The sequence below is a fragment of the Streptomyces sp. NPDC058459 genome (assembly GCF_042721685.1).
In the GTDB taxonomy this organism is placed as follows: domain Bacteria; phylum Actinomycetota; class Actinomycetes; order Streptomycetales; family Streptomycetaceae; genus Streptomyces.
Map to the genome: position 1 here is coordinate 1 of NZ_JBHXLV010000013.1, position 54929 is coordinate 54929.

At 71.8% G+C, this 54929-nt stretch carries 58 protein-coding genes and 1 pseudogene (1 of these 59 running past the window's edge); 21 read left to right on the plus strand and 38 right to left on the minus strand.

Features of this window, described 5'->3' with window-relative positions:
• Positions 1-88: 88 nt before the first annotated feature.
• Together ACFWN1_RS04695 and ACFWN1_RS04700 are read right to left on the minus strand one after the other, a co-directional pair.
• Entirely contained in the window at positions 89-577 is a 489-nt protein-coding gene (locus ACFWN1_RS04695; protein WP_384358273.1) for a hypothetical protein, read from the minus strand.
• 38 nt (positions 578-615) lie between these two features.
• Positions 616-1899 carry a geranylgeranyl reductase family protein gene (locus ACFWN1_RS04700; protein WP_384358169.1) on the minus strand — a complete coding sequence of 428 codons (1284 nt, stop codon included), beginning with the start codon at positions 1897-1899 and terminating at the stop codon, positions 616-618.
• Positions 1900-1998: 99 nt separating this feature from the next.
• Between ACFWN1_RS04700 and ACFWN1_RS04705 the strand changes: the two genes are divergently transcribed.
• A complete protein-coding gene (locus ACFWN1_RS04705) occupies positions 1999-2505 on the plus strand; it encodes a GNAT family N-acetyltransferase (protein WP_384358171.1) in 507 nt (168 codons plus the stop codon).
• A 119-nt stretch (positions 2506-2624) separates the two neighbouring features.
• On the plus strand, positions 2625-2933 hold the full coding sequence (locus tag ACFWN1_RS04710) for a PASTA domain-containing protein (protein ID WP_384358275.1): 309 nt from the start codon (positions 2625-2627) through the stop codon (positions 2931-2933).
• A gap of 9 nt (positions 2934-2942) precedes the next feature.
• Here the strand turns inward: ACFWN1_RS04710 and ACFWN1_RS04715 are convergent, their stop codons facing one another.
• From ACFWN1_RS04715 to ACFWN1_RS04745, 7 genes are all read right to left on the minus strand, one after another.
• Positions 2943-3638 (minus strand): demethylmenaquinone methyltransferase, encoded by a 696-nt coding sequence (locus tag ACFWN1_RS04715; RefSeq protein ID WP_384358173.1) that lies wholly within the window; start codon positions 3636-3638, stop codon positions 2943-2945.
• A 101-nt stretch (positions 3639-3739) separates the two neighbouring features.
• Complete coding sequence (locus ACFWN1_RS04720; protein ID WP_384358175.1) at positions 3740-4339, minus strand: hypothetical protein; 600 nt, start codon at positions 4337-4339, stop codon at positions 3740-3742.
• Positions 4340-4346: 7 nt separating this feature from the next.
• Positions 4347-5561, minus strand: a complete 1215-nt coding sequence (gene mqnC, locus ACFWN1_RS04725; RefSeq protein WP_384358177.1) for a cyclic dehypoxanthinyl futalosine synthase — start codon at positions 5559-5561, stop codon at positions 4347-4349.
• Between the two features lie 113 nt (positions 5562-5674).
• Complete coding sequence (locus ACFWN1_RS04730; RefSeq protein WP_384358179.1) at positions 5675-6202, minus strand: hypothetical protein; 528 nt, start codon at positions 6200-6202, stop codon at positions 5675-5677.
• A 1-nt stretch (position 6203) separates the two neighbouring features.
• Positions 6204-6923, minus strand: coding sequence for a prepilin peptidase (locus ACFWN1_RS04735; protein ID WP_384358181.1), 720 nt, complete (start codon positions 6921-6923; stop codon positions 6204-6206).
• On the minus strand, positions 6916-7212 hold the full coding sequence (locus ACFWN1_RS04740) for a hypothetical protein (protein WP_384358183.1): 297 nt from the start codon (positions 7210-7212) through the stop codon (positions 6916-6918). The genes ACFWN1_RS04735 and ACFWN1_RS04740 overlap by 8 nt, the downstream gene beginning before the upstream one ends.
• Before the next feature lie 55 nt (positions 7213-7267).
• Entirely contained in the window at positions 7268-8116 is an 849-nt protein-coding gene (locus ACFWN1_RS04745) for a menaquinone biosynthetic enzyme MqnA/MqnD family protein (protein ID WP_384358185.1), read from the minus strand.
• Positions 8117-8401: 285 nt separating this feature from the next.
• On the opposite strand from ACFWN1_RS04745, the gene ACFWN1_RS04750 reads away from it, so the two are divergent.
• Both ACFWN1_RS04750 and ACFWN1_RS04755 read left to right on the plus strand, forming a co-directional pair.
• On the plus strand, positions 8402-8605 hold the full coding sequence (locus ACFWN1_RS04750; RefSeq protein WP_030813734.1) for a cold-shock protein: 204 nt from the start codon (positions 8402-8404) through the stop codon (positions 8603-8605).
• Between the two features lie 188 nt (positions 8606-8793).
• On the plus strand, positions 8794-9453 hold the full coding sequence (locus ACFWN1_RS04755) for a class I SAM-dependent methyltransferase (protein WP_384358187.1): 660 nt from the start codon (positions 8794-8796) through the stop codon (positions 9451-9453).
• Positions 9454-9455: 2 nt separating this feature from the next.
• Here the strand turns inward: ACFWN1_RS04755 and ACFWN1_RS04760 are convergent, their stop codons facing one another.
• The 8 genes from ACFWN1_RS04760 to ACFWN1_RS04795 form a co-directional block, all read right to left on the minus strand.
• Positions 9456-11420 carry an AMP-dependent synthetase/ligase gene (locus ACFWN1_RS04760; RefSeq protein ID WP_384358189.1) on the minus strand — a complete coding sequence of 655 codons (1965 nt, stop codon included), beginning with the start codon at positions 11418-11420 and terminating at the stop codon, positions 9456-9458.
• Between the two features lie 161 nt (positions 11421-11581).
• Complete coding sequence (locus ACFWN1_RS04765) at positions 11582-11869, minus strand: DUF4229 domain-containing protein (RefSeq protein WP_384358191.1); 288 nt, start codon at positions 11867-11869, stop codon at positions 11582-11584.
• A gap of 94 nt (positions 11870-11963) precedes the next feature.
• A complete protein-coding gene (locus ACFWN1_RS04770) occupies positions 11964-12488 on the minus strand; it encodes a GNAT family N-acetyltransferase (protein WP_384358193.1) in 525 nt (174 codons plus the stop codon).
• Positions 12489-12530: 42 nt separating this feature from the next.
• Complete coding sequence (gene mqnE / locus ACFWN1_RS04775) at positions 12531-13694, minus strand: aminofutalosine synthase MqnE (protein WP_384358195.1); 1164 nt, start codon at positions 13692-13694, stop codon at positions 12531-12533.
• 62 nt (positions 13695-13756) lie between these two features.
• A complete protein-coding gene (locus ACFWN1_RS04780; protein WP_018543802.1) occupies positions 13757-14212 on the minus strand; it encodes an Lrp/AsnC family transcriptional regulator in 456 nt (151 codons plus the stop codon).
• Positions 14213-14264: 52 nt separating this feature from the next.
• Positions 14265-14915, minus strand: coding sequence for a UbiX family flavin prenyltransferase (locus ACFWN1_RS04785; RefSeq protein WP_384358197.1), 651 nt, complete (start codon positions 14913-14915; stop codon positions 14265-14267).
• A 227-nt stretch (positions 14916-15142) separates the two neighbouring features.
• On the minus strand, positions 15143-16057 hold the full coding sequence (mqnP, locus tag ACFWN1_RS04790; protein WP_384358277.1) for a menaquinone biosynthesis prenyltransferase MqnP: 915 nt from the start codon (positions 16055-16057) through the stop codon (positions 15143-15145).
• On the minus strand, positions 16036-17493 hold the full coding sequence (locus ACFWN1_RS04795) for a menaquinone biosynthesis decarboxylase (RefSeq protein WP_384358199.1): 1458 nt from the start codon (positions 17491-17493) through the stop codon (positions 16036-16038). The genes mqnP and ACFWN1_RS04795 overlap by 22 nt, the downstream gene beginning before the upstream one ends.
• A gap of 75 nt (positions 17494-17568) precedes the next feature.
• Between ACFWN1_RS04795 and ACFWN1_RS04800 the strand changes: the two genes are divergently transcribed.
• From ACFWN1_RS04800 to ACFWN1_RS04815, 4 genes and pseudogenes are all read left to right on the plus strand, one after another.
• Positions 17569-17844 (plus strand): PLD nuclease N-terminal domain-containing protein, encoded by a 276-nt coding sequence (locus tag ACFWN1_RS04800; protein ID WP_384358201.1) that lies wholly within the window; start codon positions 17569-17571, stop codon positions 17842-17844.
• A gap of 191 nt (positions 17845-18035) precedes the next feature.
• Positions 18036-19430, plus strand: a complete 1395-nt coding sequence (locus ACFWN1_RS04805) for a condensation domain-containing protein (RefSeq protein ID WP_384358203.1) — start codon at positions 18036-18038, stop codon at positions 19428-19430.
• 136 nt (positions 19431-19566) lie between these two features.
• Positions 19567-19770, plus strand: a complete 204-nt coding sequence (locus tag ACFWN1_RS04810) for a hypothetical protein (RefSeq protein ID WP_384358205.1) — start codon at positions 19567-19569, stop codon at positions 19768-19770.
• A 14-nt stretch (positions 19771-19784) separates the two neighbouring features.
• Positions 19785-19979: pseudogene (locus tag ACFWN1_RS04815) on the plus strand (MerR family DNA-binding transcriptional regulator); the annotation flags it as partial.
• Between the two features lie 17 nt (positions 19980-19996).
• Here ACFWN1_RS04815 and ACFWN1_RS04820 read toward each other — a convergent pair.
• The 8 genes from ACFWN1_RS04820 to hemL form a co-directional block, all read right to left on the minus strand.
• A complete protein-coding gene (locus tag ACFWN1_RS04820; RefSeq protein ID WP_384358207.1) occupies positions 19997-20392 on the minus strand; it encodes a hypothetical protein in 396 nt (131 codons plus the stop codon).
• Positions 20393-20417: 25 nt separating this feature from the next.
• Complete coding sequence (ccsB, locus tag ACFWN1_RS04825) at positions 20418-21518, minus strand: c-type cytochrome biogenesis protein CcsB (RefSeq protein WP_384358209.1); 1101 nt, start codon at positions 21516-21518, stop codon at positions 20418-20420.
• Positions 21515-23206: a cytochrome c biogenesis protein ResB gene (locus ACFWN1_RS04830; RefSeq protein WP_384358211.1), complete on the minus strand. Its 1692-nt coding sequence runs from the start codon at positions 23204-23206 to the stop codon at positions 21515-21517. Before ACFWN1_RS04830 ends, ccsB begins: the two co-directional genes overlap by 4 nt.
• A 3-nt stretch (positions 23207-23209) precedes the next feature.
• On the minus strand, positions 23210-23983 hold the full coding sequence (locus ACFWN1_RS04835) for a cytochrome c biogenesis CcdA family protein (RefSeq protein ID WP_384358213.1): 774 nt from the start codon (positions 23981-23983) through the stop codon (positions 23210-23212).
• A gap of 1 nt (position 23984) precedes the next feature.
• Positions 23985-24575, minus strand: coding sequence for a TlpA family protein disulfide reductase (locus ACFWN1_RS04840; protein ID WP_384358215.1), 591 nt, complete (start codon positions 24573-24575; stop codon positions 23985-23987).
• 103 nt (positions 24576-24678) lie between these two features.
• The gene (locus ACFWN1_RS04845; RefSeq protein WP_384358217.1) at positions 24679-25974 is read right to left on the minus strand and encodes a hypothetical protein; all 1296 of its coding nucleotides are present in this window, start codon (positions 25972-25974) and stop codon (positions 24679-24681) included.
• Positions 25975-26130: 156 nt separating this feature from the next.
• Positions 26131-26787 carry a histidine phosphatase family protein gene (locus ACFWN1_RS04850; RefSeq protein WP_384358279.1) on the minus strand — a complete coding sequence of 219 codons (657 nt, stop codon included), beginning with the start codon at positions 26785-26787 and terminating at the stop codon, positions 26131-26133.
• Positions 26788-26837: 50 nt separating this feature from the next.
• On the minus strand, positions 26838-28154 hold the full coding sequence (hemL, locus tag ACFWN1_RS04855; protein ID WP_384358219.1) for a glutamate-1-semialdehyde 2,1-aminomutase: 1317 nt from the start codon (positions 28152-28154) through the stop codon (positions 26838-26840).
• 657 nt (positions 28155-28811) lie between these two features.
• On the opposite strand from hemL, the gene ACFWN1_RS04860 reads away from it, so the two are divergent.
• Complete coding sequence (locus ACFWN1_RS04860) at positions 28812-29249, plus strand: hypothetical protein (protein ID WP_004984785.1); 438 nt, start codon at positions 28812-28814, stop codon at positions 29247-29249.
• A gap of 64 nt (positions 29250-29313) precedes the next feature.
• On the opposite strand, the gene ACFWN1_RS04865 is transcribed toward ACFWN1_RS04860, so the two are convergent.
• Positions 29314-30576 (minus strand): hypothetical protein, encoded by a 1263-nt coding sequence (locus ACFWN1_RS04865; RefSeq protein WP_384358221.1) that lies wholly within the window; start codon positions 30574-30576, stop codon positions 29314-29316.
• A 179-nt stretch (positions 30577-30755) separates the two neighbouring features.
• Between ACFWN1_RS04865 and ACFWN1_RS04870 the strand changes: the two genes are divergently transcribed.
• Both ACFWN1_RS04870 and ACFWN1_RS04875 read left to right on the plus strand, forming a co-directional pair.
• Positions 30756-31238, plus strand: coding sequence for a hypothetical protein (locus tag ACFWN1_RS04870; RefSeq protein ID WP_384358223.1), 483 nt, complete (start codon positions 30756-30758; stop codon positions 31236-31238).
• Positions 31239-31435: 197 nt separating this feature from the next.
• Positions 31436-31735 (plus strand): hypothetical protein, encoded by a 300-nt coding sequence (locus tag ACFWN1_RS04875; protein WP_384358225.1) that lies wholly within the window; start codon positions 31436-31438, stop codon positions 31733-31735.
• Here the strand turns inward: ACFWN1_RS04875 and ACFWN1_RS04880 are convergent.
• From ACFWN1_RS04880 to ACFWN1_RS04895, 4 genes are all read right to left on the minus strand, one after another.
• Complete coding sequence (locus tag ACFWN1_RS04880) at positions 31732-33174, minus strand: ATP-binding protein (RefSeq protein ID WP_384358227.1); 1443 nt, start codon at positions 33172-33174, stop codon at positions 31732-31734. The genes ACFWN1_RS04875 and ACFWN1_RS04880 overlap by 4 nt on opposite strands.
• On the minus strand, positions 33174-33878 hold the full coding sequence (locus ACFWN1_RS04885; RefSeq protein WP_384358281.1) for a response regulator transcription factor: 705 nt from the start codon (positions 33876-33878) through the stop codon (positions 33174-33176). Before ACFWN1_RS04885 ends, ACFWN1_RS04880 begins: the two co-directional genes overlap by 1 nt.
• A gap of 144 nt (positions 33879-34022) precedes the next feature.
• On the minus strand, positions 34023-34517 hold the full coding sequence (locus tag ACFWN1_RS04890) for a MarR family winged helix-turn-helix transcriptional regulator (RefSeq protein WP_384358229.1): 495 nt from the start codon (positions 34515-34517) through the stop codon (positions 34023-34025).
• A gap of 24 nt (positions 34518-34541) precedes the next feature.
• Positions 34542-35015 carry a hypothetical protein gene (locus ACFWN1_RS04895; protein ID WP_384358231.1) on the minus strand — a complete coding sequence of 158 codons (474 nt, stop codon included), beginning with the start codon at positions 35013-35015 and terminating at the stop codon, positions 34542-34544.
• Positions 35016-35128: 113 nt separating this feature from the next.
• Between ACFWN1_RS04895 and ACFWN1_RS04900 the strand changes: the two genes are divergently transcribed.
• From ACFWN1_RS04900 to ACFWN1_RS04910, 3 genes are all read left to right on the plus strand, one after another.
• The gene (locus ACFWN1_RS04900) at positions 35129-35467 is read left to right on the plus strand and encodes a YnfA family protein (RefSeq protein ID WP_384358233.1); all 339 of its coding nucleotides are present in this window, start codon (positions 35129-35131) and stop codon (positions 35465-35467) included.
• A 51-nt stretch (positions 35468-35518) separates the two neighbouring features.
• A complete protein-coding gene (locus tag ACFWN1_RS04905) occupies positions 35519-36292 on the plus strand; it encodes an SDR family NAD(P)-dependent oxidoreductase (protein ID WP_384358235.1) in 774 nt (257 codons plus the stop codon).
• 625 nt (positions 36293-36917) lie between these two features.
• Positions 36918-37250 carry a hypothetical protein gene (locus ACFWN1_RS04910; protein ID WP_384358237.1) on the plus strand — a complete coding sequence of 111 codons (333 nt, stop codon included), beginning with the start codon at positions 36918-36920 and terminating at the stop codon, positions 37248-37250.
• A 2-nt stretch (positions 37251-37252) separates the two neighbouring features.
• On the opposite strand, the gene ACFWN1_RS04915 is transcribed toward ACFWN1_RS04910, so the two are convergent.
• Positions 37253-38446 carry an RtcB family protein gene (locus tag ACFWN1_RS04915; protein WP_384358239.1) on the minus strand — a complete coding sequence of 398 codons (1194 nt, stop codon included), beginning with the start codon at positions 38444-38446 and terminating at the stop codon, positions 37253-37255.
• Positions 38447-38706: 260 nt separating this feature from the next.
• On the opposite strand from ACFWN1_RS04915, the gene ACFWN1_RS04920 reads away from it, so the two are divergent.
• The 3 genes from ACFWN1_RS04920 to ACFWN1_RS04930 all read left to right on the plus strand — a co-directional run bounded on the left by ACFWN1_RS04920 (position 38707) and on the right by ACFWN1_RS04930 (position 41987).
• The gene (locus ACFWN1_RS04920; protein ID WP_384358241.1) at positions 38707-39558 is read left to right on the plus strand and encodes a DUF3558 domain-containing protein; all 852 of its coding nucleotides are present in this window, start codon (positions 38707-38709) and stop codon (positions 39556-39558) included.
• A gap of 126 nt (positions 39559-39684) precedes the next feature.
• A complete protein-coding gene (locus ACFWN1_RS04925; RefSeq protein WP_384358243.1) occupies positions 39685-40566 on the plus strand; it encodes a DUF3558 domain-containing protein in 882 nt (293 codons plus the stop codon).
• Between the two features lie 98 nt (positions 40567-40664).
• Positions 40665-41987: a DUF2637 domain-containing protein gene (locus ACFWN1_RS04930; RefSeq protein ID WP_384358245.1), complete on the plus strand. Its 1323-nt coding sequence runs from the start codon at positions 40665-40667 to the stop codon at positions 41985-41987.
• A gap of 66 nt (positions 41988-42053) precedes the next feature.
• On the opposite strand, the gene lysS is transcribed toward ACFWN1_RS04930, so the two are convergent.
• Positions 42054-43796 carry a lysine--tRNA ligase gene (gene lysS / locus ACFWN1_RS04935; protein ID WP_384358247.1) on the minus strand — a complete coding sequence of 581 codons (1743 nt, stop codon included), beginning with the start codon at positions 43794-43796 and terminating at the stop codon, positions 42054-42056.
• Positions 43797-43947: 151 nt separating this feature from the next.
• On the opposite strand from lysS, the gene argS reads away from it, so the two are divergent.
• From argS to ACFWN1_RS04950, 3 genes are all read left to right on the plus strand, one after another.
• Positions 43948-45717, plus strand: a complete 1770-nt coding sequence (gene argS / locus ACFWN1_RS04940; protein ID WP_384358249.1) for an arginine--tRNA ligase — start codon at positions 43948-43950, stop codon at positions 45715-45717.
• Positions 45718-45874: 157 nt separating this feature from the next.
• Positions 45875-46126 carry a hypothetical protein gene (locus ACFWN1_RS04945; RefSeq protein ID WP_384358251.1) on the plus strand — a complete coding sequence of 84 codons (252 nt, stop codon included), beginning with the start codon at positions 45875-45877 and terminating at the stop codon, positions 46124-46126.
• Positions 46127-46139: 13 nt separating this feature from the next.
• Positions 46140-47309 (plus strand): flotillin family protein, encoded by a 1170-nt coding sequence (locus ACFWN1_RS04950; protein WP_384358253.1) that lies wholly within the window; start codon positions 46140-46142, stop codon positions 47307-47309.
• 9 nt (positions 47310-47318) lie between these two features.
• Here the strand turns inward: ACFWN1_RS04950 and hemB are convergent, their stop codons facing one another.
• The 6 genes from hemB to ACFWN1_RS04980 form a co-directional block, all read right to left on the minus strand.
• Complete coding sequence (gene hemB / locus ACFWN1_RS04955; protein ID WP_384358255.1) at positions 47319-48311, minus strand: porphobilinogen synthase; 993 nt, start codon at positions 48309-48311, stop codon at positions 47319-47321.
• A gap of 121 nt (positions 48312-48432) precedes the next feature.
• The gene (locus tag ACFWN1_RS04960) at positions 48433-50136 is read right to left on the minus strand and encodes a uroporphyrinogen-III synthase (RefSeq protein WP_384358257.1); all 1704 of its coding nucleotides are present in this window, start codon (positions 50134-50136) and stop codon (positions 48433-48435) included.
• Entirely contained in the window at positions 50133-51104 is a 972-nt protein-coding gene (hemC, locus tag ACFWN1_RS04965) for a hydroxymethylbilane synthase (protein ID WP_384358259.1), read from the minus strand. Before hemC ends, ACFWN1_RS04960 begins: the two co-directional genes overlap by 4 nt.
• On the minus strand, positions 51101-52810 hold the full coding sequence (locus tag ACFWN1_RS04970) for a glutamyl-tRNA reductase (protein WP_384358261.1): 1710 nt from the start codon (positions 52808-52810) through the stop codon (positions 51101-51103). Before ACFWN1_RS04970 ends, hemC begins: the two co-directional genes overlap by 4 nt.
• Positions 52807-53571: a redox-sensing transcriptional repressor Rex gene (locus ACFWN1_RS04975; RefSeq protein WP_384358263.1), complete on the minus strand. Its 765-nt coding sequence runs from the start codon at positions 53569-53571 to the stop codon at positions 52807-52809. The genes ACFWN1_RS04970 and ACFWN1_RS04975 overlap by 4 nt, the downstream gene beginning before the upstream one ends.
• A 221-nt stretch (positions 53572-53792) precedes the next feature.
• Complete coding sequence (locus tag ACFWN1_RS04980; RefSeq protein WP_384358265.1) at positions 53793-54074, minus strand: glutaredoxin family protein; 282 nt, start codon at positions 54072-54074, stop codon at positions 53793-53795.
• Between the two features lie 118 nt (positions 54075-54192).
• Here ACFWN1_RS04980 and ACFWN1_RS04985 point away from each other — a divergent pair, with 118 nt between their 5' ends.
• Positions 54193-54929 carry the 5' portion of an HAD family hydrolase gene (locus ACFWN1_RS04985; protein WP_384358267.1) on the plus strand. Its footprint extends 199 nt past the window's final position, so 737 of the gene's 936 nt are visible here — the first part of the coding sequence; its start codon is at positions 54193-54195; its stop codon lies off the right edge, out of view.

Sequence of the window (54929 nt, forward strand, 5' to 3'; positions counted from 1 at the left end):
CCTCGGGGGGCAGCGGCCTTCGTACGTCTCCCGCCATGCTCGGCCCCGGGCCGCCGCCCGGCGGCCGGGCGGGGGCGGGTCCGTCATCTCACCCCCGCCTGGCCGCGCCCACCGGCCACACCACGTCGACGGGAAGCCCCGCGCTCCGGGCCTCGACCACGACGTCGGCCGTGCCGCCGCCCCTGCCCGACGGCGGTTCGCCGTTCCACACGGCGACGAGCCGCTCGGCGCGGGCGAGGAGCGTCCGGTTCGCGGTCTCGTACGCCTGCCGGTCCGCCGTCTCGTGCGGCATGACGACCACCTCGTCGGCCGCCGCCACGAGGCGGTCGAAGGTCTCGGCATGGTCCGGTCCGACCTTGGCCGTCCGGTAATCCGTCGAGGGCAGCACCACGACGAGCCGTCCGCCCGCGTGCAGCACCGCCTCGGCGAAGAGCGAGTCGGCACCGGCCGCGATGCAGGAGACCCCGACCAGGGCGCCTGGCTCGTACGCCTTGAGAAGATCGTCGAGCGCGGCCCGCACCAGCGGCACGGACTCCTCGGTCAGGTCCATGTGTCCGGTGACGCCGATGGCGGTCATGGTCCCTCTCTCGTCACGTGCGGGCGGGGTTCGGATCGTCACGCCTTCGGCGCCACCTTGGTGAGGCCGTTGATCACCCGGTCCATCGCGTCGCCGCCCGTGGGGTCGGTGAGGTTGGCGAGGAGTTTGAGGACGAACTTCATCAGGACGGGGTGGGTCAGGCCGCGCTGGGCGCCGATCTGCATGACCTTGGGGTTGCCGATGAGCTTCACGAAGGCTCGGCCGAGGGTGTAGTAGCCGCCGTAGGTGTCCTTCAGGACGCGGGGGTAGCGCTGGAGGGCGATCTCGCGGGTCGCCGGGGTCGGGCGGGCATGGGCCTGCACGATGACGTCGGCGGCCAGCTGGGCGGACTCCATGGCGTAGGCGATGCCCTCGCCGTTGAAGGGGTTCACCATGCCGCCGGCGTCACCGACCAGCAGCAGGCCCTTGGTGTAGTGCGGCTGGCGGTTGAAGGCCATGGGCAGGGCCGCGCCCCGGATCGGGCCCGTCATGTGCTCCGGGGTGTAGCCCCACTCCTCCGGCATGGACGCGCACCACGCCTTGAGCACCTCGCGCCAGTCCAGCTCCTTGAAGGATTCCGAGGTGTTCAGCACGCCGAGGCCCACGTTGGACGTGCCGTCGCCCATGCCGAAGATCCAGCCGTAGCCGGGCAGCAGCCGGTCCTGGGCGCCCCGGCGGTCCCACAGCTCCAGCCAGGACTCCAGGTAGTCGTCCTCGTGGCGCGGGGACTCGAAGTACGTGCGCACGGCCACGCCCATCGGGCGGTCCTCGCGGCGGTGCAGGCCCATCGCCAGGGACAGGCGGGTGGAGTTGCCGTCCGCCGCGACCACCAGGGGTGCGTGGAAGGTCACCGGGCGCTTGTCGTCGCCCAGCTTCGCCGTCACGCCGGTGATCCGGCCCGTGCGGTCGTCGATGACCGGTCCGCTCACGTTGCACAGCTCGAAGAGGCGGGCGCCCGCCTTCTGCGCCTGCCGGGCCAGCTGCTCGTCGAAGTCGTCGCGCTTACGGACCAGGCCGAAGTTCGGGTACGAGGCGAGATCGGGCCAGTCCAGCTGGAGGCGGGAGCCGCCGCCGATGATGCGCAGGCCCTTGTTGCGCAGCCAGCCCGCCTCCTCGGAGATGTCGATACCCATGGCCACGAGCTGCTTGACCGCGCGCGGGGTCAGACCGTCGCCGCAGACCTTCTCCCTCGGGAACTCGGTCTTCTCCAGCAGCAGGACGTCGAGTCCGGCCTTGGCGAGGTGATAGGCGGTGGTGGAGCCGGCCGGCCCCGCGCCCACGACGATCACGTCTGCGGTGTTGTCGGAGAGGGGCTCAGTCACGGCGGGTTCTCCCCCGAGGTTGTCAATCTTCGTGCCGGCGGGCACTGGACACAGGCAGTCTATTCAGCAGCATTGATCAACCGGCTGAAGGGCTGCTTCGTGAACCGAACTCACCCCGTAGTACGGCTTCGTGTGCCCACCGACGAGGACGCCTACGTCTGGCACCGCGTCTTCGCCGATCCCGAGGTCATGCGGTTCCACGGAGGGCGGGCCGCCGAACTGTCCGTGTACGAGGAGCTCACCGCCCGGCAGCGGCGGCACGACGCCGAGCTGGGGTTCTGTCTGTGGTCCGTGCTCGACGGGTCCGGGGACGTGGTGGGGTTCACCGGGGCCCAGCCCTGGCCTCATGCGTGGGGGCCCGCCGGGGAGATCGAGATCGGATGGCGGCTCGGGCGGGCGCACTGGGGGCTCGGGTACGCGTCCGCCGCCGCCCAGGATTGTCTTGAGCGGGTCCGCTCCACCGGGGTCCGACGGGTCGTCGCCATGGTCGACTCGGAGAACGAACGGTCGATCGCTGTCACCCAGCGGCTCGGCATGCGGCTCTCCGAGCGGTTCACCACGCCTTCCTCCGAGCGGCAAGGGCTCTGCTACTCGCTTGAGTTGTGACTCTACGTGGTTTCTTGTCACAGAAAGCCAGATGTCGCTTCCGGGCTCCCCTTCGCGGAGTTACCCTGCCAGTACCACTGGGGGTGACATCAGTGCGAATACCACCCAAAACGTCCGAGGTGCGGGTGCCTCGGCTGGTCGGGCTCATGGCAGTCGACGCCCGCGAGGCCGCCCGCACCCGCGGGCTGTTCCTCAACTCGCCCGACCGTCCGGAGTTCGCGGGGCTCGTCGTGGATTACGTCGTACGGCAGTTCCCGGCGCCCGGTGCCGAGGTTCCGCCCGATTCCGTGGTCTACGTGTGGTTCGACTTCGGGGAAGGTGAGGGCGGTGGGGGTGTGCGGGAGCCCCGGCTGCCCGCGCCGCCCTCAGGCGGGCTTCAGCGGGAACTCGGGGAGCCGGGGGACGCTTTCGAGGTGATCGGGCGGTGAGGTGTTTGCTCAGGGCTGCTTGAAGCCCCTGTGCAGAGCCACCACTCCGCCGGTGAGGTTGCGCCACGCGACCCTCGACCAGCCTGCCTTCCGCAGCTTCTCCGCGAGCGCCGGCTGGTCGGGCCACGCTCGGATCGACTCGGCCAGGTACACGTACGCGTCCGGGTTCGACGACACCGAGCGGGCCACCGGGGGCAGCGCCCGCATCAGGTACTCCGTGTACACCGTGCGGAACGGGGTCCATGTGGGGTGCGAGAACTCGCAGATCACCACCCTGCCGCCGGGCTTCGTCACCCGGTACAGCTCACGCAGCGCCGCGTCCGTGTCCTGGACGTTGCGCAGGCCGAAGGAGATCGTCACCGCGTCGAAGGTGTCGTCCTTGAACGGGAGCCTCGTCGCGTCCCCCGCCGTGATCGGGAGCCACGGGTGCTTCTTCTTGCCGACCTGGAGCATGCCCAGGGAGAAGTCGCAGGGGACCACGTAGGCGCCCGCGCGGGCGAAGGGGAGTGATGACGTCGCCGTGCCCGCTGCCAGGTCCAGGACCTTCTGCGCGGGGCGCGCGTCCACCGCCCTCGCCACCTCCTTGCGCCAGCGCCGGTCCTGGCCGAGCGACAGCACGTCGTTCGTCAGGTCGTACCGTTCCGCCACGTCGTCGAACATCTCGGCGACTTCGTGCGGCTGCTTGTTCAGGGAGGCGCGGGTCACGTCGTCATTGTCGCAGGCCCGTCCGCCGGGGGGCCGGGCGGTGGGGGTGCCGGGGCCGTGCGTCGGGGGGCGGTGCCGTTCTCGGCTGTCCCGCCGTTCGGTCAGCGGCTTCGGTGGACCAGGCGGCCCTCGATCACCGTCGCCACGCAGGTGCTCGCGCCCCGCTTCACCAGGTCCTCGCGGGTCGCCACGTCGAACACCGCGAATCTGGCCGGGCTTCCCGGTGCCAGAGGGGGCATGAGGATCAGCGGGGTCGGAGAGAGGGACGGGGGGCCCGGCAGGCGGGGCGGGCGTCGGCCCACCGCCAGGCCCGCTCTGCGGACCACGTCCGCCGCCGTGCGCGTGCGCAGATCGCCTGCCACCGCCACCGTGCCGTGGGCCAGCATGCGTTGTACGCCTCTGCGCGCGCTCGCCCCCAGGCGGGAGGGGTCGCCGCGGAAGAGCGCCTGCGCACGTTCGCCGGTGAGGGGGGCCGAACCCAGGGTGTCGGACTCTCTGGGGTCCGGGTGGTAGGTGGCCTCCAGCAGCTCCGGGGCGTACGGGTTGAGCAGGCCCGGCAGGAGGATGCCGGGCCAGCTCCGCACCCTGGCACCGGGGGCGGCGGCGGCCAGTCGCTCGTACGGGCCCACTGCCGCCACCGACGCCCCGTCGATCAGGACCGCCGCCTCGGGTGAGTGTTCGGCTACGTGAAGTGTCAGCACGGTGCGGCTAGTTGGAGGCGATCAGCTTCAGTTCCGGGTGGGCCGTGCCGCCCTCGATCGCGGTCGAGGAGATGTGGGAGACCACGCGGTCGTCGACCGGGTCGTTCGCCGGGTCGTCGTGGACCACCAGGTGCTCGTAGGTCGTCGCCCGCTGCGCGGGGGTGCGGCCCGCCTTGCGGATCAGGTCGATGATCTCCAGGCGGTTGCTGCGGTGCTTGGCGCCGGCCGAGGAGACCACGTTCTCCTCCAGCATGATCGACCCCAGGTCGTCCGCGCCGTAGTGCAGCGACAGCTGGCCGACCTCCTTGCCCGTGGTCAGCCACGAACCCTGGATGTGCTGGACGTTGTCCATGAACAGGCGGGCGATGGCGATCATGCGCAGGTACTCGAAGAGCGTCGCCTGCGTGCGGCCCTTCAGGTGGTTGTTCTCGGGCTGGTAGGTGTACGGGATGAAGGCCCGGAAGCCGCCCGTACGGTCCTGCACGTCCCGGATCATGCTCAGGTGCTCGATGCGCTCGGCGTTCGTCTCGCCCGTGCCCATCAGCATCGTGGACGTCGACTCCACGCCCAGGTTGTGCGCCGTCTCCATGATCTCCAGCCAGCGTTCGCCGCTCTCCTTGAGGGGCGCGATCGCCTTGCGGGGGCGGGCCGGGAGGAGTTCGGCTCCGGCGCCCGCGAAGGAGTCCAGGCCCGCCTGGTGGATGCGGGTGATGGCCTCTTCCACCGAGACCTCGGAGATCCTGGCCATGTGCTCGACCTCGGACGCGCCGAGCGAGTGGATCACCAGCTGGGGGAACGCGTCCTTGATCGCCTTGAAGTGCGACTCGTAGTACTCGACGCCGTAGTCCGGGTGGTGGCCGCCCTGGAACATGATCTGGGTGCCGCCCAGTTCGACCGTCTCCGCGCAGCGGCGCAGGATGTCGTCCAGGTCGCGGCTCCAGCCCTTCTTGGTGTCCTTCGGGGCCGCGTAGAAGGCGCAGAACTTGCACGCCGTGACGCACACGTTCGTGTAGTTGATGTTGCGCTCGATGATGTACGTCGCGATGTGCTCGATGCCCGCGTACCTGCGGCGGCGCACGGCGTCGGCAGCCGCGCCGAGCGCGTGCAGGGGGGCGTCGCGGTAGAGGACGAGCGCTTCCTCGGGCGTGATGCGTCCGCCCGCCGCGGCTCGGTCCAGCACGGCTGCGACATCCAAAGAAGCGGGAGCGGCCTTCTCGGTCACCGGGCGTCCCTTTCGTCAAGGGTTGATCAAGAACAGTGCGCGTAGCGCTCGGAACAGGGGTGGGGGCGGGAGACGGGCGGGCGGACGTCGTCAGCCTACGCCAGCGTCGTCGATCACCCGACTTCAGGCCGGACGGGGGCCCTGAGGGTCAAGGGGGCGCCCAGGGCGTGTGCGTCGCGGGTCGCGCAGACGTGTGCGGTCTCGCCCGGGAAGAGGATCAGCAGGCACAGGGGGCTCGTCACCCTTCGGTGGGTGTCCCCTGTGGTGAGCGCGTCGGCTTCTTCCGTGATGAGGAGGTGCCAGATGTGGGCCGTTTCGTCGCCGTCCGGGCCCCGGCCCGTGTACAGCAGGGTCTCGGACGCGCCGAGTACGCGGATCGGCTCGCCCGCCAGGGCCCCGGCGACCATGGCCGGGTCGCCCGGGTCCAGGCCCAGGACGCCGCCGCTCACGTGTTCCGGGCGGTCCCAGGTGCCGTCCTCGGCGCGCAGGGCGTAGTACAGCTCCTCGGCCATCACCCCGTCCTTCCTGCGGTGCACGAGGAGGACGAAGCCGAGGGGGCCGTCCGTCCACACGTCGGCCACCCCCTCGGCGGGCCGTTGCTGGAGGGCTGCGAGGGCTGCTTGGGCCAGGGGCTCGGTCATCTCAGGAGGTGTACGCGCCCGCCAGTACCCCGAGCAAGGTGCCGGTCAGGAGGAACGGGCCGAAGGGGATCGCCGACTTGCGGGTGGCCCGGCGGGTGAGGAGGAGGGCCAGGCCGTAGAGGGCGCCCGCTGTGAAGGTGGCGAAGGTGCCGAGCATGACGGTCGGCCAGCCGTACCAGCCGAGCGCAGCGCCCAGGGCCGGGGCCAGTTTCACGTCACCGAAGCCCATGCCGGAAGGGTTCAGGAGGTGGAGGGCCAGGTAGCCGGCGCCCAGGGCCAGGGCTCCGTAGAGGGCTGTGCGGTAGGTGCCGGTGTGGTCGGGGAGCCGGCTCGCCAGGGCCAGGAGGACCAGTACGGCCGGGGTGAGGGGGAGGGTCAGGGGGTCCGGCAGCCGGTGCACCCGTAGGTCCACCGCTGCCAGGAGGGTCGCCACGGGGGCCAGGGTCAGCCAGGCCGCCAGTTCCGGGCGGGGGCCCGTCGCCAGGGCCAGCAGGGCGCACACCATGGCCGTGATCAGCGGGAGGGCCGGCACTGTCGTACGGGGGCAGCCGGGGCACGGGGTCGCGCCCAGCCAGCCGGTCAGGGGGTGGCCCGCCGCCTCGCAGGTCTGGCGCCAGGGGGTGCCCTGGGGCGTGGTGAAGCGGTACGCGGCTCGGGGGAGGAAGGCGCCCGTCGCCGCGCCCCACAGGGCGGCCAGCGCCACCGGGAGCAGGTCAGTCATCGGGCGTCACCTCGGAGAGGCGGGCCCCGGGGTTGCCCTCCGCCGCGCTGGTGGAGGTGCGGGACAGGCCGTCCCCGGTGGGGGCGGACTCCACCTGGCGGGGAGCGGGGTCGCAGCCCTGGTGGTTGTCCTCGGCGCCCGTCGACGTGGCCGGCAGGCGGCTGGCGGTCGCCTGCCTCAGGGTGAGGATGTCCACGCGGCTTCCGCCGGGTCGATCCGTCCGGCGCAGCCGGCCCGGCGGCCGGTACGGGCCTGCGGCGGCCGGTTCGTCCGCTCCGAGCGGCTGCATGGCGCCCCCTCCCCCGCGGACTCCCCCGTGAAGCCGCTCCCCGGCAGCGTAGTGATCACGCCCCGAGCAGTTCCACCTTCACGTCCGCCGGGAAGCCCGTCGTGGGGCCGACCCGGCGGGCGAACTCCGCGACCGCCTTCAGCTGCGGGGGGCCGAAGCTGAAGTCGAGGGTGGTGAAGTACTGCTCCAGGGTCGCCTCGTCGAACGCCTCCCAGCGGGCGGCCTGCTCGGCGACCTTGCCGACCTCCTCAAGGGAGACGTTCCGGGAGGCGAGGAACGCCTCGTGCACCTTGCGGGTGATCTCCGGCTCGCGTTCGGCGTAATCACGTCGCGCGGCCCACACCGCGAAGACGAACGGCAGACCCGTCCACTCCTTCCACAGCGCGCCCAGGTCGTGCACCTGAAGGCCGTATCGCGGCGCGTCGAGCAGGTTGGCGCGCAGGGCCGCGTCGCCGATGAGGACGGCGGCGTCCGCCTCCTGCATCATCAGGCTCAGGTCGGGCGGGCAGGTGTAGTACTCCGGCCGCACGCCGTACCGCTCGGCCAGCAGGAGCTGGGCGAGGCGGACCGAGGTCCGCGAGGTCGAGCCGAGGGCGACCCGCGCACCGTCGAGCCGGTCCAGGGGCACCTGCGAGACGATCACACAGGACATCACCGGGCCGTCGCAGCCCACCGCGATGTCGGGGAAAGCGACCAGGTCACCGGCATTGCGGAGGAATTCCACAAGGGTGATCGGGCCGATGTCGAGAGCACCGCGCACCAGTTGCTCGCTGAGCTTCTCCGGGGTGTCCTTGGTCAGCTCGAAGTCGAGGAGCGTGCCGGTTCTCGCGAGCCCCCAGTAGAGGGGCAGGCAGTTGAGGAACTGGATGTGGCCGACGCGCGGCCGGGTGCGAGAATTGTCCACATCGCGAGACTAGACCCCTTCCGTCATACCGCCCGGACCGGGCCTTGGTGTGCGCCTGTGGCAGGGGGTTCAAACATTCGGGTGACGTGATCTTGACCTCTATTGCTTTCCGGTGGCCGCGTGCTAGGCTCGCCGCAAGTTGCAGTTTGGTTTCCCTTGCAGTACAGAGCCTGCGGAGCATGTGACCGCGGGCTCTCGTCGTTTTCAGATGAATGCAGTCGTGCAGCACCGTTCGCACTTGCAGGTTCTGGAGCAGGGCAACCCTTTTGAGCCCAAGGAGGGCTTATGGCTACCGGAACCGTTAAGTGGTTCAACGCCGAAAAGGGCTTTGGCTTCATCGCCCAGGAGGGCGGCGGCCCCGACGTCTTCGTTCACTACTCCGCGATCAACGCCACCGGCTTCCGCTCCCTCGAGGAGAACCAGCAGGTGAACTTCGACGTGACCCAGGGCCCGAAGGGTCCGCAGGCGGAGAACGTCACTCCCGTCTGATCACTGCCTGATCGCAGAACCTGAGTGCAGTACCCAAGGAGCCCCACGCCTTCCGGCGACGGGGCTCCTGCCTTTTCGCCGTGACACCCCGATGAATTCCGGGCGAATTCCGCGGCCGGGGCATTCCGGCCCGAGTTCTCACCCGAACAGCCCCGGGAAGTGACCGGCGCCCCCTAGGGTCGCTCCTCATGACCGACTCCCGCGTCTCCCCGCCCTCCCCCGACTTCCTCACCGCGACCCGGATGTTCTACGACGCCGTCGCCGAGGACTACGCCGCTCATTTCCGGGACGCCCACCTCTCCCAGCCCCTCGACCGGGCCCTGCTGCGTGTGTTCGCCGAGCTGGTGGGGGCGGGTGCGGCCGTGGCCGACCTCGGGTGCGGGCCCGGCCGGATCACCGGGTTCCTCGGTGCCCTCGGCCTCGACGTGTCCGGGCTCGACCTCTCCCCCGCCATGCTGGCCGTCGCCCGGCGCGAGAACCCCGGCCTGCGCTTCGAGCAGGGCTCCATGCTGGAGCTGGACCTGCCCGACGGGGAGCTGGCCGGGGTCGTGTCCTGGTACTCCAGCATCCACACCCCGGTGGAGCGGCTGCCCGCCCTGTTCGCCGAGTTCCGCCGCGTACTGGCGCCGGGCGGACACCTGCTGCTCGCCTTCCAGGCGGGCGGGGAACCCCGGCGCCACGAGCGGCCGTGGGGGCACCCCGTCAGCCTCGACTTCCTGCGCCGCGACCCGGAGCGGACGGCCGCGCTGCTGGCGGAGGCCGGCTTCGCGCCCGTCTCCCGCACCGTACGGGAGCCCGAGCCCGGGGAGCCCGTCGCGCAGGCGTTCCTCCTCGGCCGGGCGCGCTGAACTCAGGGCCCGGTGACCTGGCCCGACCCCTCGTACAGGCTCTCCACCGCGTCCGCGAAGTCCCGCAGGATGCGGGCGCGGCGGAGCTTCATGGACGGGGTGAGGTGGCCGCTGTACTCGGTGAAGTCGCCGGGCAGCACGGTGAAGCGGCGGATGGACTCGGGGCGGGAGACGAGCTGGTTGGCCTGCTCGATCGCGTTCCACAGGACGGCGTTCAGGTCCGGGTCGCCGAGGAGGAGATCCGCCGGCACCGGGTGCTTGCCGTTCATCTGGCGCCAGTGGGCCAGCCCGTCCGCGTCCAGGGTGATGAGGGCGCCGATGTAGGGGCGGCCGTCACCGACCAGGAGGCAGTGGGAGATCAGGGGGTGCTGGCGCAGCCAGTTCTCCAGCGGGGCCGGTGCCACCGACTTGCCGCCCGCCGTGATCAGCAGCTCCTTCTTGCGGCCGGTGATGGTGAGGTAGCCGTCGTCGTCCAGCTCGCCCAGGTCGCCGGTGGCCAGCCAGCCGTCGCGGGTCGCGGGGACGACACCGCCCGCCTGCTGGTCCCAGTAGCCGCGCAGCACATGGTCGCCGGAGATCAGGATCTCGCCGTCGGCAGCGATCCGCACCCGGGTGCCGGGCAGCGGCCAGCCCACGGTGCCGAGACGGGACTTGAGGGGCGGGGTGGCCGTGGACGCGCCGGTGGACTCGGTGAGGCCGTACCCCTCGAAGATCTCGATGCCGGCGCCCGCGTAGAAGGCGGCCAGGCGGCGGCCGAGGGGGGAGCCGCCGCAGATGGCGTAGCGGACCCTGCCGCCCATGGCGGCGCGCAGCTTGCGGTAGGCGAGCGGGTCGTAGAGGGAACGGCTCGCCTTGAGCGCCGCGCTGGGGCCGTTGCCGGTGCCCGTCTGACGGGCCTCCAGCGCCTCGCCGTAGCGTACGGCGGTGGCGGCCGCGCGGTCGAAGCCGGCGGTCTTGCCGCTCGTCTCGGCCTTCGCGCGGGCGGTGTTGTACACCTTCTCCAGCATGTACGGGATGGTCAGCAGACAGGTCGGCCGGAACGCGGCCAGGTCCGGCAGGAGCTGCTCGGGCCTGAGGCTGGGCGCGTGGCCGAGACGTACCCGGGCGCGGACGCACGCGATGGCGACCATGCGGCCGAAGACGTGCGACATCGGCAGGAACAGCAGCACCGACGCCTCGTCACCGGTCGTCGCCTTGAACACCGGGTACAGCAGCTCGATGGCGTTGTCGATCTCGGCGAAGAAGTTGCCGTGCGAGAGGGCGCAGCCCTTGGGGCGGCCGGTGGTGCCCGAGGTGTAGATCAGGGTGGCGAGCGTGTCGGGACCCAGCATGCCCCGGCGTACGGAGACCTCGCCGTCCGGTGTGCCCGCGCCCGCCTCGGCGAGCAGCTCCACGTGGCCCTCGTCGATGACCCAGACGTGCCGCAGCTCGGGCAGCCGGGCCAGTTCGGGCGCGATGGCGGCACCCTGGGCGGTGGTCTCGGTGATCAGGGCGACGGCGCCGGAGTCCTGGAGTATCCAGCGGGTCTGGTAGACCGAGGAGGTCGGGTAGACGGGCACGGTGACCAGGCCGGCCGCCCACGCGGCGAAGTCCAGCAGGGTCCACTCGTAGCGGGTGCGGGCCATGACGGCGATCCGCTCGCCGGGCATCAGCCCCTCCGAGACCAGCCCGCGCGCCACCGCCAGCACCTCGGCGGCGAACCGCTCGGCGGTCACGTCCTCCCACTCGCCGGAGGCGTTCTTCCGGCTGAGCACCACCGCGCCGGGCTCCGCCTCGGCGTTGTCGAAGGGCAGGTCGGCCAGTGAGCCATGGGTGACCCTGGGTGCGAGCGGCGGCACCGCCACCTCGCACACGACCCCGTCCAGACGCCGGATCTCGGGCTCCACCAGCACCGGGCGGCCGTCGTAGTCGAGGGCCGATACGTGCGGGACGGGTGAGCCGGAGGCATGGGGGTACGGGGCGGACACGGGCGGCTCCTGGGACGTGCAGCGGCGTACTGCTTGCTGCATGACATACGCGCCCCGCACACCGGGGCGTTCAGGCGGCCGCCGGCCGCACCGGTGGGCGCCGTTCAGGTCGGCGATTCGTACGCGGCACCCGTGGTGATCCCGTGCGGGCCCGGCCGGGGTCAGGAAGCCTGGCTGTGCGCCTCGGCCGCGTCCTCCTGGCTGCGGCTGGCGTCCAGGTCGGCCTTCATGCGGTCCACCCGGCCGGCGACCTGGAGGGAGGCCCGCTCGCGCTCCTTGCGCAGCACCACCCAGCTGATCGGCGCCGAGATCACCATGGCGAGCAGCACGACCCAGAAGAAGTTGGAGGCGCCGAAGCCGCGCGGGAAGATCCCGGAGTAGACGGCTGCCCAGGCGACCACGAGGCAGCCGGCGAGGACGCCGAGGCGCATCAGCGTGTAGCGGAGCATCTCAATCCACTCTTCCGTGTCGTTTCGGCCCCAAAGACGTGCACCGCCCAGTGAAGCACGCGCTCCCCCCGATCTTGGCAGGGGGTGGGCGGGCTCAGCGCAGGGTCAGCAGCATGGTGATGTCGTCGCGGTGGTCGCCCGGTGCCACCCGGATGGCACCCGGCACCCTGCCCACCTCGCGGTAGCCGCAGGAGGCGTAGAAGCGCTCCAGGCCGTGGCCGCCCCGGCAGCCGAGCCGTATCGCGTCGATGCCGTCGATCCCGCGCGCGGCGTCAGCGGCGGCCGCGAGCAGGTCGCGGCCGTACCCCCGGCCCTGGTGCTCGGGATGGACCATGACCGTGTACAGCCACAGCCAGTGGGTCATCAGCCGGTGGGTGTTGAAGGTGAGGAACGCGGTCGCGGCGACCCGGCCCCCCTCGTCGTGCCCGACCAGCAGCCGGCTGCTGCCCCGGGCGAGCCGGGCCAGCGAGGCGACCAGCTCGGGCCGTATCTCCTCGCGGGCGACCGGGGCGACGAAGCCGACCGCGCCGCCCGCGTCGGTGACCTCGGCCCACAGGTCGAGCAGTCCGTCCCGCAGGTCGGGAGTGACGGCAGGGTCCAGGGTGAAGGTAAGAGCCACCGGGCCAAGGTAGCCATTACCCTGGCCCTGGTTCAACGGGCCTCAGACGCGCATCGCCTGCGGGGTCTCCCGGCGCAGCGGGTCCGGACCCTCGTACTCGCGGATGATCTCGTAGCGCGTGTTCCGCTCCACCGGGCGGAAGCCCGCGTCGCGGATCAGGTCGAGCAGGTCCTCGCGGGTCAGCTTGTTCGGCGTGCCGTAGTTGTCCGCGTCGTGCGTGATCTTGTACTCGACGACCGAGCCGTCCATGTCGTCCGCGCCGTGCTGCAGGGCGAGCTGGGCGGTCTGCACGCCGTGCATCACCCAGAACACCTTCACGTGCGGCACGTTGTCGAACAGCAGCCGGGAGACGGCGAACGTCTTCAGCGCCTCGGCGCCGGTCGCCATCCGGGTGCGCGCCTGGAGGCGGTTGCGGACCTTGCCGTCCTGCATGTCCACGAAGTCGTGCTGGTAGCGCAGCGGGATGAAGACCTGGAACCCGCCGGTCTCGTCCTGGAGTTCACGCAGCCGCAGCACGTGGTCCACCCGGTGCCTGGGCTCCTCGATGTGCCCGTAGAGCATGGTGCACGGGGTCTTCAGACCCTTCTCGTGTGCCAGGCGGTGGATGCGGGACCAGTCCTCCCAGTGCGTGCGGTGGTCCACGATGTGCTGGCGGACCTCCCAGTCGAAGATCTCGGCGCCGCCGCCGGTCAGCGACTCCAGGCCCGCGTCGATCAGTTCGTCCAGGATCTCGCTCGCGCTCAGCCCGGAGATCGTCTCGAAGTGGTGGATCTCGGTGGCCGTGAACGCCTTCAGCGAGACGTGCGGCAGCGCGGCCTTCAGTTCCTTCAGCGAGCGCGGGTAGTAGCGCCACGGCAGGTTCGGGTGCAGGCCGTTGACGATGTGCAGCTCGGTCAGGTTCTCCGACTCCATCGCCCTGGCCAGCTTCACGGCCTCCTCGATGCGCATCGTGTACGCGTCCTTCTCGCCCGGCTTGCGCTGGAACGAGCAGTAGGCGCAGGACGCCGTGCACACGTTGGTCATGTTGAGGTGACGGTTGACGTTGAAGTGCGTCACGTCGCCGTTCTTGCGGGTGCGCACCTCGTGGGCGAGGCCGCCGAGCCACGCCAGGTCGTCCGACTCGTAGAGCGCGATGCCGTCCTCACGGGTCAGCCGCTCACCGGAGCGGACCTTGTCCTCCAGCTCGCGCTTGAGTCCGACGTCCATACCAACACCTTTCCACGACAACCTGACCAACCGTACTCCCCCGAACCCGTGTTCCCGCCCGGCTACACCTCTTCGGGCAGCTCCCCGACCCTGTTCTCCCACTTGGTGGAGAGCACGATGGTGGTGCGGGTGCGGGAGACTCCCTTGGTGCCGCTCAGCCGGCGGATCGTCTTCTCCAGACCGTCCACGTCGGAGGAGCGGACCTTGAGCATGAAGGAGTCGTCACCGGCGATGAACCAGCAGTCCTCGATCTCGGTGAGGTCCTTCAGCCTGCGGGCCACGTCCTCGTGGTCGGCGGCGTCGGACAGCGAGATGCCGATCAGCGCGGTGACCCCCAGGCCCAGCGAGGCGGCGTCCACGGTGGCGCGGTAACCGGTGATGACCCCGGCCGCCTCCAGCCGGTTGATGCGGTCGGTGACGCTGGGTCCCGACAGGCCGACGAGGCGCCCCAGCTCCGCGTACGAGGCCCGGCCGTTCTCTCTCAGGGCCTGGATGAGCTGCCTGTCCACCGCGTCCATGCGATCGAAGCCTTCCGGTGTGAGATCTGCCTGTGTGAGATGAGGGGTACCGCTACTTGTCCCGCGCGCCGCCGCCCAGCTCGCCCTTCCAGCGCCGGTACAGGCCGTGCTCCACGCCCGCCGCGTCCAGCACCCGGCCGGCGACGAAGTCCACCAGGTCCTGGATGTGGGTCGCGCCCGCGTAGAAGGCAGGTGAGGCGGGGACCACGCTCGCCCCGGCCTCGTCCAGCGCGACGAGCTGGCGCAGGGTCTGTCCGTTCAGCGGGGTCTCGCGCACCGCCACCACCAGCGGCCTGCGCTCCTTCAGCGTCACGCTCGCCGCCCGCTGGAGCAGGTCCTTGGAGAGCCCCAGGGCCACCCCCGCGACGCACGCGGTCGACGCCGGCACGATCAGCATGCCCCTGACCGGATACGACCCCGAGGACGGTCCCGCCGCGAGGTCGCCCGCGTTCCAGTACCGCACCCCGCCGAGGTCCGGCCGGTAGGTGTCCGGCTTGCCGTCGGCGCCGCGGGCCAGCCAGTCCCGCAGGTCCGCGCGCCAGTGGGCGTCCCGGAACGAGATCCCCGTCTCGTCCAGCAGCGTCAGCCGCGAGGCCCGGCTGACCACCAGGTCGACGTCCTCCCCGGCGTCCAGCAGCGCCCGCAGCACCGCCGCCGCGTACGGCGTCCCCGAAGCCCCCGAAACCCCCACGATCCAAGGCACGCGCTGCGTTTCTCCTGCGTTCACACCTTGAGAGTACCGGCGTGACGCACGGTGCTCAGGCCGGGTGGGGGCCGTACCCCTTCGTACCCGTGCAACAGCGAAGGTGCGGCACCCCGGCAGGTGCTGCGGGGGCGCCGGACCGGACCCCGTGGCGGCGGGGACTGCCACGAAACCGGTCCGGCCGGCGACCCGGGTTCAGGCCTTCATCGCTCGATCACTCGATCGAGTCAGAACGTCAGCCCCCGCACCAGCAGGTCCAGCAGCGCGCACACGAAAAGCGCGATCCCGATAAAGCCGTTGACACTGAAGAACGCCCGGTTCAGGCGGGACAGGTCGTGGGGGCGCACGATGCGGTGCTCGTAGACGAAGGCACCCGCGACGACGACCAGGCCCAGCCAGAAGAACGCGCCCGCGTGGGTGAGGACCGCGTACCAGACGAACAGGGCCATCGTGACGGTGTGGCACACCCGCGCGCCCCAGATCGCCGCCGGGACGCCGAAGCGGGCCGGGACCGACTTCACGCCGACCTCGCGGTCGGTCTCCACGTCCTGGCAGGCGTAGATCAGGTCGAAGCCGCCGATCCAGATGCCGACCGCGAAGCCGAGGATCACCGCGTCCCAGGACCAGGTGCCGGAGATCGCCAGCCAGCCGCCGACCGGGCCCATCGCCTGCGCGAGGCCCAGTATGGCCTGCGGGAAGTCGGTGAACCGCTTGCCGTACGGATAGACCACCATCGGGATCACCGCGATCGGCGCGAGCGCCAGGCACAGCGGGTTCAGCAGGGCGGCCGAGCCGAGGAAGACCACCAGCGCGACCAGCGCGCCGGTCCACGCGTGCCGTACCGACATCGCGCCGGTGACCAGCTCGCGGTGGGCGGTGCGCGGGTTGCGGGCGTCGATCTCGCGGTCGATGATCCGGTTGACCGCCATGGCGAAGGTGCGCAGGCCGACCATGCAGACGGTGACCAGCAGCAGCCGCGCCCAGTGGATGTTCCGGTCCCACTCGTACATGGCGGTGAGCGAGGCGATGTACGCGAAGGGCAGCGCGAAGACCGAGTGCTCGATCATCACCAGGCGCAGGAACGCTCTGGTGCGCCCCGGCTGGGGGATCGCGGCGGTGCTCACAGTCCGTACTCCTTCCAGCGCCGGTCCACCAGCGCGGCAGTGGCCGGGTCCGACAGGACCATCTCCGGCCAGCCCCCATCCCGCGTGTAGCCCTCCTCGGGCAGCTTCTTCGTCGCGTCGATGCCCGCCTTGCCGCCCCAGAACTGCTGGTAGGAGGCGTGGTCGAGATGGTCGACGGGGCCCTCGGCGACCACCAGGTCACGGGCGTAGTCGGTGTTGCCCAGCGCCCGCCAGGCGACCTCGTGCAGGTCGTGCACATCGCAGTCGGAGTCGACGACCACGATCAGCTTGGTCAGGGACATCATGTGCGCCCCCCAGATCGCGGACATCACCTTCTGCGCGTGCTTCGGGTACTTCTTGTCGATCGAGACGATCGCGCAGTTGTGGAAGCCGCCCGCCTCGGGGAGGTGGTAGTCCACGATGTCCGGGACGATGATCTTCAGCAGCGGCAGGAAGAAACGTTCCGTGGCGCGGCCGAGCGGGCCGTCCTCGGTCGGCGGCCGGCCGACCACGATGGACTGGAGCAGCGGCCGTTTCCGCATCGTCACGCAGTCGATGGTCAGCGCGGGGAACGGTTCCTGCGGGGTGTAGAACCCGGTGTGGTCGCCGAAGGGTCCCTCGGGCAGCATCTCGCCCGGCTCCAGCCAGCCCTCGATGACCACCTCGGCGTTGGCCGGGACCTGGAGCGGGACGGTCCTGCAGTCGACCATCTCGATCCGCCTGCCCGCGATGAACCCGGCGAACAGGTACTCGTCGATGTCGCCGGGCAGCGGCGCGGTGGAGGCGTAGGTGACGGCGGGCGGGCAGCCGAAGGCGATGGCGACCGGCAGCCGCTCACCCCGGCGGGCGGCGACCGCGTAGTGGTTGCGGCTGTCCTTGTGGATCTGCCAGTGCATGCCGATGGTGCGCCTGTCGTGCCGCTGGAGCCGGTAGAGACCGAGGTTGCGGACGCCGGTCCCGGGGTCCTTGGTGTGGGTCAGCCCGAGGTTGAAGAAGGAGCCGCCGTCCCCCGGCCAGGTGAACAGGGCCGGGAGCGCGTCCAGGTTCACGTCGTCACCGGTGAGGACGACCTCCTGGACGGGCGCGTGGTCGCCCTTGACCTTCTTCGGCGGTACGTGCGCCATCGCGCCGAGCTTGCCGAACGCCTCCCGGACGCCGACGAAGCCCTGCGGCAGCTCGGGCCGCAGCAGCCCGCCGATCCTGTCGGAGATCTCCGCGTACGACGTGAGCCCGAGCGCCTTGAGCAGGCGGCGGTCGGTGCCGAAGACGTTCATCGCCAGGGGCATCGCGGAGCCCTTGACGTTCTCGAAGAGCAGCGCCGGTCCGCCGGCCTTCTGTACCCGGTCGACGATCTCACCGACCTCCAGGTATGGGTCGACCTCTGCCTTGACGCGCCTGAGGTCTCCCTCGCGCTCCAGCGCCCGCAGCAGGGAGCGAAGATCGTCGTAAGCCATGTGTCCCAGTATCGGCCACCGGCTACGCTGGCCCGGTCACCGGGGCCGTCCACACCGTGGGGAGATCGCGCGACCATGCTCAGGTATCTGCCGTTCCTGCTGGTCCTGGCGCTGTGGATCTACGCGTTCGTGGACTGTCTGAACACCCCCGAGGACGAGGTCCGCCACCTGCCCAAGGTGGCCTGGGTGTTCATCGTGCTGCTCTTCGGCGAGGTGCTGGTCGGCCCGCTGGCCTGGCTGATCACCGGCAGGGTCCGCCACACCGCCGGCCCCGCCCCCACCTGGGTGGCCCCCGATGACAACCCGGACTTCCTGCGCTCCCTGAGGAAGGACGAGCCGGGGACGGAGTGAGGGCCCCATGACCGCTCGGGGCCGGTGCGGCGGTTCGGGAGGACATCGGACGCCGCGGCGCACGGTCACGCGTTCGGCCCGCCATCCGTTCCGCTGAAAAGCCCCGCGCGGGCATGTCCGGACCGCATGCGACGGCATTCCCTTGACGGGGGCCCCACCACACCGGGGTCCCCTTCTGCGATCGGAGACGCGTGCGAATCACTGACATCCAGCGCTGCGAGGTCCGGCCGGGCCGGCTCGTGGAGTGGACGCTGAGTCCGGCGACCGTCGCCACGGCGCACGGCCTGCCGGAGGACTCCCGCCCGCCCGCCTACATCCAGGAGTCGCACATCCGCACGGCCCGGCACGTCCGGGAGGACGGCCTGTTCGTGCCGACCTGGCTCGGCACCTCCTTCGACCTCGCCGGACCGGTCGACCTCGATGTGCTGGAGGAGTCCCTGCGTACCTGGACGGTCCGGCACGAGACGCTGCGCAGCGGCTTCCGCTGGACCGGCGAGGACGGGGAGGAGCTGCGCCGCTTCACCCTGGATGCCCGGGACGTCACCCTGCACCGGGAGCCGGGGGGTGAGTTCACGGACGCGGCCGCGCTGACCGCGCATCTGCAGTCCCGCTTCGACACGGTCGCGGACGCGCTGCGCTGGCCCAACCTGATCTACGCGGCCGTGGTCCGGGACGACTCGGCCACCGTCTTCCTCGCCTTCGACCACAGCAACGTGGACGCCTACTCGCTGCACGGCATCCCGGCCGACATCGAGGAGCTGTACACGGCGGGCGTCGAGGGGCGCGGGCCGGTGGTGCGCACCCCGGCCGCGAGCTACGTGGACTTCTGCGAGATCGAGCGGGCGGACGCCGACCGGCTGGACGGCGGGCACGAGACGGTGGCCCGCTGGCGGGAGTTCATCCGCCGCTGCGACGGCACGCTGCCCTCGTTCCCGGTGGAGCTGGGGGTGGAGCCGGGCGGCCGGCTGCCCCGGCAGCGGATGATCTGCGAGCCGCTGGTGGACGCGGAGACGGCGGCCGCGTTCGAGGCGTACTGCCGGCCGTACGGGGGCAGCCTGGTCGGGCTGCTGGCGGCGACCGCGCTGATCGTGCAGGAGCTGGGCGAGCAGTCGGTGTACCGGACGGTGGTGCCGTTCCACACCCGGGTGAAGTCCCAGTGGAGCGACTCGGTCGGCTGGTTCGTCGGCGGCGCCCCCATCGAGGTGCCGCTCGACCACGCCCCCGACCTGACCGCCCCCCTGCGCGCGGTGCGGGCGCAGCTCCAGGCCAACCGCACCCTGGCCCGGATGCCGCTGGCCCGGGTGCTGAGCCTGCTCGGCGCGGACTTCCGGCCCACCTCACCGGACCTGTACTCGATCGTCTCCTTCGTCGACACCCGCGGCATCCCCGGCGCCGCCCGCTGGGCGGAGCAGAACGCCCACGCCCTGCTCCGGGTCTCCTACGGCGACCAGGTCTGCGTCTGGGTCAACCGCGCCCACGACGGCCTCTGGCTGGCCAGCCGCCACCCGGACACGGACGTGGCCGCCAAGAACATGGGCCTGTACGTGGAACGCCTGCGGGACCTGATGTCGGCGCTGCCGGCCTGAAGCCGCTTGCCCCTGACGCGCGGGGTGGGGGCGCGGTTCGCGCTGGTCGGCGCGCCGGCGGGGTGGCTGGCGGCGGAGGGGGCCGGGGCCGAGGCCCCGATGGAGCTGGACGGCTACCGGGCTGGTCCTGCGGGGCGTGACGCTCTCGGGGTACCACGCCTCGCCGCGTCCGGGGGTGGAGGAGGAGTGGGCCGGGCGGTTCGGCGGCTGGCTGCGCTCCGGGGCGATCCGGTTCCCCGTCACCCCGGTCAGCGGGATCGGCCGGGCGCCGGAGGCGTGGGCGGGGCTGGTGGCCGGGCAGTACGCGGGCACGGTCGTGGTGGAGCTGCCGCGGGGCTGACGGGTGGGTGGGGCATGAGGATCGGGGACGCGGCGGCGGCCGTGGGGACGACCCCTCGGGCGCTGCGCTTCCACGAGCAGCGGGGGCTGCTCCCTCCGCCGCGCCGCACCGGCTCGGGGCAGCGGGAGTACGGGCCGGCGGAGCTGGCCCCGCTGGACGCGGAGATCGCCCGCCTGACGGGGCTGCGGGACGCGCTCAGTGCGGGGCTGGGCGAGAAGGAGCCCGACTAGCCCATCTGTTCGATCAGCCGTTCGAAGCGGGTGCGCCACTCCGCCTCCGAGGCGCCCTCGCCCTGGTACTCGTGGGTGAAGCGCAGGGTGCTGCCGTCCTCCCCGTCGCGCTCCAGGTGGAACCGCAGCCGGCCGCCGCCCTCGACGGTGTACTCCGCGACCCGGTCCACATCCCAGGCGGTGACCCGCCCGGCGCCCAGGCCGCGCAGCGCGACCATGCCGTCGAGGCGGGGTTCGAGCACGTCGACCGGGGTGCACCAGGCGGACAGGCCCCCGGCGGCGGCCACCGCGGGCCAGACCTCCCCCATGGACCTCGGCAGCCGCACCGTGAAGTGCCGGATGTGCGTGTTGCCGTGCGTCTGGCTCATGCCCTGCTCGACGGACCCGTGCATGCCCCCAGTCTCGCCGACCCGCCCGTCAGACGCCCGCGTACGAGTGCTTTCCGCTGACGAAGATGTTGACGCCGTAGTAGTTGAACAGCCAGCAGCCGAAGGCGATCAGCGCCAGGTAGGCGGCCTTGCGGCCCTTCCAGCCGGCCGTGGCGCGGGCGTGCAGGTAGCAGGCGTAGGCGACCCAGGTGATGAAGGACCAGGTCTCCTTGGGGTCCCAGTTCCAGTACCGGCCCCAGGCGTCACCCGCCCAGATCGCGCCCGCGATGATCGTGAACGTCCACAGCGGGAAGACGGCCGCGTTGACCCGGTAGGCGAACTTGTCCAGCGACGCCGAGGCGGGCAGCCGCTCCAGCACCGAGCGGGCGAAGGTGCCGGGCGTGCCGCCGCTCTCCAGCTTGTTCTCGTAGGAGTCCTTGAAGAGGTACAGGATCGTGGCGACCGCGCCCACGTAGAACACCGCGCCGCAGAAGATGGCGGTGGAGACGTGGATGTACAGCCAGTACGAGTGCAGCGCCGGGACGAGCTGGTCGCTGGCGGTGTAGAGCACGGTGACGGCGAGACCGAGGTCCAGCAGGACCGTGGTGATCAGGAACAGGCCGAGCCAGCGGACGTTCTTCCTGAGCACCAGCAGGCCCAGGTAGACGCCGACCGCGACGGTGGAGAAGGTCAGGTTGAACTCGTACATGTTGCCCCAGGGGGCGCGCCGCACGGAGGCCGCGCGGGCGACCACACCGGCCAGCTCCACCAGGAAGGCGAGCACGGTGAGGGAGACCGCGATCCGGCCGTACATGTCGCCCTGCGCGTCGCCGCCGTGGGCGCCGGGGCCGTCCGGCACGTCACGGGCGCCGGCGGCGGAGCGCACGACGACCTGAGGGCGCTCCAGCACGGTGGTGGAGCCCCCCCGCTTCACGGCGACGGCCGGTGCGTTCCTGGCGGGCCCGGCGTCGGCGGTGAGCGCGGCGGCCGTGCGGCCGACCTTGCTGCGGCTGCCGAAGAGCCATTCGGCGATGTAGGCGAAGAAGGCAAGCGTGTAGACGGCCATCGAGGAGTAGATGAGCGTGTTGCTGATGCTCGCCAGATGCTCGTTGGTCGCGGCGGCGAGGTCGGTTGCGGCGGCGAGAGTCACTTCTCAGCCCCTTCGGCAGGTACGGCGTGGGATGAGTCTGCGGAGGTGTCGGGGGCGCCGGGCGCCCGGTCGTAGAGGGTTCCGGCGAGGGCGCCCAGCTCCTCGGGGACCTTGGCGGACTCGCTGCGGCCGAGCCCGGCCATCTCGACCACCGTGACCCCGTCCGCGCCGCGCACGGCCCGGACCCAGACCCGGCGGCGCTGGATGAAGAGGGACGCGGCGAGGCCGAGGATCGCGGCGACGGCGCCGCCCAGCGCCCAGGTGCCGCCCGGCTCCTGCACGATCTGGAAGCCCGCCCACTCCTTGACGTCCTTGCCGAAGGTGACGGTACCGGCGCCGTCGGGAAGCTTCATGGTCTGCCCCGGCCTGAGGTTGACCCGCAACTGCTTGCCCCCGGCGTCCTTGAAGCCCTTCATGTGCTTCTTGTCGAGCTGGTACACGCTCTGCGGCATCGCGTCGACGCCGAGGTCGCCGTGGTACGGCTCCAGGTTGAGCACCGGGTTCAGCAGCGCCGGGAACTGGGAGAGGACGGAGGCGCCACCGCCGTAGGTCGGCAGGAAGAAGGCCCGGATGCCGAGCTGCTCCGCGACGCCCTTGGCGTCGTGGTAGCCGTCCATGACCTTGACGACGCCCTGGGAGGTGACGTTGCCGTCCAGCGGGAGCAGCGGCACGGCGTCCTGGTAGACCACCTCGCCCTTGCCGTCGCGGACGGTGATGACGGGCGCGTAGCCGTGGCTGACCAGGTAGACCTTGGCGTCGTCGATCTTCAGCGGCTGGTTGACCTCGACCAGCCGGGAGCGGGTCCTGCCGTACGCGCCCTCGCTGTAGTCGATCTTCGCCTCGAAGGTGCGCGGGGTGCCCCGGTTGGGGCCGGACAGCTCGTAGGTGCCCTTGAAGTCCTTGAGGTCGAAGCTGAACGGCACCAGGTCGTCGTTGCGGAACAGGCTGCCGGACTTGAAGTCGTCGTACATCGGCAGCGCGTTGGAGAAGCCGTCGCCCTCGACCACCAGCTTGGTGCCGTCGGACTTGAACAGCTGGCCGGAGGCGAAGGCGACCAGCAGCACGATCAGGGCGATGTGGAAGCCCAGGTTGCCCAGCTCGCGCAGGTACCCCTTCTCGGCGGCGACCGCGTCACCCGCGGTGTGGGCGCGGAAGCGGCGCTTCCTCAGCAGGGCCAGCGCGTCCGCGCGTACCTGCTCGGGGCCGGCGGTGGTGCGCCAGGTGGTGTACGCGGGCAGCCGGTCCAGCCGGCGCGGGGCGCCCGGCGGGCGGCCGCGGAGCTGGCCGGTGAACTGCCAGGTGCGCGGGACGATGCAGCCGATGAGGGAGACGAACAGCAGGATGTAGATCGCGGAGAACCACACCGAGCTGTAGACGTGGAACAGCCCGAGCTTGTCGTAGACGGGCGCGAGGGTGGTGTGGGCCGCGTGGAACGCCTCGACCTTGCCCGCGTCGGCGGCGGTCTGCGGGATCAGCGAACCGGGGATCGCGCCGAGGGAGAGCAGCAGGAGCAGCAGCAGCGCGACCCGCATGGAGGTCAGCTGCCGCCAGAACCAGCGGGCCCAGCCGATGACGCCGAGGCCCGGCAGGGCCGCCGTGTCCTCCTGGGGCGCGGTGGACAGCTGTGAGCCGGCCGCGCCCAGGCCCTCCTGGTCCTGGCGGCTCTGCTCGGTTCCGGTGTCGCTCATCGTTCAGATCCCCACAGAGAAGCCGTCGGACCAGGTCTGCATCTGCTGCACCAGGTGGTCCCAGGCGCCGGTCAGCAGCAGCACGCCGGTCACGATCATCATCGTGCCGCCGGCCCGCATCACCCAGACATAGTGGCGTTTGACCCAGCCGAAGGCGCCGAGGGCCTTGCGGAAGGCGATCGCGGTGAGCACGAACGGCACGCCGAGCCCGAAGCAGTACGCGACGGTCAGTATCGCGCCCCGGCCGGCGCTCGCCTGCTGGGAGGAGAGGGCGACGACGGAGGCGAGGGTGGGGCCGATGCAGGGCGTCCAGCCGATCCCGAAGAGGGCGCCGAGCACGGGGGCGCCGACCAGTCCGGTGGCGGGGCGCTTGTGGAAGCGGAACTCGCGCTGGGTCAGCCAGGGCATCAGGCCCATGAAGAAGACACCGAGCACGATCATCAGGACGCCGAGGACGTCGGTGAGCACGTCCTTGTAGCCCTGCAGCGTCTGCCCGAAGTAACCGAACAGGGCGCCGCCGGAGACGAAGACCACGGTGAAGCCGAGGACGAACAGCGTGGCGCCGGTGGCCATCCGGCCGCGTCGGGCGTCGCCCAGGTCGGTGCCGGTGACGCCGGTCACGTAGGAGAGGTAGCCGGGGACCAGCGGGAGGACGCAGGGCGAGAAGAAGGAGACCAGCCCGCCGAGCACCGCGACGGGCAGGGCGAGCAGCAGGGCGCCGTCGAGCACGGTTTCGTTCCGGCTCGTCACGGCGGCGAGCGTCAGCAGGGCGCTCACGTCACTTCTCCGCGAGGACCGGCTTGAGCAGCTTCAGCAGGGCCGTGTCGTCGAGCGCCTGGAGCGCCCGCGCGGCGACCTTGCCGTCCCGGTCGAGGATCAGCGTGGACGGGATCAGCTGCGGGTTGAGCGTGCCCTTGGGGAAGCGGAGCATCAGCTTGCCGGTCGGGTCGTACAGGCTCGGGTACGCGATGCCGTGGGCCTTCTCGAAGGCGAGGGCCGGGGTGGTGCTGGTGTCGCGGGTGTTGATCCCGACGAACTGCACGCCCTGGTCCTGGTACGCCTTGGAGACCTTGGCGAAGTACTTGGCCTCCTCCCGGCACGGCCCGCACCAGGAGCCCCAGACGTTGAGGACGACGACCTTGCCCTTGTAGTCGGCGACGTCGGCGGTCCCGCCGTCGATCGTCTTCCCGGACAGGTCGGGGGCCTTGGCGCGGTCGCCCCTGGCGGCGGTGTCCATGCCGTTGTCGCCGGTGACGAAGTTGGTGTCGCCGCCACCGCCGGAGGTCCCGCCGCTGCCGCACGCGGACAGGGTCAGGGCCGCGGCGGCGGCCACGGCACCGAGCAGGGCGGCGCGGCTACGGGTACTCATGTGAAAAGTTTCGCATGGCGGTTCCGGCGGTTTCGCCCGCCCCCCTGTCGAGCCGAAATGTGCCTTTCAGGGGGCATTTACACCGGACATCACAGACATGTCGTCACGCGGCGTCCGGACTGGCGCTCTTGCCGGGTGTGCCGCTGCCGGCGCCCTGCGTGTCCGCCAGGAACGCCTTCCAGCCCCCGGCCGGCTGCTGGCCGACCTCCAGGGTGCGCAGCTTCGCCAGCACCTCCGGCCGCTGCACGTCCAGCCAGTCGGTGAACTGCCGGAAGGAGACCAGCCGCACATCCGCGCCCTTCTCCTTCTCGCGCGCGATGTGCTTGAACGCCTCCTCGACGGAGTCCATGTAGATGCCGCCGTTCCACTGCTCGAAGTGGTTGCCGACGAAGAACGGCGCCCGGTTGGACTCGTACGCGCGCTGGAAGCCGCTGATGTACGCCTGCGCCGACTGCTTGCGCCAGTTCGGGTAGTTGTAGGCGGGGGCCTTGGTCGAGTTGACCGACTGGTTGGCGAGCATGTTGTAGTCCATGGACAGCACCTCGAAGGAGTGCCCGGGGAAGGGCACCTGCTGGAGCGGCAGGTCCCAGATGCCCTGGCGCTTGACCGGCCACGTCTGCCGGCCGCCGGGCGAGGAGGCGTCGTAGCGCCAGCCCAGCTCGCGGGCGGTGGGCAGCAGGTTGTCCTGGCCCAGCAGACAGGGGGTGCGGCCGCCGACCAGTTCCTTGTCGTAGTCGAAGGGCAGCGCGGGCAGGTCGCTCCAGCCGGTGTTGGTGCGCCACTCCTTGACGAACTTCTTGGCCTGGTCGATCTCGCTGCGCCACTGGGCGGCCGTCCAGTTGCCCACCGTGCCGGAGCCGCCGCAGAAGTGCCCGTTGAAGTGGGTGCCGATCTCGTGGCCCTCCAGCCAGGCCCGGCGGACGTTGGTCAGGGTGGCCTTGACGTGCTCGTCGGTGAGGTAGCCGATGTCGGAGGCGCCGCGCGGGTTGTTGGGCGGGTAGTAGAGGCGCTTCTTCGACTCGGGCAGCAGATACAGCCCGGAGAGGAAGAAGGTCATGCTCGCGCCGTGCTCCTTGGCCAGGTCCAGGAAGCGCGGGAAGAGGCCGTTGCCGACCTCGCCGGCGCCGTCCCAGGAGAAGACCACGAACTGCGGCGGGGTCTGACCCGGCTCCAGCGGCTCGGGGCGGGCGGGCTGGTGGGGCTGCTTGCCGGTGAAGGCGGTGGAACCGTCGCCGATGGGGCGGGCCTTGGCGGGGCCGCTGCCGCCGGGCGAGGGCTTGCCGGAACCGCTGGGGTGCTTGCCGCCGTCCACGGAGGCGGAGGTGCCGCAGCCGACGACTCCGGCCGCCGCCACCCCCGCGCCGACGCCGAGTATTCCCCGCCGGGTGATGGTCTGCATGAAACTCCCCGATTCGTCACGCCTACTGATGTCATTCAGTCAGATGATGTGACGAACGGGAAAGTTCTGTGATCTACCTCACTCTCCGGAGGAGTCACGGGAAAGTCACACAAAGCACACCGAACATGCGGCTTCCGTTCGGACACCCCAGGTGTCTCAGGCCCCGAACGCCTTCCCCTGTACCTCCGCGCCCTTCTGCGGCCTGGCACCGGCCCGCAGATGGGCCGGCACCAGGTCGATCGCCGGCTCGCTGTAGCCGACAGAGACGATTCTGTCGCCGAGGTAGGTGAAGGACGTCAGCGAGGCCAGCGTGCACTGCCGCTTGCGCGGATCGTGCCAGAGCCGGCGCCGCTCGACATAGCTCCGCACGGTCCAGATCGGCAGCTGATGACTCACCAGCACCGCCTCGTGCCCGCGCGCCGCGTCCTTGGCCGCGTCCAGCGCGCCCATCATCCGCACCACCTGGTCGATGTACGGCTCACCCCAGGACGGCCTGAACGGGTTCACCAGGTGCTTCCAGTTGTCCGGGTTGCGCAGCGCGCCGTCCCCGACCCCGAAGGTCCTGCCCTGGAAGACGTTGTCGGCCTCGATGAGCCGCGCGTCGGTGGCGAGGTCCAGCCCGTGCGCCTCGGCGATCGGCGTGGCCGTCTCCTGCGCCCGCTCCAGCGGGGAGGCGACGGCGTACGTGATGTCGCGCGGGGCCAGGTGCTCGGCGACCCGCTCCGCCATCTTCCGGCCCAGGTCGGAGAGGTGGTAGCCGGGCAGCCGCCCGTACAGCAGGCCGCCGGGGTTGTGCACCTCGCCGTGGCGCATCAGGTGGACGACGGTGACGTCCTTCTCACCGGTGTGGTTCTCGGGGGTGGTCACGCGGTCGCCTCCGCGGCGGCTCGGGCCGCCGCCGGGAGGGCGTCGGCGATCTTCTGGATGGCCCGCTCGTCGTGGGCCGTGGACACGAACCAGGACTCGAAGGACGACGGCGGGAGGTACACGCCGTGTCCCAGCAGCGAGTGGAAGAACGCGGTGAAGCGGAACGACTCCTGCCGCCTGGCGTCCTCGTAGGTGCGCACCTGGCGGTCGGTGAAGAACACCGAGAACATGTTGGAGGCGTGCTGCAGCCGGTGCGCCACGCCCTCCTTGGTGAGCGCCTCGGTGACCAGCGACTGGACCCGCGCGGACACCGCGTCGACCTTCGCGTACGCCGCGTCGTCCAGCAGCCGCAGCTGCGCGAGGCCGGCGGCGGTGGCGACCGGGTTACCGGAGAGGGTGCCCGCCTGGTACACGGGGCCGGCCGGGGCGAGATGCGCCATGACGTCGGCACGCCCGCCGAACGCGGCCGCGGGGAAGCCGCCGCCCATCACTTTGCCGAAGGTCATCAGGTCGGGCCCGACGCCGTCGACGCCGTACCAGCCGGCGCGGGAGGTGCGGAAGCCGGTCATCACCTCGTCGGAGATGTACAGCGCGCCGTTCTTGGCGCACGCGTCCTTCAGGCCCTGGTTGAAGCCGGGCTCCGGCGGGACGACGCCCATGTTGCCGGGCGCCGCCTCGGTGATCACGCAGGCGATCTCACCGGGGTGCCGGTGGAACGCCTCCTGCACCGCCTCCAGGTCGTTGTACGGCAGCACGATGGTGTCGCCGGCCTGTGCGCCGGTGACCCCGGGGGTGTCGGGCAGCGCGAAGGTGGCGAGGCCCGAGCCGGCGGCGGCCAGCAGGGAGTCGACGTGCCCGTGGTAGCAGCCGGCGAACTTGATCACCTTGGCGCGGCGGGTGAAGCCGCGGGCCAGCCGGATCGCCGACATGGTGGCCTCGGTGCCGCTGCTGACGAGCCGCACCTGCTCCACGGGCCCGACCCGGGCGACGATCTCCTCGGCGAGCGCGACCTCGCCCTCACCGGGCGTACCGAAGGACGTGCCGCGCGCGACCGCCTCCTGGACGGCGGCGATGACCTCGGGGTGCGAGTGCCCGAGGATCATCGGGCCCCAGGAGCACACCAGGTCGACGTACTCGCGCCCGTCGGCGTCGGTCAGGTACGGCCCGCTGCCCGAGACCATGAACCGGGGCGTGCCGCCGACCGCGCGGAAGGCGCGCACCGGGGAGTTCACGCCGCCCGGCGTGACCTCGCAGGCGCGGTCGAAGAGCGCCTGCGAGGCGGGCGCGTCGTAGGGGTAGGGCGTTTCGCTCATGACGTGCGGCTTCTCCGACTTCTCGGACTCCGGTTGGCTGGTGACTCCCTCAGGGTAGGCGGAGCCGCCCGGCGGCGGAGCCGTGGCCCGTCCGGGCAGGGGCTCATCGCCCTGGTGGGCGCCCTCGTGGGCCCGATCCGGCCGACCTTCCCGGCCGCTCTCCGCCGATCTGCGAGACTGGCACCTGATACACACACGTCATACGGCACGTACTGATCAGAGACCGGGAAGAACCCGCGGACTTCGGTTTCGCCGCACGTTTCGGCGAGCGGCCGTGGGGGAGGTCACTGACACGATGATCGGGTTGCGCGGCGGGGGCCACGCGTCCTAGAAAAGCACTCGGGTGGAGATATGCATCGCGGTGGCGGACTGGGCGAGGGGGCTGATGACCTGGGTCCTCGGCGAGCCCGGCGGGGAAGACACCGGCGCGAGGCGGAGGAAGCGGCCGAGACACGTCAGGCCGACGCGCGTCAGGCACAGGGTCTGCCGGGCGAGCCCGAGCGGGCCGAGCGGGCCGAGCGGCGGCTGGACCGGGAGCTGGACTTCCCGGACCCGGTCGCGGGCCTGGCGGCGGGCCTCTCGGCCGGACTCTCGTCCGACCCTTCGTCCGACGGCAAGACCGCCCGCCTCGGGGCGGGGAGCAGAAATGGTGGTCGGGTGGGGGTGACGTACAAATACTTCGGTGCGCCGGACGGCGCGACCGCGGCCCGTGTCCCCATCTCCATGCGTCCCGAGGAACTCGGCGGCGACGAGCTGGGGATGAACGGCATGTTCACCAAGATCAAGCCGGAGACGATGGCCGCGATGGTGCTGACCGGCATCGAGGGCGTACCCCTGCACAAGGTGCCGCCGCTCGAACTGGTCGTCCTGCATCCCGACTACGCGGTCGTCAAGCTCCCCATGACCGTGGTGGACCCCCTCCGCGACATCGGCGAGGAAGCGGTCGGCGCGGCCGCCTTCATCTGGTCCACGGTCCCCGACCGCGGCGGCCCCCGCGACGCCTTCAACGTCTACCGACTCCTGCACGAGTGGCAGGACTTCAGCCACCGGTTGCACGAGGCGGGGCACCAGCCGTACTGCCTGGTGTGGCCCTGAGCCGCGCCGGAAGGTCACCGCTCCGCGCGCGGAGCGCGGAGCGGGTGTGAGCTGAGGCTCCGCGTCAGCGCGCTCCCTCCGCCCCCACGAAGTCCACCACCGCCAGTGCGAACAACAGCGCCAGCGCGAGACCCAGTACGACCCAGCCGGTGGGATGCGGCCACAGCACGAACGCGATCACCGCCCCGGCCACCAGCAGCCAGCCGAGCGGGACACGGTGGCGGTGGACGAAGGGGCCCACCGGGCCGGTGCGCAGGCCCCGGCGGTCGGTCTGGGTGCGGGCCGCGGTGAGGCCCGCGTGCCAGACCTCGCGGACCGCGCGGGCGCGGCGGCCGGGCCCGGAGAGCCAGGCGGCCAGGGCGAGGACGACACCGAGCGCGATCACCGCCCGTACCGCCGTGCGCAGGAAGCGGGTCAGGGTGTCGTACACCGCGCCGGCGGCGGGCTGGGACACGCCGGCGGGCAGCGCGTCGAGGTAGAACGCGCGGAAGACGGTCAGGCCGAGGCCCAGGAGCAGGGCGGTGACGGCGAAGCCGAGCGCGGCCGCGACCAGCGCGCGGCGGCGGCGCACGGCGAGCAGCACCCCGCCCGCCAGCAGCAGGGCGGCGATGACCGGCAGCCAGATGCCCGCCAGCCGCAGCAGCCGGAAGTACGTCCGGAGGTCGGCGACCTTCTCGGTGCGCAGGACCGTGAAGTCGGTGTGCACGTCCGGGATCTTCGCCGCGGGCTTCAGACCGGCGTCCACCAGCCGGGTCCTGACCTCCGCGACGACGGGCGCCAGGTCGACGGTGACCGCGTCGCCCTCGATCCGCACCGCTCCCCCGCCGCTCCCGGTCAGCGCCTTGTCCACCGTGGTGTGGAGCCGCCGGTTGGCGTCGGTCCAGAACCGGGCGAAGGTCTCGGAGGCGACGACCTCGCGTGCCTTGTCCCGGACGAAGCCGGACACCGCGTCGTCGAGCGAGCCCCCGAGGGCAGCGAAGGCCTTCTCCAGCAGGGGCCGGTCGGCGGGAGCGGCTTCCTTCAGCAGGCCGGCCAGGTCGAGATAGCGCATCAGGGCGCCGGTGATCCGGTCGGCGGCGGCGTCCTGGACGGCCCGGTCGCGGGCGAGGGGCGCGACGGTGGCGACGTAGCGGTCGGTGTCGTCCGCCAGGTCGGCCGTCCAGGTGGCTACCAGGGCGAGCGGGGCGAGCAGACACCCGAGGACGATCAGCACGAGGGCGCACGCCGAGCGGGTGCGGTGCCGTACGGGCGCCGGGCGGCCCTCCAGCGCGTCGATCCGCTCCCGCAGCCGGGTCAGCTCGTCGCCACCCGGGCCCTGCTCCGCCATACCGGTCCACCTCCGCCCGAGCCTCATGTCCTGCGAGCAGCAGACCGCGCGTCCGGTCCCCGCGCGAGCGACGGTGGGCCGTTCAGGTGTGCGCGCCCCACGGGTGCCGTACCCGGCGTGCGGACCCGGCCGACCTGGCCTTCACTGGTGCGCAGCGGAGCCGGATTCAGGAGGCCGACATGGCTGGGTGCGGGACACGGCGGGCGGCGGGTACGGCCCTGGTGGTGGCGCTGGGCGTCGCGGTGACCGGCTGCTCGGACGGCAGCAGCCCCTCCGGCCAGGCCAGCAAGGCCGCCTCGGCCGCCGCCTCCCTCGCCTCGCGCGCCTCCGGCACGGTGGCCTCGGCCACGGCGGAGGCCAGGCGGAAGCTGGACCGGGTCAGGAACGGGGTGGACGCCGGGAAGGACGTCTCGGTGGGAAAGGTCACCACCGGCAAGGACGGCGTACCCACCACCGAGGTGTCCGCGAAGAACACCGCCGGCGACCGGAAGTCCTTCACCGTGCAGGTCAACTTCCGCGACGCCAAGGGCGATCTGCAGGATGTGGTGATCGTGAACGTGAACGACGTGGCGGCCGGCGCCACCGGCCGGGCGACCGCCCGCAGCCACCGCGAGCTGACCGGCGACATACGGGCGGACGTGGGGACGGCACTACGGCACTGAGCCGTCGGCCATGATGGAGGGGGCCGCACGCGCGGCCCCGCTCGCCGCTCCGGACGCCAGAGCCGTCGCCCGGAACGACACGCCGTCGCTGTCCACGCCCAGGGAGCACCGCACGGCAATCACGCCCGCGCCGGGCCGTCCCTACGTATCGTGGGTTTTCAACCACCCCCAGACACAAGCCAGTTCATCGGGGAGACATGCATCAGACACGATCCGAGACCGAACCGGCGGGGACCGCGCCGACGCCGGTCGTCGATGTGCGGGACCTCAGACCCACGCTGACCCTGCTCTTCGTCAGCCTCGCCATCGCCGCCGTCGGGGTCTACGAACTGTGCGGCTTCGGACTGCACAACCTCGACCAGCGCCCGCACCTGTTCAGCGACGGGCTGACCACCGGCGGGGTGATCGTCGCCGCCGTGGCGGCCGGAGCGGCGGCAGGCAACCTGGCCTGGACCCTCTCGGCGGCCCGCAGAGGACCCGAGGACACGCCTAGCTAGCCGGTCCGGCCCCAGTCCGCGTCCCCCGCCACACCCCCGCCCACCGTGAACCCGATGACCGCGCCCCCGCCCTCCCTGCGGTAGGCGAAAGGTGCGCCGCCGTGGGACATGGCGATCTCCCGGACGATGGAGAGACCGAGCCCGGAACCGGGCCGGGAGCGGGCGTCGGCGGCCCGGTAGAAGCGGTCGAAGATACGCAGCAGATCACCCTCGGCGACACCGGGCCCCCGGTCCAGCACCTCCACCCGGACCGTCCCCGCCGCCGCCCCGGCCACCCGCACCTCGATGGGCTCCGTCCCCTCCCGGTCGAACTTGGCAGCGTTCTCCACCAGGTTCGACAGCGCCCGCTGGAGCAGGCCGGGCCGCCCCTCGGCGTACGTGTCCCCGCTCACCGCCAGCACGATCCGCCGGCCGGTACGGCGCCCGGCCAGCCCCACCACGTCCTCCGCGAGGTCCGCGAGGTCCACCCGCTGCGGCGGCTCGGAGTCGGACTGCCCGGCGGCCAGGTCCACCAGCTCGTTGACCAGGTCGGTCAGCTCCCGCGCCTCCAGCGTGAGATCGGCCACCAGGTCCTCCCGCGTCCCCGGCGGGAGTTCGTCGATCCGGCGCAGCAGCGAGATGTTCGTCCGCAGCGAGGTCAGCGGGGTGCGCAGCTCATGGCCCGCGTCCTGCACCAGACGCCGCTGGTCCTCCTCGGACTGGGCGAGCCGGCCCAGCATCCGGTCGAAGGCACGGCCGAGCCGCCCCACCTCGTCCGGTCCGGTCACCGGCACCTGGATGCCCAGCCGGCGGGTGCGGGCCACGCCCTCGGCGGCGGAGGTCAGCAGCACCAGGCGCCGGGTGATGCGGCGGGCCAGCCACCAGCCGAACAGCCCGGCACCGACCACCACGGCCGCCATCAGGATCAGCGTGCGCCGCTGGAGGGCGCGCAGCAGATCCTCGGTGTCGCTGAACTCCTGCGCCACCTGCACCGCGCCCCGGCCCCCGCCCAGCGAGACCGTGGCGACCCGGAACAGGTCCGCCCCGACCCGTACGTCCCTGTGCTCGGCCAGCCTCCCCGCGCTCCGCGCCCCGGCCACCTCGCGGTCGCGGGCGGTGACCGGCAGCCCGGGGCTCCCGTGGTCCACGACCTCCCCGCGCGCCCCGAGCACCTGCACATCGGTACGGGCGGGCCGCACCAGGTCATGGCCGGGCCGGGCGGAGGAGAAGTCGTCCGGGGTCATCCGATGCTGCCGCACCTCGGCCCGCACATCCCCCACCACCTGCGTGAACACCGACTGCTGGTCCACCCGGACCAGGCGCGCGGCCGAACCGTACGACAGGATGCCGACCAGGATGGTGACGGCGGCGGTGACGGTCGCGAAGGACACCGCGAACGTGGTGCGCAGCGAGCGCAGCCCGGTACGGGACCCGCCCGGCACCCGCCGGGTGCGGCCCACTACTCCTCCCGCAGCACGTACCCCACACCGCGCACGGTGTGGATGAGCTGCGGGGCGCCGGGGGCGTCCAGCTTGCGGCGCAGATAGCCGACGTAGACGGCGAGGTTCTTGGAGCCGGGGCCGAAGTCGTAGCCCCAGATGCGGTCGTAGATGGTGGCGTGGTCCAGCACGATGCCCGCGTTGCGCACCAGCAGCTCCAGCAGCTCGAACTCGGTGCGGGTCAGTTCCAGTTCACGGCTGCCACGCCAGGCGCGGCGGGCCTGGAGATCCATGCGGATGCCCGCGCCCCCGATCTGCCCGTCGGAGAGCCGGCCCTCGCGGGCCGGGCCGGGCTCGCTCACGGGGGCCGGGGTGGTGCGGCGCAGCAGGGCGCGCAGCCGGGCGAAGACCTCCTCGACGTCGAAGGGCTTCACCACGTAGTCGTCGGCGCCCGCGTCCAGGCCGGCGATGCGGTCGGCGGTCTCCACCAGCGCGGTGAGCATCAGGATCGGGGTGCGGTCGCCCTCGGCACGCAGCACCCGGCAGACCTGGAGGCCGTCGATGCCGGGCATCATCACGTCCAGCAGCAGCACGTCCGGCGGGGTGCGGTGGGCCTGCGCCAGCGCCTCGACGCCGTCGGCGACCGCCGTCACCGCGTAACCCTCCAGGGACAGGGCCCGCTCCAGGGCATGGCGGATGGCGCGGTCGTCCTCGGCGAGGAGCACGGTGGGGGGCGTGGCGGGGGGCGTGGCGGGGGGCACGGTGTGGGGCGTGGTCTGGGGCACGCCCCCAGTCTGCCAAGGGCGGCGGCGCTCCGGCCGGGGCCGGGGAGCCCGGGGGCGCCCTTTTTACCGGCCTCTCACCGGCGCTCACGCCCAGCCCTCGGCGTCCCGGCCCGCCCGCAGCCGCGCGATCCGCTCCCCGGTGAACTCCACAGTCCGCCGCATGTGCCCGATGATCACGGCGAGTTCGGTGTCGTCCAGCTCGCCGAAGATCCGCGACCAGTCGCCGGACAGCTCCGCCCAGGCGTGCCGGAACTCCGCGATCCTCTCCGGCACCGGGACGACCAGCACCCGCCGCCGGTCGCCCTCGTCCCGGCGCCGTACGACGTACCCGGCGCGCGCCAGCCGGTCCACCAGCCGGGTCGCCGAGCCCGTGGTGAGCCCGGTCAGCGCCGCGACATGGCCGGTGGTGACCGGCTCGGGCTCCAGGGTGAGCAGGTTCAGGCACTGGAGGTCGGTGGGGTGCAGCCCGATGCGGTCGGCGACGGCCTGGTTGAACAGGGCGTGGGAGGCGATGTAGCGGCGGGACACCGCGTCCAGCTCCGCCAGCAGCCCTGGCCGCGCGCTGTCGTTCCCAGCCATGGTCGTCCTCCTCGCGAACGCGGGTCAGAACGAGTACTCGTCGCCGGTGGGCAGGACCAGTACCCGCAGCCGGTCGTTGCTGCGGTCGGGGTCGGCGGCCCCGCCGTTCCACGCGGTCTCCACCTCCAGGGTCACCTCCGGGGCGGGCACCCGCAGCCGGACGGCCAGCCGGAGCTGCTCGCCCGCCTGGCCCGCGACCAGCGGCCCGGTCCCGCAGACCACCGTCCGCTCCCCGGTCCGCGCGCACCCCCGGGGCACGGTCACCGCTCCGACGGCCGCCACCGACCAGCGCACCCGCACGCTCGCCTCAGGCAGAGCGGCCGGGCCGTGGTCGCGCGGGGTGAGCCGGACCTTCATCCGGTCGCCGTCGATCACCGCGTACCCGTGGAAGGCCAGGTCGGCACGGGGTGCGGGGGCAGCCGGGGCCGGGCTCCCGGTCCACAGGACCGCGCCCGCGCAGCCGGCCAGCAGCAGCCATGCCCTCGTCCGTGCGCCCACGCCGACCACTCCCGTTTCCGTCACCGGTTCCGCCCTCGTGATGTATGCCACGCGGGCGGCAGCGCAGGCGCCCTCCAACAGGTGAACGCGGGGCGCGTGCCAGGCTTCCGCCCATGCTGATCCTGCGTTCCGCCGCCCTGTTCGTCGTCGCCGCCCTCTTCGAGATCGGCGGGGCGTGGCTGGTCTGGCAGGGCGTGCGCGAGCACCGGGGCTGGCTGTGGACGACCGGCGGGGTACTGGCGCTGGGCGCGTACGGCTTCGTCGCCACCTTCCAGCCGGACGCCCACTTCGGGCGCGTCCTCGCGGCGTACGGCGGCGTCTTCGTGGCCGGGTCGATCCTGTGGGGCGTGGTCGCGGACGGCTACCGCCCCGACCGCTTCGACCTCACCGGCGCCCTGGTCTGCCTGGCCGGCATGGCGGTGATCATGTGGGCGCCGAGGAACGGCGGCTGAGCCTGACCTAGGCTGGACGCGAGTCCGCGATCTCTCTCCCTGGAGCAGCCCATGGCCAGCGCCCCCTCCGCCGCGTCCCGTATCGCCGTCGTCACGGGCGCGAGCAGCGGTATCGGCGCGGCCACCGCGCGGCGGCTCGCGGCGGCCGGGTACCGGGTGGTGCTCACCGCGCGCCGCGCGGACCGTGTCGAGGCGCTGGCGAAGGAGCTGACCGAGGCGGGCCACTCGGCCACCGCGTACCCGCTGGACGTGACGGACCGGGCGGCGGTGGACGAGTTCGCCGGCGCCTTCCGCACCATCGGCGTCCTGGTCAACAACGCGGGCGGCGCGCTCGGCGCGGACCCGGTGGCCACCGCCGACCCGGAGCAGTGGCGCACGATGTACGAGACGAACGTCCTAGGCACCCTCAACCTCACCCAGGCCCTGCTGCCCAAGCTGGAGGCGAGCGGCGACGGCACGGTGGTCGTCGTCTCCTCCACCGCCGCGCTCTCCACCTACGAGGGCGGCGCGGGCTATGTCGCCGCCAAGCACGCCGAGCACGTCCTCGCCGAGACCCTCCGCCTGGAGATCGTCGGCAAGCCGGTCCGGGTCGTGGAGATCGCCCCCGGCATGGTCAGGACCGAGGAATTCGCCCTGACCCGCTTCGCCGGCGACACGGAGAAGGCGGCGAAGGTCTACGAGGGCGTCGCCGCCCCCCTCACCGCCGAGGACGTGGCGGAGTCCATCACCTGGGCGGTGACCCGCCCCGCCCACGTCAACATCGACCTCCTGGTCCTCCGCCCCCGAGCCCAGGCCAGCAACACCAAGATCCACCGGGAGCTGTGAGGGGCTCGCCGAAGAGGGCCGGTCCGGTAACCCACGCGGGGGAACCTCGTCGTTCGCCCGCCCAGCAGGCGAACTGGCGCCCTAGCCTCGCGTCGAACGATCGATGTGACGCGAGAAGCAGAGGCTCCCCCGTGGCTTTCCCCGAGCCTGACCGCCGGCGGTTCATGGACCTCACGGTCCCCGAGTACGCCTATATGTTCGGCTTCTTGCAGACGGACGGGCACCTCGCGGAGGGCACTGGGCAGAAGGGTGCCCTGACCGTCGAACTCGCCCTGCGCGATGCCGCGATCCTCCGCGCCTTCCAGGAACTGACCCCGTACCGGAGCAGCATCACCGAACGCACGCGCTCCACCAACTTCGTCGCGTCGCATACCTCGGCCACGTGGGCCCTGTACGCCCTTGACGCCCGGACGAAGCTGAACGCGCTCGGCCTGCCGTACGGCCGGAAGTCGAGGACGATCGCACCGCCGCCTGTCGAGTTCTCCCGGCGGGACTACGTGCGGGGACTGATCGACGGTGACGGCTCGATCGGTCTCACCGGAAAGGGCCACCCCTTCCTCGGGCTGACGACGGCCATACGGCCATCGCCACCTATGTGTGCGACTACGGCGCCGAGGCGACGGGGGTGGAACGAAACGTCCGGCGCAATGCGCGGGACGGCATGTACAACGTCCTCTGGACGAACGAGGCAGCCGGGCGGCTGGCCGCCGGCCTCTACTACCCGGACTGCCTGGCGCTCGAGCGCAAACGGGCAGCCGCCCGGTCCATCGCCTCGTGGGTGCGGCCGGAGGGCATGCGAGCCGCCTTCACCCCGCGCCGTTGGAGCCCCGACGAGGACGGCGTACTGCTGGACATCAACTCACCCACGGCCGCCGCGGAGGCGTTGGGCAGGACGGTGCCGAGCTGCAACATCCGGCTCTGGCGCCTCCGCACCGGCCAAGTGCCCCGGCCGGTATGACGTCAGCCCTTCACGCAGACGAACTGCTTCAGCTTGGCGACGACCTCGACGAGGTCCGCCTGCTGTGCGATCACCTGGTCGATGTCCTTGTAGGCGGCCGGAATCTCGTCCAGGACGCCCGCGTCCTTGCGGCACTCGACGCCCCGCGTCTGGGCCTCCAGATCCCGGACCGTGAACCGGCGCTTCGCGGCCGACCGGCTCATCCGCCGACCGGCGCCGTGCGAGGCCGAGTTGAAGGACTTCTCGTTCCCGAGCCCCTTCACGACGTACGAGCTGGTGCCCATCGAGCCCGGAATGATCCCGAACTCACCGGAGCCGGCCCGGATCGCGCCCTTACGGGTCACGAGCAGGTCCATGCCGTCGTACCGCTCCTCGGCCACATAGTTGTGGTGGCAGGAGATCTCCGGCTCGAAGGTCGGCTTCGCCTTCTTGAACTCCTTGCAGATGACGTCCTTCAGGAGGGCCATCATGAGGGTGCGGTTGTACTTCGCGTACTCCTGCGCCCAGTAGAGGTCGTTCCGGTAGGCGGCCATCTGCGGGGTGTCGGAGACGAACACCGCGAGGTCCCGGTCGACCAGCCCCTGGTTGTGCGGAAGCTTCTGGGCGACGCCGATGTGGTGCTCGGCGAGCTCCTTTCCGATGTTGCGGGAGCCCGAGTGCAGCATGAGCCAGACCGCGCCGCCGGTGTCGGTGCAGCATTCGATCAGGTGATTTCCGCCGCCAAGTGTTCCCATCTGCAAAGCCGCCCGCTCCCGGCGGAACCGTACCGGCTGCGCGACCGAGTCGAAGCGGGACCAGAAGGCGTCCCAGCCGGCGGTGGGGAGGGCGTGGAAGCGGGAGGGGTCGAGGGCGCCGGTGTGCATGCCGCGGCCGACCGGGATGGCCTGCTCGATGCGGGAGCGGAGGTGGGAGAGGTCACCGGGGAGGTCGTTCGCGGTCAGGGACGTCCTCACCGCGGACATCCCGCAGCCGATGTCGACCCCCACCGCCGCCGGACACACCGCGTCGCGCATCGCGATGACGGAGCCGACCGTGGCGCCCTTGCCGTAGTGCACGTCCGGCATCACGGCGAGGCCCTCGATCCAGGGCAGGGTGGCCACGTTCTGGAGCTGGCGCAGCGCGCCGTCCTCGACGGTGGCCGGGTCGGTCCACATCCGCACCGGGACGCGGGCGCCCGGTATCTCCACGTAGGACATCTCGATTCCCCCCAAAGGCGATACGACAACTGACATGCCGGACAAGGGTCATTGCTCACGGAAGCCACCCGGACCGGCAGAACGCAAAAGCGGCGCCAGGGCCGGTGAAATGGGACAGGGGACCGGCGGCCACGGCGGTGCGTGCGATAGACATTGTGTCCAGCAGGCGCCCCGCCGCGGCAAGCGATTAACCAGCGGGGACACTGAAGCATCGACCGGGCACCGCCGTCGGGTCGTACACGTCCTTAAGGAGCCCGACCGTGCAGCGGAAGGCGTACATCACCGGCACCGCCGCCCTCCTCGCGGCCCTGCTGGCAGGCTGCAGCTCGGGCTCCGGCGGCGACACCCCCACCGATGACGCCAACCCCGGCGACGCGGCCTCCGCACCGCCCGCCGCCCAGCCCGGCCGGTACCGCACCCTGCCCGAGCCCTGCGGCGCCGTCGGCCACGACACCCTCGGCAACCTACTCCCCGGCATCCAGCAGCTCACCGACCCCGACCAGCGCGACAAGGCGTACCGGGGCGTGCCCGCGCTGACCTACGACACCGACCGCAAGGTGGGCTGCCGTTGGAAGGTCGAGTCCACCCTCGCCACCGACCGCCTCTCGGTCGACTTCGAGCGCGTGGTGTCGTACGACAACGCGGTCAGCGACGACGCGCAGGCCGAGAAACTGTTCCAGGGCATGGCCGAGGCCGCCGACCTCCCCGCGCCCTCGCTCCCCGCGCCCTCGCTCTCCGCGCCCGCCTCCGCCGGCACGAGTCCGAGCGGCAGCCCCTCCCCCAGCGCCTCCGGCAGCCCCGCCCCGTCCGCCTCGGGTGGCGCCTCCGCCGGCCCCGCGGCGGGCGGCTCCGGCAGCGCGGCGCCCACCGATCTCCAGCCCCGCGTGCTGACCGGCCTCGGTGACGAGGCGTACCTGGACGACCAGATCGGCACCTCCGGTTCGACCGCCGGACCCCGGACGGTGACTGTGGTGTTCCGCACGTCCAACGTCGTCGTCACCATCGACTACGAGGAGCAGCCGATGGCGGTCGGCGCGGTCCCGGACAGCAAGGAATTGCAGGACAGGGCCCGCGATCTGGCCTCTCAACTGGCCGACACGCTGGACGGCTGACGCCCCCTCGCCCGCCCACGGCCCGCTCCCCGGAGGCACCCGGCCGGCGACCGCGTGCCGTGCGTACCGCGTACGGTGGCCCCGCAGGAACCCGCACGAACACCGAGCGTCACGAGTGAAGGAACCATGCAGCGAGCAGCCCAGCGAGACGACCGTGCCCAGCGTGGACCGCGTGCCACGCGTCTGAGCCGTGCCCTGGTGTGCGCGGCAGCCGTCCCCGCGGTACTGATCACCGCGGCCTGTTCCTCGGACTCCGGCGAGGCCCCGGGCAAGGCGGGCACCTCCGCCGCGCCGTCCACCGGGAGCGGCTCCGGGCAGCCTTCGGCGAGCGCCTCCCCGACCGTGCGGGCGGCCGCGTTCCGCGAACTGCCCAAGCCGTGCGGGGTGCTGCCCAAGAAGACGCTGGGCGCCCTGGTGCCGGAGGCGGACACGGACGGCAAGAAGGGTTCCAGCGACGACACCGCGAACCGTTCCTCCTGCTCCTGGACCAGCCTGGACAACAACGGTGTCAAGGGCTCGCAGTTCCGCTGGCTGAACGTCTCCCTGCTGCGCTTCGACTCCGACACCTCCCGGGGCAGCGGCGACGAGCAGGCGCACGCGTACTACACGCGCCAGGTCGCCGACGCGAAGGGCGCCGCGGGCGCGAAGAACACCAGGACGGAGGCGCTCGGCGGCACGGGGGACGAGGCGAGTGCGGTGCGCTACGACCTGAAGAAGAAGGAAGGCGCCTTCAAGCAGCAGACGGTGGTCGCGCGCGTCGAGAACGTCGTGATCACCCTCGACTACAACGGCGCCGGTCTCGCGGGCGAGAAGACCCCGGACGCGGACGACCTCGGCGCGGACGCGAAGAGGGCGGCCAAGGAGGCGGTGACGGCTGTGGCCAACGCCAACGGCCGTAAGACGGAGGGTACTTCGCCCTCCTCCCCGGCCACCGCTCCTTCCAAGGGCGCGTCCGGGTCCCCCGCTCCCAAGGGCTCGGCGTCCGGTTCCGTCCCCAAGAAGGGCTGACCGACACCACGTTCGGCGCACACCTGTGCCACTCTGTTGCGCGCAACAACACGCAAGGGAGGGGAGCACGAGTGTCCGCGCCAATGCAGCTGACTCGGATGCACCGCGTTCTGATCGGTGTGGTCGTCGCCGGCGCGCTGGTCATCGCCGGTATCGGCTTCGCCGGTTCGTACGCGGCCGTCCGTGAGCTGGCCATCCAGAAGGGCTTCGGGAACTTCTCGTACGTGTTCCCGGTCGGCATCGACGCGGGCATCTGCGTACTGCTCGCGCTCGACCTGCTGCTGACCTGGATGCGCATCCCTTTCCCGATGCTGCGGCAGACGGCGTGGCTGCTCACGGCCGCGACGATCGCCTTCAACGGCGCCGCCGCCTGGCCGGACCCGCTGGGCACGGGCATGCACGCGGTGATCCCGATCCTGTTCGTCGTCTCCGTCGAGGCGGCCCGGCACGCGGTCGGCCGGATCGCGGACATCACCGCCGACAAGCACATGGAGGGCGTCCGCCTCACCCGCTGGGTGCTCTCCCCGCTGCCCACGTTCCTGCTGTGGCGGCGGATGAAGCTGTGGGAGCTGCGGTCCTACGAGCAGACCATCAAGCTGGAGCAGGAACGTCTCGTCTACCAGGCCCGGCTGCGCTCCCGCTACGGCCGCGCCTGGCGCCGCAAGGCCCCGGTGGAGTCCCTGATGCCGCTGCGCCTGGCCCGTTACGGCGTCCCGCTCGCCGAGACCGCCCCGGCGGGCCTCGCGGCGGCCGGCATCGAACCGGTCCTGGTGCGGCCGGTGCCCGAACTCCCCCAGCCGGCCCCCGCCGCGCTCCAGGCCGCGCCCGCCCCGGCCGAGGCCCCGGCGCAGGCGCAGGCACCGGCCGAGGCCCCGGCGCAGGCCCAGGCCCAGGCGCAGGCACCGGCCGAGGCCCCGGCGCAGGCTCCGGCCGCCGCTCCGGTGCGGCCGGCCCACGCCCAGCAGCCGCCTGCGCCCCCGCAGGCCGAGGACGAGAACAGCCCCTGGTTCCAGACGCCGCCGCGCGACGTCGACTACCACGGCGGCTACGACCCGGCCTTCGACCCCGGCCCCGACCCCCAGTACTTCCCCGAGGAGCAGTACGGGGACTGGTACGAGGAGCAGCCCCCGGAGCGGTTCCAGCAGCCCTCCCCGGAGGAGACCGGCAGCTTCCCGATCCCCGTCGTCCCGGGCCGCACCCGCGAGCTGGGCGAGGGCGGCGGGCCCGCGGAGCCGGACGAGGAGGATCTCTACTCGGTCTTCCGGCAATCGATAGACGGCAGTTACCCGACCGCGCACATGCTGACCGACAACATCCGAGCCACCTACGGCATCACCCTCGACGGCGGTGACGCGAAGGCGCTGACAGAGCGCTTCAAGCAGCGCCACACGGCGGAGATGGAAGAGGACCACATCGCCTGACCCCGTGTACGCGCAGGAGGGGGCGCCCGGTACGGCACCGGGCGCCCCCTCCTCCGTAGGCGCGGCCTACTCCCCGAGCAGGGCCCGCACCCGGTCCTGACCGACCGCCAGCAGCAGCGTGGGCAGGCGCGGGCCGGTGTCGCGGCCGACGAGCAGGTGGTACAGCAGGGCGAAGAAGGTCCGCTGGGCCGTCTTGATCTCCGGCGGCAGCTCCTTGGGCGTGGCGTCGGCGGGGAAGCCGGCGCGTACCTTCGGGACGCCGTAGACGAGGTGGGTCAGGCCGTCGAGCGACCAGTTGTCCGCGAGCCCGTCGGCCAGCAGGCGCAGCGACTGGCGGGCCTCGTCGTCCAGCGACTTCAGCAGCCCGGCGTCCGGCTCGTCGCGGACGACGGTGCGCTGGTCGGCGGGGACGTAGGTGTTGATCCACGCCTCGGCCTTGTCGTACCGGGGGCGCGCGTCGGCGAGGCCGGTGATCGGGTCGGCCGGGTCCAGCTCGGACAGGATGCGGAGCGCCTGGTCCTGGTGCCCGGCGGTGATGTCCGCGACCGAGGCCAGCGTGCGGTACGGCAGCGGGTGCGCGGTCCTCGGCAGCGCACCGGCGGCGGTGCCGATGGCACGGGTGTACGCGGCGACGTCACCGGGGAGCGCGGAGCCGTCCTCCACCTTGCCGGCGAGCTTGTCCCACTCGTCGTAGAGGCGCTGGATCTCCTGGTCGAAGGCGATCTTGAAGGACTGGTTGGGGCGGCGGCGGGCGTACAGCCAGCGCAGCAGCTGCGGCTCCATGATCTTCAGCGCGTCGGCCGGGGTGGGCACACCGCCGCGCGAGGACGACATCTTGGCCATGCCGGAGATACCGACGAAGGCGTACATCGGGCCGATGGGCCGCTCGCCGTCGAAGATCCCGACGATCTGGCCGCCGACCTGGAAGGAGGAGCCCGGCGAGGAGTGGTCGACGCCGGAGGGCTCGAAGATCACGCCCTCGTAGGCCCAGCGCATCGGCCAGTCGACCTTCCAGACCAGCTTGCCCTGGTTGAACTCGCTGAGCTTCACGGTCTCCGCGAAGCCGCAGGCGGTGCAGGTGTAGGCAAGCTCGGTGGTGTCGTCGTCGTAGGAGGTGACGACGGTGAGGTCCTTGCCGCATTCGCCGCAGTACGGCTTGTACGGGAAGTACCCGGCGGAGCCGGAGCTGCCGTCGTCCTCGGCGGCGGCGCCGGAACCCTCCTCGGCCTCCAGCTCGGCCTCGTCGACCGCCTTCTGCTGCGGCTTCTTGCCCGGCGCCTTCTTGGTGCGGTACTGGGCGAGGATCGCGTCGATGTCCCCGCGGTGCTTCATCGCGTGCAGGATCTGCTCGCGGTACACGCCCGAGGTGTACCGCGCGGTCTGGCTGATCCCGTCGAACTCCACGCCCAGTTCGGCGAGCGCCTCGGTCATGGCGGCCTTGAAGTGCTCGGACCAGTTCGGGTATGCGGAGCCCGCCGGCGCGGGAACCGAGGTCAGCGGCTTGCCGATGTGCTCGGCCCAGGACTCGTCGACGCCCGCGATGCCGGCCGGGACCTTGCGGTAGCGGTCGTAGTCGTCCCAGGAGATCAGGTGCCTGACCTGGTGCCCGCGCCGCCGGATCTCGTCGGCGACCAGGTGCGGGGTCATGACCTCGCGCAGGTTGCCCAGGTGGATCGGACCGGACGGCGAGAGCCCCGAGGCGACGACGACCGGTTTGCCCGGAGCCCGGCGCTCCGACTCCTGGATGACGTCATCCGCGAAACGGGAGACCCAGTCGGTGGTCTCGGGGCTCTGAGCCACGATCGGCACGTCCTTCGGTTCGAGGGGTGGTCCGGCGGTTGCTCTCCGCCGACCTCCTCTCATAATCCCAGACGGCCCCGCACGCGAAAAAACGGCTTTACCCCCCGTGGGATACTGGCCGGGACCATCCATTCCCACGAGGAGAACGGCACCCTTACCTATGGCCTCGGTCACGTCCCTCCGCGACTCCGTCCAGCGGCATCTCGCCTCCGCGCTCTCGGCCGCCCTGCCGGAGGCCGCCGGTGCGGACCCGCTGCTGCGACGAAGCGACCGGGCCGACTACCAGGCCAACGGCATCCTCGCGCTCGCCAAGAGGGCCAAGGCCAACCCGCGCGAGCTGGCGACCCAGGTGGTCGCGGGAATCGTCACCGGCGAGGTGATCGCGGACGTCGAGGTCTCCGGCCCCGGCTTCCTCAACATCACCGTCGCGGACCAGGCGATCACCGAGAACCTGGCCGCCCGGTACGCGGACGACACCGGCCGCCTTGGCGTGCCGTTCGCCGAGCGTCCCGGCACCACGGTGATCGACTACGCGCAGCCGAACGTGGCCAAGGAGATGCACGTCGGCCATCTGCGCTCGGCGGTCATCGGCGACGCGATGGTGCGGCTGCTGGAGTTCACCGGCGAGAACGTGGTCCGGCGGCACCACATCGGCGACTGGGGCACCCAGTTCGGCATGCTCATCCAGTATCTGGACGAGCACCCGCACGAGCTGGACCACAAGGCGTCCGAGGTGTCCGGGGAGGAGGCGATGTCCAACCTGGACCGCCTCTACAAGACCGCGCGCAGGCTGTTCGACTCCGACGAGGAGTTCAAGACCCGCGCCCGGCGCCGGGTGGTCGACCTCCAGGCCGGCGACGAGAAGACCCTCGCCAGCTGGCAGAAGTTCGTCGACGAGTCGAAGATCTACTTCTTCTCCGTCTTCGACAAGCTGGACCTGGAGGTCCGCGACCCCGACATCGTCGGCGAGTCCGGGTACAACGACATGCTCGCGGAGACCTGCCGCCTGCTGGAGGAGTCCGGCGTCGCGGTGCGCTCCGAGGGCGCGCTGTGCGTGTTCTTCGACGACATCAAGGGCCCGGAGGGCAACCCGGTCCCGCTGATCGTCCAGAAGTCCGACGGCGGCTACGGCTACGCGGCCACCGACCTCTCCGCGATCCGCGACCGCGTCTTCGACCTCGACGCGTCCACCCTGCTGTACGTCGTGGACGCCCGGCAGGCCCTGCACTTCCGGATGGTCTTCGAGACCGCGCGCCGCGCGAAGTGGCTGAACGACGAGGTGACCGCGGTCCAGCTGGCCTTCGGCACGATCCTCGGCAAGGACGGCAAGCCGTTCAAGACGCGGGCCGGCGAGACGGTCAAGCTGGAGGGCCTGCTGGACGAGGCCGTCGAGCGGGCCACCGCCGTGGTCCGGGAGAAGGCCGAGAAGGTGGGCCTGACCGAGGACGAGATCGTCGAGAACGGCCGGTACGTCGGCGTGGGCGCCGTGAAGTACGCGGACCTCTCCACCTCCGCCGTGCGGGACTACAAGTTCGACCTGGACCAGATGGTCTCGCTGAGCGGCGACACCTCGGTGTACCTCCAGTACGCGTACGCCCGTATCCGCTCCATCCTCCGCAAGGCCGGCGAGGCCCGTCCGGTGGCTCACCCGGAGCTGGCGCTGGCCCCGGCCGAGCGGGCGCTGGGCCTGCACCTGGACCAGTTCGCGGAGACGGTCCTGGAGGTCGCCGCGGCCCGCGAGCCGCACAAGATGGCCGCCTACCTCTACCAGCTGGCCTCGCTGCTGACGTCGTTCTACGACCAGTGCCCGGTCCTGAAGGCGGACACCCCGGCCCAGGTCGAGAACCGCCTGTTCCTGGTCGACCTCACGGCCCGGACCCTGCACCGGGGCATGGAGCTGCTGGGCATCCGGACGCCCGAGAAGCTCTGACCCGCACCACTGAGAACGGCCCGGTCCACGCCCCGCGGACCGGGCCTTTTCGCGTCCCCGCCTTCCTCGAAAAGGCAGAGGGAGCCATGGTGTACGCCCGTCATCGGCGGGGCTATCGTCGGACCGGAGGACCAGAACGACGGGAGGCAGCCGGACGATGGCCCAGGACGAAGCCGTGATCGGCCGCACGGGGGAACTGCTCATCGGCACGCGCGGCTCCGCCGGTCCCGGCGAGATCCTGGTGCGGGTCAGAGGCGGCTCCGAGACCTTCCTCGCCTGGTCGCCGGAACCGCTGCCGCGCGGGGCGACCGTACTCGTGATCGAGTCACGGGGGTTTCGTGAGGTCGATGTCATCGCGTGGGGCGATCCATTGGACACGCTGGGCGGGCTGTCCGCCGGCGTCGACTGAGGAGACGAGCAGTATGTTCGGTTACCGCGTTCCCGCTCCCGACGAGGCGATGCTGATCTCGGGTGGCAGGCGGGGACTGGGGGGCGCGCCGTTCCGGGTGGTGACGGGGCACGGGAAGTTCGTGCTCCCCGTCTTCCGCAAGGTCCGCTTCCTCACGCTGTCGATGTGCGAGGCCGAGGTCACCGAGACCTGTGTGACCAAGCAGGGCATCGCACTGCACGTCCGCGCCGTGATCGCGTTCAAGGTCGGCAACGACCCGGAGAGCATCATCAACGCCGGTCAGCGCTTCCTCTCCGACCAGGAGCAGATGTCGGTGCTGACCGGGCGGATCTTCGCGGGCCATCTGCGCGCGATCATCGGCTCCATGACGGTCGAGGAGATCGTCACCGAGCGGCAGAAGCTCGCGGCCGAGGTGCTGGACACCTCGAAGATGGAGATGGCGAAGATCGGCCTGACCGTGGACTCGCTCCAGATCCAGTCCATCGACGACGGCAGCACCGGGTACATCGACGCGATGTCCGCTCCGCACAAGGCGGCCATCCGCCGGCAGGCCCAGATCGCCCAGGCCCAGGCCAACCAGGCCGCCGCCGAGGCGGAGCAGGTCGCGGCCCGCAAGCAGGCGGAGTACGCCCGGCAGACCGCGGTGGTCCAGGCGGAGTACTCGGCGCAGGTGGACCGCGCCCAGGCCGAGGCCGCCCAGGCGGGGCCGCTGGCGCAGGCGCACGCCCAGCAGGAGGTGCTCGCCGCGCAGACCGAACTGGCGCTGCGCCAGGCGAACCTGCGTCAGCAGCAGCTGGTGGCGGAGATCGTGAAGCCCGCCGAGGCCGAGGCGGAGCGGGTCCGCGTCCTGGCCATCGCGGACGCCGAGCGCATGAAGATCCAGGCCGAGGCCGCCGCCTCCCACGACCGCGTCGCCCTCGACCGCATGCTCATCGACCAGCTCCCCCAGATCGTGAAGGAAGCCGCAGGCGGCCTGGCGGGAGCCAACGTCAACGTCCTGAACGGCGCGGACGGCCTCGGCGAGATAGCAGCCGGCCTGGTCGCCCAGGGCCTGACGATCCTCGACTCGGTCCGCAACAACTTGAGCGGCCAGAACGGTCACCAGTCGTCCGGCACCGAGCAGCCGGGCAACCGCCTGGAGATCCAGGGCCCGCGCACCCCGGAGGGTGACGGGACGAAGTAGCCGGCCTCGCTAGCGCAGCCGCTGGGCCGCCTCGGTGGCCCAGTAGGTGAGGATGTTCCGCGCACCGGCCCGCTTGATCCCGGTCAGGGACTCCAGGATCGCCCGGTCACGGTCGATCCAGCCCTTCCCGGCGGCGGCCTCGATCATCGCGTACTCACCGGACACCTGGTACGCCGCCACCGGCACGTCCACCGCGTCGGCGACCCGTGCCAGGACGTCCAGGTAGGGCCCGGCCGGCTTGACCATGACCATGTCCGCGCCCTCGGCGAGGTCCAGCTCCAGCTCGCGCAGCGACTCGCGGAGGTTCGCCGGGTCCTGCTGGTAGGTCTTGCGGTCGCCCTGGAGGGAGGAGCCCACGGCCTCCCGGAAGGGCCCGAAGAAGGCGGAGGCGTACTTCGCGGTGTACGCGAGGACCGCCACGTCCTCCCGGCCGATCTGGTCCAGCGCGTCCCGGACGACCCCGATCTGGCCGTCCATCATGCCGCTCGGGCCCACCACATGGGCGCCCGCGTCGGCCTGGACCTGCGCCATCTCGGCGTACCGCTCCAGCGTGGCGTCGTTGTCGACGCGGCCCTCGGCGTCCAGCACCCCGCAGTGCCCGTGGTCGGTGAACTCGTCCAGGCACAGGTCGGCCATGACCAGCAGGCCGTCGCCGACCTCGGCGCGCACCTCGCGCAGGGCGACCTGGAGGATGCCGTCCGGGTCGGTGCCCGGCGTACCGAGCCCGTCCTTCTTCGACTCCTCCGGCACCCCGAAGAGCATGATCCCGGAGACGCCCGCCTCGGCGGCCTCCAGCGCGGCCTTCCGCAGGCTGTCCCGGGTGTGCTGCACGACACCGGGCATCGCCGCGACCGGCACCGGCTCGCTCACGCCCTCCCGGACGAACGCCGGAAGGATGAAGTCGGCCGGATGCAGCCGTGTCTCAGCGACCATCCGCCGCATGACGGGTGACGTCCGCAGCCGCCGGGGCCGCGCGCCGGGAAAGGAACCGTACTTCGACATATCCCCAACGCTACGCCCGCCGGACCTCCGCCTTTGCCAACACGGTGTCGGACGCCAGGCACCGGGAGACGCGGGCGGGGTGCCCCCGAAAAGGGACACCCCGCTCATGCCGTCACGGACCTCAGGTCGTCGTACGACGTCTGCGCGCCCCCGGCCGCCGCTCGCTCGGCCGGGTCACCGGGTCGCCCGCCTCCACCGCGGCGGCACGCCGCTTCATGCCGAAGGCGGCCAAGGCCTCCGCCAGCTTGTGGACGGAGGGCTCCGGAGCCATCACGTCGACCCGCAGCCCGTGCTCCTCGGCCGTCTTGGCGGTCGCGGGACCGATACAGGCGATCACCGTCACGTTGTGCGGCTTGCCCGCGATGCCGACCAGGTTGCGGACCGTGGAGGACGAGGTGAAGAGCACCGCGTCGAAGCCACCGCCCTTGATCGCCTCACGGGTCTCCTGCGGCGGCGGCGACGCGCGGACCGTGCGGTACGCGGTGACGTCGTCCACCTCCCAGCCCAGCTCGATCAGCCCGGCCACCAGGGTCTCGGTGGCGATGTCGGCGCGCGGCAGGAAGACCCGGTCGATCGGGTCGAAGACCGGGTCGTAGGGCGGCCAGTCCTCCAGCAGGCCCGCCGCCGACTGCTCACCGCTCGGCACCAGGTCCGGCTTCACACCGAAGGCGATCAGCGCGCTCGCGGTCTGCTCGCCCACCGCCGCCACCTTGATGCCCGCGAAGGCACGCGCGTCGAGCCCGTACTCCTCGAACTTCTCCCGGACCGCCTTGACCGCGTTGACCGAGGTGAACGCGATCCACTCGTAGCGGCCGGTGACCAGGCCCTTGACCGCGCGCTCCATCTGCTGCGGGGTGCGCGGCGGCTCGACGGCGATGGTCGGGACCTCGTGCGGCACCGCGCCGTAGGAGCGCAACTGGTCGGAGAGCGAGGCGGCCTGCTCCTTCGTGCGCGGCACGAGGACCTTCCAGCCGAACAGCGGCTTGGACTCGAACCACGACAGCTGGTCGCGGCGGGCGGCGGCGGACCGCTCACCGACCACGGCTATGACCGGACGGCCGCCGTCCGGCGACGGCAGCACCTTGGCCTGCTTCAGCGTCTGCGCGATCGTGCCCAGCGTCGCCGTCCAGGTGCGCTGGCGGGTCGTCGTACCGGCGACCGTCACCGTCAGCGGGGTGTCCGGCTTGCGGCCCGCCGAGACCAGCTCGGCGGCGGCCGCCGCGACCGAGTCCAGCGAGGCGGAGACGACCACCGTGCCGTCCGAGGCACCCGCCTCCGTCCAGCAGCGCCCGGAGACGGTACGCGCGTCCAGGAAACGCACGTCCGCGCCCCGCGCGTCCCGCAGCGGCACACCGGCGTACGCCGGCACACCGGTAGCGGCCGCGACACCGGGGACGACCTCGAAGGGGACGCCGGCGGCGGCGCAGGCGAGCATCTCCTCGGCGGCGTCCGTGTCCAGTCCCGGATCACCGGCGACCGCACGGACCACCCGCCTGCCGCCCCGTGCGGCCTCCATGACAAGATGAGCCGCATCCTGGGCAGCGGCCGGGGCCACAGCGGGAGTTGACGCACCGTCAACGACTGTCAGCTGAGGTGCGCCCGGAAGCGCGTCCGGGGCGGAGGCCGCCTCCGTCGGCACGACGGAGACGCCCTGCCGGGCGTGCGTCCGGATCACGTCGAGCACCTCGTGCTCGGCGACCAGGACGTCCGCGTGGGACAGCGCCTCCACGGCGCGCAGAGTCAGCAGTCCCGGATCTCCGGGTCCGGCACCCAGGAAGGTGACGTGCCCGTGCTCGGGACCGGCGGGAAAGGCGGTGGGGCTCAATGTGCTCGCTCCCCCATCAGACCGGCCGCGCCCTGGGCGAGCATCTCGGTGGCGAGTTCGCGCCCGAGTGCCCTCGCCCCGTCGTGCGTCAGGGGCACGGAACCGGTGGTGGACAGCTGCACCATGCTGGAGCCGTCGGTCGTGCCGACGACGCCGCGCAGGCGCATTTCCTTGATTACAGGCCCGTCGATCAGGAGGTCGGCCAGCGCACCCACAGGGGCGCTGCAGCCGGCCTCCAGCGCGGCGAGCAGTGACCGTTCGGCGGTGACGGCGGCCCGCGTGTGCGGGTCGTCGAGTTCGCCGAGGGCCGCGGCGAGGGCAGCGTCCTGGGCGGTGTGCCCCGTCCTGCACTCGATCGCCAGGGCCCCCTGGCCGGGGGCGGGCAGAACCGTGTCGACGGACAGGAAGTCGGTCACCTCGTCGATCCGGCCGATCCGGTTGAGTCCGGCGGCCGCGAGCACGACGGCATCGAGCCGCCCCTCGTGGACGTACCCGATGCGGGTGTCCACGTTGCCGCGGATCGCCACCGTCTCGATGTCCAGGCCGTGGGTGCGCGCGTACGCGTTCAGCTGCGCCATGCGGCGCGGTGAGCCGGTGCCGATGCGCGCGCCGCGCGGCAGGTCGGTGAACTTCAGCGCGTCCCGGGCCACGATCACGTCCCGCGGGTCCTCGCGCACCGGCACGGCGGCCAGCGCCAGCTCCTCGGGGTGCGTGGTCGGCAGGTCCTTGAGCGAATGAACCGCGAAGTCCACCTCGCCGCGCACCAGCGCGTCCCGCAGCGCCGTGACGAACACGCCGGTGCCGCCGATCTGCGCCAGCGCCTCCCGGGAGACGTCGCCGTACGTGGTGATCTCGACCAGCTCGACGGGCCGGCCGGTCACCCGGCTCACGGCGTCCGCCACCTGCCCGGACTGGGCCATGGCGAGCTTGCTCCGCCTCGTCCCCAGTCGCAGTGCCTTGTCAGTCATGCCGGTCGGTCCTTCTCGTCTGTGTTGTCCACGGCCCGCGAGACGGCGGCGACCGTCTCCGGGTCGAGGTCGAACAGGGTCCGCAGCGCGTCCGCGTACCCGGTGCCCCCGGGCTCGGCCGCGAGCTGCTTGACCCGTACGGTCGGCGCGTGCAGCAGCTTGTCCACGACCCGGTGCACGGTCTGCCGGATCTCGCCGCGCTGGCGTGCGTCCAGGCCGGGCAGGCGCCCGTCGAGCCGCGCGACCTCGGCGGCTACGACATCGGCGGCCATGGTGCGCAGCGCGACCACGGTGGGGGTGATGTGCGCCGCCCGCTGTGCCGCGCCGAACGCCGCGACCTCGTCGGAGACGATACGCCGAACCTGGTCCACGTCGGACGCCATCGGCGCGTCGGCGGACGCCTCGGCCAGCGACTCGATGTCCACCAGGCGCACCCCGGCCAGCCGGTGCACGGCGGCGTCGATGTCGCGGGGCATGGCGAGGTCGAGGAGGAAGACGGCGGGGGCGGGGCGCGGGATCGCGGCGACCGGCTCGGGCCTGCGGTACTCGGGGACGCGGCCGGCGGTGGCGGCGGCCTCGGCGAGCGCGGCGATCAGCCCGGCGTCGGCGTCGGGGGTGAACCGGCCGCCCGCGTCGTGCTCGCGGCCCTGCTCCAGCAGCGAGGTGCCCTCGCCGACCCAGGCCGCGTGCTGCTCCAGGGTCGCCGCGTCCATGCCCGCGACGGCGGCCTCGCCGTGCACGGAGAAGCCGGGCGTGCCCTGTACCGAGGCCAGGTCCAGCGGGCAGTTCTCGTCGGTCCCGACGCCGGCCGGAGGCAGCGCGGAGGTCCCGGCCGGGGCGGCGGCACCCGGGTCGGCAGCCGGCTCCCCGGTGCGACCGGCGACGGCCTCGGCGACGGAGTCCGCCGTGAGCACCAGACCGGTCGCGCCGGTACAGGAGACGACCACGTCGGCACGTGTAAGTTCCGCCGCCACCGCGTCCATCCGGACCGCGCGGGCGGTGGCGCCCTCGGCCTCGCCGAGGATCCGCGCGAGCCGCTCGGCGCGCTCGAAGGTGCGGTTGGCGACGACGATCTCGGCGACCCCTGCCCGCGCCAGCGTGGCGGCGGCCAGCGACGACATCGACCCGGCGCCGATGACCAGCGCGGTACGCCCCCGGGCCCAGCCCGGCACGTCGGTGCTCGCGGCGAGCTGTTCCAGGCCGAAGGTGACCAGGGACTGCCCGGCGCGGTCGATACCGGTCTCGGAGTGGGCGCGCTTGCCGACCCTGAGGGCCTGCTGGACGAGGTCGTTCAGCAGCCGGCCGGCGGTGTGCAGGTCCTGGGCGCGGGCGAGGGCGTCCTTGATCTGGCCGAGGATCTGGCCCTCGCCGACGACCATGGAGTCCAGCCCGCACGCCACCGAGAACAGGTGGTGGACGGCCCGGTCCTCGTAGTGGACGTACAGGAACGGCGTCAGCTCCTCCAGGCCCACCCCGCTGTGCTGGGCGAGCAGCGTGGACAGCTCGGCGACACCGGCGTGGAACTTGTCGACGTCGGCGTACAGCTCGATCCGGTTGCAGGTGGCCAGCACCGCGGCCTCGGTCGCCGGGTCGGCGGCGACGGTGTCCTGGAGCAGCTTGACCTGGGCGTCCGAGTTCAGCGCGGCCCGCTCCAGCACGCTGACCGGGGCACTGCGGTGGCTCAGCCCTACGACGAGGAGGCTCATGCCGGCATCACGGCGGGCACGTCCCCGTCGGGTCCCTGGTCGGCGGCGCTCGGACGCTTGGCGGCCGCGGGTACGGCGCCGTCGCCGGCGGCGGTCTCCTCGCCGGCCTTGCGCTGCTCGTGGAAGGCGAGGATCTGCAGCTCGATGGAGAGGTCGACCTTGCGCACGTCGACGCCGTCCGGGACGGTCAGCACGGTCGGCGCGAAGTTCAGGATGGAGGTCACCCCGGCGGCCACCAGCCGGTCGCAGACCTGCTGGGCGGCGCCGGCGGGGGTGGCGATGACGCCGATGGAGACACCGTTGTCCTCGATGATCTTCTCGAGCTCGTCGGTGTGCCGCACCCCGATGCCCGCGACCGGCTTGCCGGACATCGCGGGGTCGGCGTCTATCAGCGCCGCGACCCGGAAGCCGCGCGAGGCGAAGCCGCCGTAGTTGGCGAGGGCCGCGCCGAGGTTTCCGATACCGACGATGACGACCGGCCAGTCCTGGGTGAGGCCCAGCTCACGGGAGATCTGGTAGACGAGGTACTCCACGTCGTACCCGACCCCGCGGGTGCCGTAGGAGCCCAGGTAGGAGAAGTCCTTGCGGAGCTTGGCGGAGTTGACGCCCGCCGCCGCGGCCAGTTCCTCGGAGGAGACCGTGGGGACCGAGCGCTCGGAGAGTGCCGTCAGCGCGCGGAGGTACAGCGGAAGCCGGGCGACGGTGGCCTCGGGAATCCCTCGGCTGCGGGTCGCCGGTCGGTGAGTTCGGCCAGTTGCCACGGTGCTCCTGCGGGTAGAGCGGGGCTGCGAGCGGTCATGCTTCCCCGGACCGCCCCGTCGACAAGAAGGCTATGTCTTTGTGAACGTGTGCACAAAGATGGTGTCCGATTTGCCCGGCCAACGTGACCGGGGTCACGCATGCCCGTTGCGGAGCGCTACCGGGGGGCAAAACTACACACTCGGCGTGTTTCATGCCCATGGGACCACTCCTGCGCCATTCGTCACCCGGTCAGCGCGCGGCGCAGCCGTCCCTCGTCCACCCGCCAGAAGGTGTGCTGCTCGCCGTCGAGGAGGACCACCGGGATCTGCTCCCAGTACTGGTCGTGCAGCGCCCGGTCCTCGGTGATGTCCCGCCCCTCCCACGGCACGCCGAGTTCGCCGCAGACCTTCTCGACCACGGCCTGCGCGTCGTCGCACAGATGACAGCCGGGCTTGCGGATCAGGGTGACCAGGCGCTCCTGGGGGGCGGCCTTGCGCCGGAAGAGGGGACTCATACGGGTCATTGTCCCGCCCCGCGCCCCCGCCCGGCCCGCGCCCGGTGGGGGATACGTATGCCCGGAGTTCACGGACTCCGAACCTCTCGGCTCCGGAACCGGCGGACGGACTGGCTATGCTCCAGCCATGGCCGCTCTTGGATGGCTCACCCCCCGTAGGCGTTCCGCCACGGCGCGGAGCGTGTTGGCAGGCGAGGCCTCCGCGGAGGCCGCCCGCAAGTCCTCGCAGGAACACCAGGAACAGACGGAGCCCGAGGGCGCCGGGCGGGAACCGGAGTTCCCCGTGCTCGGCGACGACCGGGCCGCCGCCTTCTTCGATCTCGACAACACCGTGATGCAGGGCGCCGCCCTGTTCCACTTCGGCCGCGGCCTGTACAAGCGGAAGTTCTTCAAGACCCGCGAGCTGGCCCGGTTCGCCTGGCAGCAGGCGTGGTTCCGGCTGGCCGGGGTCGAGGACCCCGAGCACATGCGGGAGGCCCGCGACTCGGCGCTCTCCATCGTCCAGGGCCACCGCGTGGCCGAGCTGGAGACGATCGGCGAGGAGATCTACGACGAGTACATGGCCGACCGCATCTGGCCCGGCACCCGCGCACTGGCCCAGGCCCACCTGGACGCGGGACAGAAGGTCTGGCTGGTGACGGCGGCCCCGGTGGAGATCGCCCAGGTCATCGCCCGCCGCCTCGCCCTCACCGGCGCGCTGGGTACGGTCGCGGAGTCGGTGGACGGCGTCTACACCGGCCGCCTGGTCGGCGAGCCGCTGCACGGCCCGGCCAAGGCGGAGGCGGTACGGGCGCTGGCCGCCGCCGAGGCGCTGGACCTGTCGCGCTGCGCCGCGTACAGCGACAGCCACAACGACATCCCGAT

Coding starts and splice junctions, on each gene's coding strand:
- hemL (WP_384358219.1), bottom strand. CDS start 28,154: ATGAGCGAAACGCCCTACCCCTACGACGCGCCCGCCTCGCAGGCGCTC.
- ACFWN1_RS04750 (WP_030813734.1), top strand. CDS start 8,402: ATGGCTACCGGAACCGTTAAGTGGTTCAACGCCGAAAAGGGCTTTGGC.
- ACFWN1_RS04780 (WP_018543802.1), bottom strand. CDS start 14,212: ATGGACGCGGTGGACAGGCAGCTCATCCAGGCCCTGAGAGAGAACGGC.
- ACFWN1_RS04800 (WP_384358201.1), top strand. CDS start 17,569: ATGCTCAGGTATCTGCCGTTCCTGCTGGTCCTGGCGCTGTGGATCTAC.
- ACFWN1_RS04970 (WP_384358261.1), bottom strand. CDS start 52,810: ATGAGCCTCCTCGTCGTAGGGCTGAGCCACCGCAGTGCCCCGGTCAGC.
- ACFWN1_RS04925 (WP_384358243.1), top strand. CDS start 39,685: ATGCAGCGAGCAGCCCAGCGAGACGACCGTGCCCAGCGTGGACCGCGT.
- ACFWN1_RS04695 (WP_384358273.1), bottom strand. CDS start 577: ATGACCGCCATCGGCGTCACCGGACACATGGACCTGACCGAGGAGTCC.
- ACFWN1_RS04730 (WP_384358179.1), bottom strand. CDS start 6,202: ATGACCGAGCCCCTGGCCCAAGCAGCCCTCGCAGCCCTCCAGCAACGG.
- hemC (WP_384358259.1), bottom strand. CDS start 51,104: ATGACTGACAAGGCACTGCGACTGGGGACGAGGCGGAGCAAGCTCGCC.
- ACFWN1_RS04765 (WP_384358191.1), bottom strand. CDS start 11,869: ATGCTCCGCTACACGCTGATGCGCCTCGGCGTCCTCGCCGGCTGCCTC.
- ACFWN1_RS04840 (WP_384358215.1), bottom strand. CDS start 24,575: ATGAGTACCCGTAGCCGCGCCGCCCTGCTCGGTGCCGTGGCCGCCGCC.
- ACFWN1_RS04865 (WP_384358221.1), bottom strand. CDS start 30,576: ATGGCGGAGCAGGGCCCGGGTGGCGACGAGCTGACCCGGCTGCGGGAG.
- ACFWN1_RS04915 (WP_384358239.1), bottom strand. CDS start 38,446: ATGTCCTACGTGGAGATACCGGGCGCCCGCGTCCCGGTGCGGATGTGG.
- ACFWN1_RS04945 (WP_384358251.1), top strand. CDS start 45,875: ATGGCCCAGGACGAAGCCGTGATCGGCCGCACGGGGGAACTGCTCATC.
- ACFWN1_RS04845 (WP_384358217.1), bottom strand. CDS start 25,974: ATGCAGACCATCACCCGGCGGGGAATACTCGGCGTCGGCGCGGGGGTG.
- ACFWN1_RS04740 (WP_384358183.1), bottom strand. CDS start 7,212: ATGCAGCCGCTCGGAGCGGACGAACCGGCCGCCGCAGGCCCGTACCGG.
- ACFWN1_RS04820 (WP_384358207.1), bottom strand. CDS start 20,392: ATGCACGGGTCCGTCGAGCAGGGCATGAGCCAGACGCACGGCAACACG.
- ACFWN1_RS04980 (WP_384358265.1), bottom strand. CDS start 54,074: ATGACCCGTATGAGTCCCCTCTTCCGGCGCAAGGCCGCCCCCCAGGAG.
- ACFWN1_RS04900 (WP_384358233.1), top strand. CDS start 35,129: ATGCTGATCCTGCGTTCCGCCGCCCTGTTCGTCGTCGCCGCCCTCTTC.
- ACFWN1_RS04950 (WP_384358253.1), top strand. CDS start 46,140: ATGTTCGGTTACCGCGTTCCCGCTCCCGACGAGGCGATGCTGATCTCG.
- argS (WP_384358249.1), top strand. CDS start 43,948: ATGGCCTCGGTCACGTCCCTCCGCGACTCCGTCCAGCGGCATCTCGCC.
- ACFWN1_RS04930 (WP_384358245.1), top strand. CDS start 40,665: ATGCACCGCGTTCTGATCGGTGTGGTCGTCGCCGGCGCGCTGGTCATC.
- ACFWN1_RS04735 (WP_384358181.1), bottom strand. CDS start 6,923: ATGACTGACCTGCTCCCGGTGGCGCTGGCCGCCCTGTGGGGCGCGGCG.
- ACFWN1_RS04890 (WP_384358229.1), bottom strand. CDS start 34,517: ATGGCTGGGAACGACAGCGCGCGGCCAGGGCTGCTGGCGGAGCTGGAC.
- ACFWN1_RS04870 (WP_384358223.1), top strand. CDS start 30,756: ATGGCTGGGTGCGGGACACGGCGGGCGGCGGGTACGGCCCTGGTGGTG.
- ACFWN1_RS04850 (WP_384358279.1), bottom strand. CDS start 26,787: ATGCGCCACGGCGAGGTGCACAACCCCGGCGGCCTGCTGTACGGGCGG.
- hemB (WP_384358255.1), bottom strand. CDS start 48,311: ATGTCGAAGTACGGTTCCTTTCCCGGCGCGCGGCCCCGGCGGCTGCGG.
- ACFWN1_RS04905 (WP_384358235.1), top strand. CDS start 35,519: ATGGCCAGCGCCCCCTCCGCCGCGTCCCGTATCGCCGTCGTCACGGGC.
- ACFWN1_RS04795 (WP_384358199.1), bottom strand. CDS start 17,493: ATGGCTTACGACGATCTTCGCTCCCTGCTGCGGGCGCTGGAGCGCGAG.
- mqnE (WP_384358195.1), bottom strand. CDS start 13,694: ATGGACGTCGGACTCAAGCGCGAGCTGGAGGACAAGGTCCGCTCCGGT.
- ACFWN1_RS04875 (WP_384358225.1), top strand. CDS start 31,436: ATGCATCAGACACGATCCGAGACCGAACCGGCGGGGACCGCGCCGACG.
- ACFWN1_RS04755 (WP_384358187.1), top strand. CDS start 8,794: ATGACCGACTCCCGCGTCTCCCCGCCCTCCCCCGACTTCCTCACCGCG.
- ACFWN1_RS04830 (WP_384358211.1), bottom strand. CDS start 23,206: ATGAGCGACACCGGAACCGAGCAGAGCCGCCAGGACCAGGAGGGCCTG.